Raw genomic sequence first — 55616 nt, 5'->3', positions numbered from 1 at the left:
CACGCTGGAGATGACGAAGTGGCAGTACAAGCAAGGCGTGAAGGATGCGAGCCTGATCGCGCCGGAACCGTGGCAGCTGGCCCATGCGGCCATCGAGCGCATCGGCGTCGAAGCGCAGATGGACCTGCTGCTTGACTATGGCCAGAACATCAAACAGTACGCGCAGCTGCACGACTACTTCCGCCGCCATCTGCCGCCGACCCTGGCGATCTGGGGCCGCAACGATCCGTTTTTCATCCCGGCTGGCGCCGAGGCGTTCAAACGCGACAATCCCGATGCCGAGGTGCGCTTTCTCGATACCGGCCACTTCGCCATCGAAACCCATGGCGCCGAGATCGCGGCGGCGATGCTGGACTTCCTCGGCCGCCATATCGGGCGCGCCGCGCTGGCCTGATCAGTTAGCATGGCGGCAAGGGGGATGGAACGATGAAACTGAAATTCGTGGTGGGGATTGCGGCCTTGCTGGCGACGCACGGCGCCTTTGCGACCAGGCCTTGCCCGCCACAGTTTGCCGAGTGCGGGCCGAATCCGTTTTATTCGCTGGTGGCCGGCATGTCGCAGGTGTGCGCCGAGCGCGATCCGGCGCGCGCCGCGCTGTACCGGTCCATATTGGCCGGTGTCGTGTCGCAGTACCCGCAGGCCTATGCGCAGCTCGATGCCGATCCGGGCTTCCGAAAGGAGCTGGCGGAGGTGGTGGGAGAGCTGCGCGCCATGAACGCGGAAAAAATACAGAAGGAATGCGGCGGCTTCATTATCGATGGCCAGGCGCCTGCGGTTCAGTCACCGCCTGCGTCCGCTCCGGGATCGAGGTGAGCCAGGAAATTTATTTTGCTTGGCCTGCATCCAAAGCCGCATCCGGTGGGTAGTAGAGGGGTGCGCTCCCTGTTTTCGCAGGCGGGCGTCACCTCTACAACCATTACAGGAGCCACGACCATGCCCCAACTGCCGTTTGCCAAGCTGCTGCTTGTTTCCTCGATTGCCCTGTCCCTCGCCGCTTGCGGCGGCAGCGACAATGACGATGTCGTCACGCCACCACCGACCACGCTGCCGGTGCTGACGGCGGGCGATGCGTTCGTGCTCACCGCCAGCAACAAGCTGATCTCGTTCGACCGCGCCTCGCCTGGCGCGGTGCGCACCACGGTCGCCATCACGGGCCTGCAATCGGGCGAAAACCTGCTGGGCATCGATTTCCGTCCGGCCGACGGTCAGTTGTATGCCGTCAGCAGCACCGGCCGCATCTATGTGATCAATGGCGGCACGGGCGCGGCCACCCTGAAGGCGACCCTGGCGGCCGATGCCACCGACACTACGGCGCCGTTCACGGCGCTGGCCGGCACCGCCTTCGGCGTCGATTTCAATCCGGTCGCCGACCGCCTGCGCATCGTCAGCAACACGGGGCAGAGCCTGCGCATCAATGTCGACACGGGCGCCACCACCACCGATGGCAATATCAACGGCGGCGCGGCCAATACCGCCATCACGGCCGCCGCCTACACCAACAGCTTTGCCGGCACCGCCAGCACCACGCTGTTCGTGATCGACGCGGCCAACAGCACCCTGTACACGCAAAATCCACCGAACAACGGCACCCTGGCCAGCCCGGTGCCGCTGGGCGTCACCGCCACCGCCGTGACGGGTTTCGATATCGATGCGCGTACCAATACCGGCTACGCCATCATGACGGTGGGCGGCGTGCGCAATCTGTATGCGGTCAACCTGTCGGCCACCACGGCGCCGGCCACCTTCGTGGTGCCCGTGGCCGGTGGCGAAGAGCTGCGCGGCATCGCCCTCAAGACGCCTGCCGCGCCCGTCGCCTACGGCCTGACGGACGACAGCCGCATCGTTACCTTCAAGACCGCCACGCCGAACACGCTCGACGCCAATGTGGCCGTCAGCGGCCTGGCTGCGGGCGAACGCCTGCTGGGCTTTGACGTGCGGCCCAAGGATGGCCTGCTGTATGGGATCTCGTCGAACGCGCGCATCGTCACCATCGACCCGGCCACCGGCGTGGCAACCGTCAAGGCGACCCTGTCTGCCGATGCGGCCGACACCACCGCGCCGTACACGGCGATCGCCGGCACCGCCTTCGGCGTCGACTTCAACCCGGTGGCCGACCGCCTGCGCGTGATCGGCAATACGGGCCAGAGCCTGCGCATCAATGTCGACACGGGCGCCACCACCACCGATGGCGCCATCAACCGCGCCGGCGCGCTGCCGGTCGTCACGGCCGCCGCCTATACCAACAGCATTGTTGGCGCGACCACCACCGCCTTGTACGATATCGATACGGCCAGCGCCAGCCTGGCGCTGCAAAATCCGCCGAACGACGGCACCCTGGTCAATGTGGGCCTGCTGGGCGTGCTGCCGGCCGGCGACGTCGGCTTCGATATCGCCGGCGGCGCCAATGGCCTGGCGCTGGCGGCGCTGCGCACCACGCCGACCGGCGCGAGCTCGCTGTACCGCATCGACCTGGCGACAGGCGCGGCGGTCCTGGCTGGCGGCGCCGCCACGCCGGCCACCTCGCTGGTCGGCAACGGGCAGGTGGGCTTGACGGACCTGGCGATCGCCATCAAGTAAGGCAGCCGATGGTGTAGCGGCCCAGCCCGGCCCGCTTGCTCCTGCAAGCGGGCCGGGCTTTACATTGCTTCCATATTTCGATTATTATTGAATTGTCGAATCAATTATCGGATCTTATGCAAACCCAATCTGCCCTGGCCGCCCTGGCGGCCCTGGCCCAGGAATCGCGCCTGGCCATTTTTCGCCTGCTGGTGCAGGCCGGTCCCGACGGCCTGGCCGCCAGCAAGATCGCCGAACACCTGGCCATCGCGCCGTCGTCGCTGTCGTTCCACCTGAAAGAGCTGTCGCACGCGCAGCTGGTGACGGCGCGCCAGGACGGGCGCTTCATCATCTACGCCGCGCAGATGGACAGCATGAACGCGCTGATTGGTTTCCTGACCGAAAACTGCTGCGGCGGTGCGCCATGCTGACCGCCTTTGCCATCTTTGCCGCCACCCTGGCGCTGGTGATCTGGCAGCCGCGCGGCCTGGGCATCGGCTGGAGCGCGGTGCTGGGCGCGGCCGTGGCGCTGGCGGCCGGCGTGATCGCGCCGTCCGACATTCCCGCCGTCTGGCAGATCGTGTGGAATGCCACCGGCGCCTTTGTCGCCGTCATCATCATCAGCCTGCTGCTGGACCAGGCCGGCTTTTTCGAATGGGCCGCGCTGCACGTGGCGCGCTGGGGCGGCGGCAGCGGGCGCCGGCTGTTCGTGCTGCTGGTGCTGCTGGGCGCGGTGGTGGCGGCCATTTTCGCCAATGACGGCGCGGCCCTGATCCTCACGCCCATCGTGATCGCCATGCTGCGCGAACTGAAGTTTTCCGCCAGGGCCATGCTGGCCTACGTGATGGCGGCCGGCTTTATCGCCGATACGGCCAGCCTGCCGCTGGTGGTGTCGAACCTGGTCAATATCGTTTCGGCCGACTATTTCCATATCGGTTTTGCCCGCTACGCGTCGGTGATGGCGCCGGTTAACGTGGTGGCCGTGCTGGCCAGCCTGCTGGTGCTGCTGGCCTTTTTTCGCCACGATATCCCGCGCGACTACGACCTGGCGCAGCTGGGCCGGCCGTCCGCCGCCATTCGCGACGGCGCCACCTTCAAGGCGGGCTGGCTGGTGCTGGCGCTGCTGCTGGCCGGCTTTTTCTGGCTCGAGCCGGCCGGCGTGCCGATCAGCGCCGTCGCCGCGGCGGGCGCCGGCGTGCTGCTGCTGGTGGCCGGGCGCGGCCCGGTGATTTCCACCCGCGCCGTGCTGCGCGGCGCGCCGTGGCAGATCGTGATTTTTTCGCTCGGCATGTACATGGTGGTGTACGGCTTGCGCAATGCGGGCCTGACCGGCTACCTGACGGGCATGCTCGACCATTTCGCGCAATACGGCGTATGGGGCGCGGCCATGGGTACCGGCGTATTGACGGCGCTGCTGTCGTCGGTGATGAACAACCTGCCCACCGTGCTGGTGGGTGCGCTGGCGATCGAACCGACCACCGCCCACGGCGCCGTGCGCGAGGCGATGATCTACGCGAACGTGATCGGCAGCGACCTGGGGCCGAAGATCACGCCGATCGGCAGCCTGGCCACCTTGTTGTGGCTGCATGTGCTGGACCAGAAGAACATCCATATCTCCTGGGGCTATTACTTCCGCGTCGGCCTGGTGCTGACGGTGCCGGTACTGCTCCTTACTTTGGCGGCGCTGGCGCTGCGTCTGAACTGAACTGAACTGAAAGGCTGAATATGGACATCGTGATTTACCACAACCCCGCCTGCGGCACGTCGCGCAACACGCTGGCGCTGATACGCAATACGGGCGCCGAGCCGCAGGTCATCGAGTACCTGCAACACCCGCCCTCGCGCGAGGTGCTGGCCGGCCTGGTCGCGCGCGCCGGCCTGACGGTGCGCGAGGCGATCCGCCAGAAAGACACGCCTTACCTGGAACTGGGGTTGGATGATCCCGCGATAGGCGATGCGGCGCTGCTGGACGCCATGCTGGCCCATCCCATCCTGATCAACCGGCCGTTTGTCGTCACGCCGCTCGGCGTGCGCCTGTGCCGGCCGTCGGAAGTGGTGCTCGATATTTTGCCGCTGCCGCAACTGGCGCCATTCACCAAGGAAGACGGCCAGCGGGTGGTGCCCCATGACTGAGATCGCCGGCATGCCCAACCTGAGCGCGGCACATGTCGATGCGCCGACCGTTGAAAAACTCTCGCCGGCGGCGATGACGCACGCGCCGCGCATCCTGCTGCTGTATGGCTCCTTGCGCGAGCGCTCGTTCAGCCGTTTGCTGGTGCTGGAGGCCGAACGCCTGCTGCGCCATTTCGGCGCCGAAACGCGCGTGTTCGATCCGTACGGCCTGCCGATGGTCGACAGCGTCGGCGCCGACCACCCCAAGGTGCAGGAGCTGCGCGAACTGTCGCTGTGGTCGGAAGGGCAGGTGTGGTGCAGCCCCGAACGCCATGGCGCCGTGACGGGCGTGTTCAAGTCGCAGATCGACTGGCTGCCGCTGGAACTGGGCAGCGTGCGCCCGACCCAGGGCCGCACCCTGGCCGTGATGCAGGTGTCGGGCGGCTCGCAGTCGTTCAATGCCGTCAACGGCCTGCGCGTGCTGGGCCGCTGGATGCGCATGGTGACGATCCCGAACCAGTCGTCGGTGGCCAAGGCCTGGCAGGAATTCGGCGACGATGACCGCATGAAGCCCTCGGCCTATTACGACCGCCTGGTCGACGTGATGGAGGAACTGGTGAAATTTACCCTGATCGTGCGCGAGCGCAGCGACTATCTCACCAGCCGCTATAGCGAACGGAAGGCGGCGCAGCAGGATTTTCCGTTGTAGCCGGTCAGCGCCATGCTGTATCGTGTGGCGTACAAGCGAACAAGGAGAACCCGATGCAATTGCTACTGGTGGGCGCCACCGGCCTGGTGGGCCGGCATGTGCTGCGCCTGGCGCTGGCGGACGCGCGCGTGACAACGGTGGTGGCGCTGGCGCGCAAGCCCTTGCCGACACACCCGAAACTGCTGGCGCCGTCTGTCGATTTCGACGCCCTGGCGCCCGGTGCGAGCTGGTGGCGGGCCGATGCCGTCATCTGTGCGCTGGGCACGACCATGAAGGTGGCCGGTTCGCAAGCGGCGTTTCGCAAGGTCGACTTTGACTACCCGCTGGCCGTGGCGCGCCTGGCCCGGGCGGCCGGCACGCCGGCCTACGTGCTCAATTCGGCGGCCGGCGCCAATCCGGCCTCGCGCTTTTTCTACAACCGGGTCAAGGGCGAGCTGGAACGCGAACTGGCGACCCTGGGCTTTGCCTCGCTGACGCAGGTGCGCCCGGGATTGATCGGCGGCGAGCGCGAGTCGGTGCGCGCCGGCGAGGCGGCGCTGGCCCTGGTGCTGGGTGCGCTGGCGCCCGTGCTGCCCCGGCGCTGGCGCATCAATCCGGCAGAGCGCATCGCGCAGGCGCTGCTGGAGGCGGCGGTGGCCAGCGCGCCCGGCGTGCACGTCATCGCCTCCGACCATTTGACTTAAAAACAGGAACAGCATGCAAAGTTATCTCAAGGTAGTCCCGCTGGAAAAAGCCTATCGCCTGATCAACCACGGCCCTGCCGTGCTGGTCTCGGCCCGCCACGATGGCGTCGACGACGTGATGGCCGCGTCCTGGGCCTGCGCCCTCGATTTTGCGCCACCCAAGCTGACCGTGGTGCTGGACAAGGCGACGCGCACGCGCGCGCTGGTCGAAGCCAGCGGCATCTTCGTGATCCAGGTGCCGACCGCGGCGCAATTGCAGCTCACGCATATCGTCGGCACCAACAGCCTGGCCGAGATGCCGGACAAGCTGGCGCGCGCCGGCGTGGAACTGTTTGATGTCGACGGCCACGATCAGCCCTTCGTGGCCGGCTGCGCGGCCTGGCTGGCCTGCCGGCTGGTGACGGAGCCGCACAACCAGACTACCTACGACCTGTTTATCGGCGAGGTGGTCGGCGCCTGGGCCGATACGCGCGTGTTTCGCGACGGCCACTGGCATTTCCAGGATGCCGATCCGTCGCTGCGCAGCCTGCACTATATCGCCGGCGGCCAGTTTTATGCGATCGGCGAGTCGCTGACGGTGTAAGCGCGCCAAAAGTCAATCACCCATGCGGTATTCCGGGAAAGAAAGGATAATAGCGCCTAACTCTTTTCAAGCAAATATTGGATTACCCCATGGAAATTAAAGTCAACTTTCTCGACAAGCTGCGTCTCGAAGCCAAGTTCGATGATTTCACGGTCATCGCCGACCAGCCCATCCGCTACAAGGGCGATGGCTCGGCGCCTGGCCCCTTCGATTATTTTCTGGCGTCGTCGGCCTTGTGCGCAGCTTACTTCGTGAAGTTGTATTGCGATACACGCAATATTCCGACTGAAAATATTCGCTTGTCGCAAAACAATATCGTCGATCCGGAAAACCGCTACCAGCAGATCTTCAAGATCCAGGTCGAGCTGCCGGCCGATATCTCGGCCAAGGACCGCCAGGGCATCCTGCGCTCGATCGACCGCTGCACCGTCAAGAAAGTGGTGCAGACCGGCCCCGAGTTCGTGATCGAGGAAGTCGAGAACCTGGACGCCGATGCCCAGGGCCTGCTGATGCTGAGTGCGGACGCGCAGGCAAGCACCTATATCGCCGGCAAGGACCTGCCGCTGGAGCAGACCATCGCCAATATGTCGGCCATCCTGGCCGGCCTGGGCATGAAGATCGAGATCGCCTCGTGGCGCAATATCGTGCCCAATGTGTGGTCGCTGCATATCCGCGACGCCCATTCGCCGATGTGCTTTACCAACGGCAAGGGCGCCACCAAGGAAAGCGCGCTGGCGTCGGCGCTTGGCGAATTCATCGAACGCATGAATTTCAACCATTTCTACGGCGGCGCTTACTGGGGCGAGGACATCGCCAACGCGCCCTTCGTCCATTATCCGGACGAGCGCTGGTTCAAGCCCGGCCGTAACGACAAGCTGCCGAAAGAGATCCTCGACAAGTACAGCCTCGCCATCTACAACCCCGACGGCGAATTGCGCGCCTCGCACCTGGTCGACACCAATTCCGGCAATGCCGAGCGCGGCATCTGCTCGCTGCCGTACGTGCGCCAGTCCGATGGCAAGGTGGTGTATTTCCCGTCCAACCTGATCGAGAACCTGTACGTCAGCAATGGCATGAGCGCCGGCAATACGCTGGCCGAGGCGCAAGTGCAATGCCTGTCCGAGATTTTCGAGCGCGCCGTCAAGCGCGAAATCCTCGAAGGCGAAATGGCCTTGCCGGACGTGCCGCAAGACGTGCTGGCGAAATACCCGGGCATCGTGGCCGGCATCCGTGGCCTGGAAGAGCAGGGCTTTCCGGTGCTGGTCAAGGACGCTTCGCTCGGTGGCGTGTATCCGGTGATGTGCGTGACCCTGATGAACCCGCGTACCGGCGGCGTGTTTGCGTCTTTCGGCGCGCACCCGAGCCTGGAAGTGGCGCTCGAGCGCAGCCTGACGGAATTGCTGCAGGGCCGCAGCTTCGAAGGCCTGAACGACCTGCCGCGCCCGACCTTTGCCAGCAACGCCGTCACCGAACCGAACAATTTCGTCGAGCACTTCATCGATTCCAGTGGCATCGTCTCTTGGCGCTTTTTCAGCGCCAAGGCCGACTACGATTTTGTCGAATGGGATTTTTCCGGCCACGGCGAAAACTCGAACGCCGAAGAAGCGGCCACCCTGTTCGGCATCCTGGCCGACCTGGGCAAGGACGCCTATATGGCCGTCTATGACAACCTGGGCGCGGCCGCCTGCCGCATCCTGGTGCCCGGTTATTCGGAAGTGTATCCGGTCGAAGACCTGGTCTGGGACAACACCAACAAGGCGTTGCTGTTCCGCGAGGACGTATTGAACCTGCACCGCCTCGACAATGACAGCCTGGAAGCGCTGCTGGACCGTCTGGAAAACAGCGAGCTCGACGAATACGGCGATATCGCCACACTGATCGGTGTCGAATTCGATGAAAACACGGTGTGGGGCCAGCTGACGACGCTGGAACTGAAGCTGCTGATTCAATTGGCCTTGCAGAACTTTGACGAAGCGCAGGAACTGGTCGAAGCCTTCCTGCAATACAACGACAACACGGTCGAGCGCCGCCTGTTCTACCAGGCGCTGAACGTGGTGCTGGAAGTGGAACTCGATGACGAGCTGGAACTGGACGATTACGTCGTCAATTTCCGCCGCATGTTCGGCGACGCGCGCATGGACGCGGTGCTGGGTTCGGTGGACGGCAGCGTGCGCTTCCATGGCTTGACGCCGACCAGCATGAAACTGGAAGGCCTGGACCGCCACCAGCGCCTGATCGACAGCTTCAAGAAACTGCATGTGGCGCGGGGCAAGGCGGCGGCGACTTCCGGCGAAGCCTGACCTTTCCATCGATGATGCGGGGGAGTTGCGCTATAAGGCGTGAAGCACTCGCGCATCGCCACGATGTCGTGATCGTGGAGCAAGTGGTGATGCCGCTCGTACAAGCTGGCCAAAGCAGGCTTGTTCAGGCTGATGACATCCATCGAGCGGTGCTGCGCAGGCTGCTACCAGCAAGCAGTATCTGCCGCCGCCGGATCAAAGTCATCTTCCTGTACCTGCAGCACAAGCTCATGGCTTGATGATGGCGCGAACAAGGTGCGCAGGCAAATGCAGTCACCTGCCGATGCCGCAATAAGATGGGTGTCCATGCTGTCGGCCAGTTTTTGCAGGTCTTGTAGAGGTCCGGCTATCCAGTGATCCGTGATTTCCGGACTCGACCATGTTCCGATTTCAAGATAAAAATAGGGACCCAAGTGCTTGTGTTCCGACAGGGGCGCATGGCCCGGGTGCGCCGCATAGTCGCGTAAAGCAGTGGCGAATTTCCGCAGCCCGGCCCTGGAGCCTTGTAGCCGCCATTCCTTGATGTCGTCATCCCGATCATAGAAAAAGCCCAGTTCACGCCATTCCCGCTGGGTCATCTGATTGATTTCATTACTCAACATATCACCTCAAAGACCTCTGTGTTGACAGGCATGCCAGGATGTTTACGTGGCCTCAATAATAATCAAGGCTCGATGCCGGCAGGTTCCAGACCAATTTCGACGGTTTTGTTTTCTGCCTCGATATCTGAAATGATGGTGGCAATTGGCGGTACGCCAGCGGCCGCGCGTTCGGCATCGCTGATCATGCCCGGCAAGACCGGGTACAGTATTTTCTTGCCGGTGTCTTTCAGGATCTGCGATTGGGTGCCATACCATTGTGGCTGTTTTTTCCACATCATGTAACGGTCCCATGCGGCGGCGACCAGCCACTTGGGCGCGGGATGTTCCGGCGCCAGGCGTGCCACAACGGTGGCCAGCGAATAAGCCAGCTGTATATCGTCGGCGCTGGCGCCATGCTGGAATACCATGGCCGCGTTATAAAAATCTTCCGCAGTCAGCACTTTGCCGCTGCGCAGCAGCGTCATCACTTCAGTTGCGCGCGACGTGTCGCGCCGGTCCACTGCGGTCCAGTCGATATGGGCTGCGCTGCGGTCCGCCTGATCGGCGCGCACCAGCTCTTTCAATTTCTCATTCGACGCATTTTGCGCGGCGAGCGGCATGCTGACAATCAACAGCCATACGGCCAGCCACTTTCTTGACTTGCGCTGTTTCATCGCCGCTCCCTCAATCCAGTACCACCACCCGGTCATTTTCGCCCGCAACACAGCCCTCGGCCACCGGCTCCCAGCCCTTGTGCACCACCACCTGCTTGCCGTCATGGCAGACTTCCACGCGCTCGCTGGCGGGCAGGCGCTGGCGCACCAGGGTTTCCAGGGTCGAGGGCAGGCTGACCTGCAGTTGCATCGCGTTGACGGCTTCCTGCGGGTGGTCGGACAAATGCACCAGCGGCACGAAAATGGCACCGAACATCAGCCAGCGCGAGGGGATGGTGACGGGGTCGGGGGTGTAGGGGGCTGTGCGCAGCCAGGCCTGGGCGCGCTCGCGCAGGTCGGCGCCGTCAGGCAGCTCGCCCCAGGCGGCGGCCAGCAGTTCGACCACCCATTGATTGCAGTTCTGGTATTGCAGGCCGTAGGCATAGGCGTTGGCGCTGTAGCTGCCGGCCAGCAGATGCTGGACGCGGGCCGGGTCGAGCAGGGCGCGGCGCAGCGGCGGGACTGTCTCGGCAGGCAGGCGCACGATGGAGATATAGCCGAGCCGGGGGTTGTCGGTACCCATCGCAAAGCCGGCCGTGCCTTGATCAAAAATGCGCGGGCGGCCTTCGTCGCAGGCGTAATACAGCTGGCGCGCGGACCAGCCGGCGTCGCTGTCGTGGCGCCAGGCCAGTGCGGCGTGGGAGTAGCGGATGCCGAAGCGCGACAGGTCCAGTCCCGAGCGGCTGATCAGGGCCACGCTGCCTTCGGTGGCGGCCAGTTCTTCGCGCACCACGGCGGCAAAGCGCAGCAGTTTATCCTGTTCGGTAGCCGTCAGCTCCTGCGAGCGGTCGCAGAAGCGCGATGACGAGAAGGATCCGCCGGCATGGGCTGTACCGGCGGCAAGCAATAGCAGGGCTGGCGCCAGGAAGCGGCGCAGCTTCACATGCTGACCGGACGCGTACCCAGTTCGCCGTACCACTCGTCGGCCAGCACCAGGAAGAAGGCGGCGCGCGTGTCGTTGCGGGAAAATTCGATGCCGTAGGCGCGGTTTTGCGCATGCACCATGTCGCCTTGCGCCAGTTGCTGCTGGTCAAACGTCGCTTGCGGCAGGTCGAGCACCAGCGGTTGCTGGGCCGCATCGGCCTGCATGGTCAGGCGCGTCATGCCGGCGTGGCCGGGCGTGGCGGCGATATCGATGATGCGGTAAGGGCCGTTATCGACGCGCTTGTCGGTTTTCGAGCTGTTGCTCGAACCGCTGAGCGAGTCGGACACGCTGCCGCTCGACGCGGAGCCGGCGCTGGACGCCGAGGAGGCAAAGCTGTCGGCGTGGGCGTTGCAGGCCACGGTCAGTGCTGCGGCCAGGCCGAGCATGCGAAGTGAGATAGTCAAGGCAATATCCAGTGCTGATGATGCAATCGGGGGCTAGCCGGGTGTACCCCCGGCAACTTTCCCATCATAGCAGATCGGATCAGGCCAGCAAAACCGCGATCAGCTCTTTTGCCTCGTTTGACGGATTGTTGCGTAATTCCTGCAACATCGGGTCTTGTTCCAGGTAGTGCTGCAGGCGTTCGTTGACGGTCGCCGGCATCTGCGGCAGCGGCGAGGCGACCGGAGCGATCGCCTTGGCCAGCAGCAGGGTGTCGCGCAAGCCGCCGGCCGGCAGCAGCACGGTGGCGCCGGGCAGGGTGACGACCGCGTCGGCCACCTGGGTCGGGACGATCAGCTGGCGCATCAGCGCGCGGCCGACGATTTCCAGCACCGGCGCCATCTGCGTTTCCAGCTGCTGGTACAGGCCCGGCGTCTTGTCGGCTTCGGCCAGCAGGTACAGGCCGCCCACTTCGTGCACGATGCCGGCGAACAGGGCGGTGTCGGGGTCGACATGGGTGATGGTGCGGGCGATTTCATGCGCCAGCGCCGCCACGTGCACGCTGTGCGCCCACAGCTGCGAGGCCATGGCGCGCAGGGCCGGGTCCTTGATGCCGGTGTTCATCTGGCGGATCACGGCGGCGGTGGCCAGCGACAGCAGGTTGCGGTAGCCGAGGCGTTCGACGGCGGCGCGCACGCTGGTGACGGTGGGCGTGTGGCCATGGGCGAACATCACCGAATTGGCCAGCGACACGGCGCGCGCCGACAGGCCCGGCTCGGACAGCAGCAAACGGTGGATGTCGGCCGCATGGCAATCGGGATTGCCCAGTTCCTGCTGCAAACGCAGGGCCGTATTGACATTGGTGGGAAAGGCGAGCGTCTCGCTGTGGGCACGGGCCAGGAGTTGCGACAGGCTGCTGAGAGTGTTGACGTGCATGTGTGATGGCAGAGAGTGGAAATGCGTAACGATAACGCCATTATCTGTCAATTTGCCTCGGCGTGTCGCCTGCCACGCAAGCGTCGCCGGAAATGCCGCGCCACGGGTTCTGGGGGGCGCGGACCGATTGCCTCAGGCGGCCCTGGCTTTGCGGCGTGCGAGTCCGATCAGGCAGAGCCCGGCCAGCAGCATGGCATAGGTTTCCGGTTCAGGCACGGCAGTCGCCAGCACCAGGTTGTCCAGCGTATAGGTTTCGGCGTTACCGCCCTGATTGCCGGCGTTGAACAGCGTGGCGGCAAACGAGGTCGTGGAGACGACGCCGAAGAACTGGCCGGTGGAACTGTTGGCCACCTGGATTGGTATGGTGTAGCTGAGGGTGCTGCCGCCCACCAGGCTCAGTTCGATGCCGAGGCCGGCGCCCTGGGGTGACAGATCGAAGTTGCCGCCAAAACCACTCAGCAGCGATTTATAGGTGAACAGGGTGGAGGCATTCGACGTGACGCGATCATGCATCACGCCACCGTAAATGCCGAAGGCCGGATCGGTCGAGACGATCGTCAGGCCATTGATCAATATGTTGTTGTTGAAGTTTTCCGTCAGGACGGTGGAGGAGGAAACGGCGGCTAGCCAGGCGGTTTTATCGGTGAAGACGGTGACCGTGGCCAGGGCGGGAAGTGAAGCAACAGCAAGGGTTGAAGCCAACAGCATGGACTTGAAGTTCATTTTGTATCCCCAGTGAAGTGCTGCAGACGTTTTATTGAACGGATAAAACGGCCTGAGATTCAGGCTGGGAAAAGAATATCATTATTTCATGATAAATATCAATAAATCTACTCATAATTATATTAATCGTATGCGGAAAGATAATATGTTTTCTGCTGTACCGTCTGTCGCAGGGGTAGCTAAGTAACCCCCAATAAATTCTTGTGATTTCTGACTTCCATAACCGGCGCTCTGCTGTGTTGCCAACTGCTAGCAGTGCTCGCACTGCGTCGCAGTTGGCGCCTTGCACAGCACCCGGTTCTGTTCGTCATAACTTCACAATAATTTCCTGACGATTACTTAGCCGTGGGCCAGGAGATCGAGAAACGCCGCCACCAGCCGGCTTTTCTCGTCGGCCCGCGTGACGGCCACCACGGTGGTGCTGGCGGCAATATCCGTCACCGGCAGGAACACCACGTCGGTGCGGTTGTTCTCGGTGATCGAGCGCGCCACCAGGGTCGCGCCGAGGCCGGCGGCCACCAGCGACAGGGCGGTGTAGATTTCCACCGCCGAATACGCCACGGCCGGCTCGGCCCCGGCCGCCTTGAGCGCGCCGACGATCTGCTGGCCGAAGGGGCTGATCGGGTCCTTCGGATACAGGATGAAGGGAATCGCCGCCAGATCAGCCGCGCTGACCGACGCCTGGCCGGCCAGCGGATGGTGGATCGGCAGGGCGGCCACCAGCGGATCGTCGAGCGCCAGCGCATGGCACAGGTCGGGCGGCGCCTCGAACGGGCCGATAAAGCGCGACAGGCCGATATCGATGCGGCCCTGGCGCAGCTGCGCCGGCTGGTATTCCGACAAGGCTTCGACCAGGTCCAGCTGCACCTGCGGATAGGCGGCGCGAAATTGCCGTATCGCCCTGGGCAGCACGGAAAACGTCGCCGAACGGGTAAACGCGATACCCAGCCAGCCGTGGCTGCCGCTGGCGATGCCCTTGGCTTCATCGTCGAGGCGGGCCGCCTGCAACAGCAATTCCTTAGCGCGTGGATAGAAAAACCGGCCCAGCGCGGTCGGCTCCATCGGCCGGCGCGAGCGGTCGAACAGCTCGCCGCCAAGGTGGGCTTCCAGCTGGCTGAGCTGCATGCTGATGGCGGTCGGCGCCACGTGCAGGCGCTCGGCCGCATGCGCGGCGCTGCCCGCTTCCACCACTTCGCAAAAATAGCGTATCTGCCTGAGGTTGGTCATAAGTTCAATTTAATTGATTCAAGAGTCAATAATCGATGTTTGATATTGAATTCACTTTATATGAAACTGGGCTTCACGACAACAAGATCGATGGAGACGTTGCATGGAACAAGATCAATTCGCCCAGGCCCGTGGCCTGAGCAGCGCGGAAGTATCGGACGCGCTCGACTATTTCGGCCTGCCTGGCAGCGCCGTGGGCGTGCGGCCGGTGGCCGGTCCGCGCAAGCTGTTCGGCCCCGCCTTCACGGTGCGTTTCGGCCCGGTCGACACCAGCCAGCCGGGTACCGTTGGCGATTACCTCGATGAGATGCCGGCCGGCAGCGTTGCCGTGCTCGACAATGCCGGCCGCCCGGACTGCACCGTATGGGGCGGCATCATGAGCCAGCTGGCGGCGCACCGCGCCATCGCCGGCACAGTGGTCAATGGCGTGTGCCGCGATACGCAGGAAGCCGATGCGGCGGGCTACCCGCTGTTTGCGCTGGGGCGCTTCATGCGCACCGGCAAAGATCGCGTGCAGGTCGATGCCGTGGGCGGCGCCGTGTCCGTGGCCGGCGTGCGCGTCTCGCCCGGCGACATCGTCGTCGCCGACCAGGACGGCGTGGTGTTCGTGCCGGCGGGCAGGGCGGCCGAGGTGTTCGAGCGGGCACTGATCATGCAGGCGGTCGAAGCGCGCATCGTCGCCGCCGCGCTGGACGGCATGTCGCTCGCGCAGGCGCGCCGTGAATTCGGCTACCACACCCTGCAGCGCAAACCCGCGCAAAACGCCTGACTCCTTTTACTTTCAACCACAGGACTACCTATCATGGACCAAGCAGTTTCCATCGCGACCTTGCACGCCCTACGCCAGCTGGGCGCGGCCACCGTGCACGAGGCGCAGGGCGGCAAGGGTGCGCTCGACAGCGGCATCAAGCCGATCGCTTCCCACATGCGCCTGGCAGGCCCGGCCTTTACGGTCGACACGCGCCCGGCCGATAATCTGATGTTGCACTATGCCATGCTCAAGGCCCGGCCCGGCGACGTGCTGGTGGTCGACGCCAAGGGTTTCCTGGAAGCGGGCGTGTGGGGCGACGTGTTTACCGAGCAGGCCCAGCGCATCGGCCTGGCCGGCCTGGTGATCCACGGCGCCGTGCGCGACGCGGCCGCCATGACCGAAGCGGGCTTTCCCGTGTTCAGCCGGGGCCTGTCGATCAAGGGTACCGGCAAGCACCAGCCGGGGCGCATCAATGTGACGGTCACGATCGGCGACGTCAGCATCAACCCGGGCGACATCATCGTCGGCGACCAGGATGGGGTGGTGGTGGTGCGGCGCGACGAGGTGGACGAGGTGCTGGCGAAAAGCCGGCAGCGCGAAGAAAAAGAGGCGCATTTCCGCCAGCAGATCCGAAACGGCGCGACGACCGTGGAACTGCTGGGACTGGAAGAGACGCTGCGCCGGCTGGAACTCGATTAATTCCGCCAATAACAAAAAAAACCAGGAGACACCCTCATGCATACCACCACTACCGCCGCGCCCGCAGTATCGCCGGCTGCGGCGTCGGCCACCGTGCGCCCCACGCGCTACCGCTGGATCGTTGCCGCGCTGTTCTTTATCGTCTACACCATTGCCGCCGCCGACCGCGCCAACCTGGGCGTGGTACTGCCGTTCCTGCGCCAGGAATTTGAAATGAGCAATACCGATGCGGGCGGCCTGGTCAGCCTGTTCCTGATCGCTTATGCCTTGGCGCAACTGCCGTCCGCCTGGCTGCTGTCGAAGTTCGGCGTGCGCAAGGTGTTTACCATTTCCATGATTCTGACCTCGATCGCCACCGGGCTGACGGGCCTGGTGGGCTCCCTGCTGTCGCTGAAGCTGTGCCGCATCGGCCTGGGCCTGGCCGAAGGACCGCTGCCGATCGGCGTGACGACCACCATCAACCACTGGTTTCCCTCGCGCGAAAAAGGCACGGCCTCCGGCATTTTCCTGTCCTCGGTGAAATTCGGCCCCGTGATCACGCCGATCCTGGGCGCGGCGATTATTGCCGCCTGGGGCTGGCGTGAAGTGTTCATCTGGTTTTCCGTGCCCGGCATCGTGCTGGCCATCGTCTGGTATTTTCTGGTCGCCAACAAGCCGGCCGAGAGCCGTTATGTCAATCAGGCCGAACTGGCCACCATCGAGGAAAAGACGGCGGATGGCCGCAGTACCAGCGAAGCGGCCACGTCAAAGTCGATGCCCTGGCTCGACAAGCTGATCCGCGTGCGCAAGGTGCCGACCGTCACCACCAGCCGTGGCGTGTTCAAGTCCTGGAATATTATCGGCTGCTCGCTCGGCTACTGTTGCCAGCTCGGCATTTCCAGCGTGCTGCTGGCCTGGATACCGACTTATTTATTGACCGTCAAACAGTTTTCCATCATGAACATGGGCATGGTGGCGGCCGCGCCGTGGGTCGGCGCCGTGTTCGGCAATATCCTGGGCGGCTTGCTGGCCGACCGCGTGCTCGACAAGCGCCGCAAACCGGGCATGCTGATCTCGGCCCTGTCGACCGCCGTCATGATGTATCTGCTGATCCATGCGCCGGCCGATCCGCTGCAATACGGCGCGCTGCTGTTCCTGACGGGCGTGCTGCTGAGCATCGGTTTCTCGGCCTATATGGTCTATCCGATGCAGTTCGTGTCGAAAGAAAAATTCCCGGTCGCCAATGCGGTGGTGAATATGGGTGGCCAGCTGGGTGGCGCGGCCACGCCTTGGATCGTCGGCATGCTGCTCGACCATTATGGCTGGGACTATGTGTTTGCCTTTATGGCGGCGATATCCTGTTTGACGTTCATGGTGGTGCTGACGATCGCCGAGCCCTTGAATCTGCGGCAGAAAGCCGCATGATTCCTCATATTCATTAGCCATACTAATAAGATCATCCCGACATGAGTATCTAGTCGGCGGCCGCCATCCATCCTACAGTAGGGGCATCGGGGAAACCTCCCCACCCATACGGATGGCGGCCATGGCGAGCGGCAACAGCCCCGCACAGCAAGCTGGCGCCTCCGATTCCACCAGGAGTCCACCAGTGCTGATCGATGCAGTCCGCCTTGCCTTGCGGCGCCCCTATACCTTTGTCGTGATGGCGCTGGTGATCCTCATCATCGGCCCGCTGGCCGCCTTGCGCACGCCGACCGATATCTTTCCCGAGATCCGCATGCCCGTCATCGCGGTGGCCTGGCAATATACGGGCTTGCCGCCGGACCAGATGGCGGGGCGCATTTCCACCTTGTACCAGCGCATCCTGACCACCGCCGTCAACGATATCGAGCATATCGAAGCCAATACCTATCCCGGCATCAGCGTGGTCAAAATCTTTTTCCAGCCGGGCGTGAATATTGCGGTGGCCAATGCGCAGGTGACGGCCGTGTCGCAGGTGGCCTTGCGCCAGATGCCGGCCGGCATTACACCACCATTGATCCTCAATTACAACGCGGCCACCGTGCCGATTTTGCAACTGGCGCTGTCGGGCGCGGGCCTGTCGGAACAGAGTCTGTTTGACCTGGGCATGAACACCGTGCGCACGCCGCTGACCACGGTGCCGGGCGCGGCGATTCCTCTGCCTTATGGCGGCAAGCAGCGCCAGGTGCAGATCGACGTGAAACCCGACGCCTTGCAGGCGCGCGGCCTGTCGGCGCAGGATATCGCGGCCGCGCTGGCCGCGCAGAACGTGCTGGTGCCGGTCGGCACGCAAAAGATCGGTGCGCTCGAATACACGGTGCAGCTGAACAGCGCACCGTCGGCCATCGAGGAGCTGGGCCGGTTGCCCGTGAAAGTGGTCAATGGCGCCACGGTTTATTTGCGCGACGTGGCCGATGTGCATGACGGCAATGCGCCGCAGACGAATATCGTGCATGTGGACGGCAGCCGCTCGGTGCTGATGTCGGTATTGAAAAACGGTTCGGCGTCCACGCTGGCCATCGTCGATGGCGTGCGCGCCAAACTTGCCGAGCTGCAGCCGTCGTGGCCGGCCGCCCTGAAAGTCACGCCCATCAACGACCAGTCGCTGTTCGTGCGCGCCGCCATCAAGGGCGTGGCGCTGGAAGGGGCGATCGCGGCCGCGCTGACCAGCATCATGATCCTGCTGTTCCTGGGCAGCTGGCGTTCCACCGTCATTATCGCCGTCTCGATTCCGCTGTCCATCCTCGGCTCCATCATGGCGCTGGCCGCGTTCGGCGAAACCTTGAACCTGATGACCCTGGGCGGGCTGGCGCTGGCGGTCGGCATCCTGGTCGACGACGCCACCGTCACGATTGAAAACATCAACTGGCACCTGGAACAGGGCAAGGAAGTGGAAACCGCCATCCTCGACGGCGCGCGGCAGATCGTCACGCCGGCGCTGGTGTCGCTGCTGTGCATCTGCATCGTGTTCATTCCCATGTTTTTCCTCGAAGGCGTGTCGCGCTTTTTGTTCGTGCCGATGGCCGAGGCGGTGATGTTCGCCATGATCTGTTCGTTCATCCTGTCGCGCACCCTGGTGCCGACCATGGCCAATTATTTGCTGCACAAGCATGCCCATGCCGATGCGCCGCTGGCTGCCACGCGCAACCCGCTGCTGCGTTTTCAACGCGGCTTCGAGGCCCGTTTCGAGCGCCTGCGCGCCGGCTACGCCAGCATGCTGGCCGCGGCGGTCGCCGGGCGCAAACTGTTTATCGTGGCTTTCCTGGTGGTGGTGGCGCTGTCGTTCGCGCTGCTGCTTTTTATTGGCAGTAACTTTTTCCCTGCCGTCGACTCGGGCCAGCTCCTGATGCATGCGCGCGTGCCGATCGGTTCGCGGGTGGAAGAAACGGCCGCCAGGTTTGCCCGTATCGAGCAGGCCGTGCGGCGCGTGATCCCGGCGGCCGAGATCACCACCCTGGTCGACAATATCGGCCTGCCGCCCAGTAGCATCAATCTGACCTATAACAATACGGGCGTGATGCGCACGCATGACGGCGACTTCCAGATTGCCCTGCGCGAAGGCCACCGGCCGACGGCCGATTATGTGCGCCAGTTGCGCGAAGTGCTGCCGCGCGAGTTTCCGGACACCACGTTTTCCTTTCCGCCGGCCGATATCGTCAGCCAGATCCTGAACTTCGGCGCGCCGGCGCCGATCGACGTGCAGATACGGGGCCGCGATACCGAGGCCAATTTTGCCTACGCGCAGCTGTTGCTCAAGCGCCTGCGCGCGATTCCCGGAGTGGCCGACGCGCGCATCCAGCAATCGATCAAGGCGCCGGTGCTCAATGTCGCCGTCGATCGCACCCAGGCCCAGTTGCTGGGGCTGACCACGCGCGACGTGACCAACAGCCTGGTGGTCAACCTGGCCGGTAGCAGCCAGGTGGCGCCCACCTATTGGCTCAACCCTGCCAACGGCGTCAGCTATCCGATCGTGATGCAGACGCCGCAGCACCGGCTCGACAGCCTGGCGGCGCTGTCGAACCTGCCGGTGGGCAATGGCGCCAACGCCAGCGCCGCCACCCTGGGCGCGCTGGCCACCTTCGAGCGCAGCGCCGGCAGCGCGCTGATCAGCCAGTACGATGTGCAGGGCATGGTGCAGATCCATGCAGCCACGCAAGACCGCGACCTGGGCGCCGTCGCCAACGCTATCCGGCGCGTGCTGGCCGACACCGCCGCGCAGGCGCCGAAGGGCGCAAGCGTGCAACTGCTGGGCCAGGCCCACACCATGGACCGCGCGTTTTCGGGCCTGCTGTATGGCTTGCTGGGCGCGGTGCTGCTGATTTACCTGCTGCTGGTGGTCAACTTCCAGTCCTGGCTGGACCCGGCCGTCATCGTCTCCGGCTTGCCCGCCGCGCTGGCCGGCATTGTCTGGATGCTGTTTGCCACCCAGACCACCTTGTCGGTGCCGGCCCTGACAGGCGCCATCATGTGCATGGGCGTGGCGACGGCCAACAGCGTGCTGGTGATCAGCTTTGCCCGCGAGCGTTTTGCCGAGCTGGGCGACGCCACGCAGGCGGCGCTGGACGCGGGCCATGTGCGTTTCCGCCCGGTGCTGATGACGGCGCTGGCCATGATACTGGGCATGCTGCCGATGGCGCTGGGCCTGGGCGAGGGCGGCGAGCAGAACGCGCCGCTGGGCCGGGCCGTGATCGGCGGCCTGCTGTTCGCCACCGTCGCCACCCTGGTCTTCGTTCCCGTCGTTTTCAGCCTGGCGCATCACAAGAAATCGCGCGCCGCGGCGTCCACCCCTACCGGAGTTCCTCTTCATGCACACTGATTTTTTCCGCTCGCGCAACAAGTTGCTGGGCCTGGCCTTGACGGCGATTGCCGCCGCCATCGTGATTGCCGGCCTGGCCAGCCGGCGCTCGCAGGCCGAAATGATCGCCGACCGCGCGGCGGCCAACCGCGTGCCCAGCGTGGTGCTGGTGTCGGCGGCCAGGCTGGAACGCGCGCCGCTGGCGCTGCCGGCCCGCCTGGAAGCCTGGGCCAGCGCGCCCATCCATGCCCGCGTCGACGGCTATCTGCGCGACTGGTCGGCCGATATCGGCACCCAGGTCAAGGCCGGCCAGCAACTGGCGCGCATCGATACGCCCGAGCTGGACCAGCAACTGCTGCAGTCGCAGGCCGAACTGGCCAGCGCGCGCAGCACCCTGGCCTTGTCCGCCAGCACCGCCAAGCGCTGGCGCGAACTGCGTGCCATCGACGCCGTGTCGCAGCAGGAAACCGATGAAAAGCTCGGTGATCTTTCAGCGCGGCAATCGGCCGTGGCCGCCTTGCAGGCCAGCATGGAGCGGGTGCAGGCCCTGAAACGCTACGCGCGCCTGGTGGCGCCGTTCGACGGCGTGGTCACCGCGCGCAATACCGACACCGGCGCCCTGGTCAGTGCCGGCGGCGCCGCGGGCAATGCCTTGTTCGTGGTGGCCGACGTGCGCCGTTTGCGCGTGTATGTGAACGTGCCGCAGCGCCAGGTGGCGCAGGTGGCGCCCGGTGCCCAGGCGCAACTGGCCGTGCCCGAGCGGCCCGGGCAAACCTATGCCGCCACCGTGCTGTCGCTGTCGCAGGCCATCGACGCCGGCTCGGGCGCCATGCTGGTGCAGCTGGCGGTCGATAACAATCAAGGCGAACTGCTGGCGGGCCGCTTTGCCACCGTCAGCTTTGCGGGCGCGGCGGCAGGGAAGGGCATCAGCGTGCCGCCCGGTGCGCTGATATTCGGCAAGGATGGCGTGCGCGTGGCCACCGTCACGGCGAACAACACCGTGCGCCTGAAAAAGGTCAGCATCGCGCGCGACTTCGGCAATGTGGTGGAGCTGGCCGGTGGCATCGATGGCCTGGAAAAGATCATCGACAGCCCGCCTGATGGCCTGCTCGATGGCGATATGGTGAAGGTTGCCACGGCCAGGTAAGCCTTGAATTTGCGGCAGAAGACGGTTAATTGAAATAAAGCCTGTCCGTTAGTTTTGGAGAGAAATACCAGGCAGGGCTTTGATATGATCGCCCGCTCACGCCAAGGCCCCAGCCCCTGCATGGCCCGGCCATTGCCATTGATTGGAAAACTGCCGATGACTCCCTTGTTTCGCGCCTTCGGCATGCTGGCCCTGACTGCGCTCTGTGCTTGCGCCGAGGAACGGCACCCGCTCGACCTCCACCTGGAGCAGTTGCGTCCCGACACAGTCGCAACGCTGCCCGACATGGGATGGCCGCCGGGCACCTTGCTGTGCCCCATGACACCTTACCAGAGTGAGTTGCGCGGTGTCGAGCCGCCTGCCGATAGAGTCAACGCATTCCTGGCGAGAAAGAAATTCCGCGGTGAAGAAGGGCTCTGGTCGCTGATGGTGGTCAGACCGGCGACGGATGGTGACGCCGGTATCGAGCATTTGCTGTTCAAGCGCGCAAAGAATTTTGACGTCATCAACGACCCGGAACTGCTCGCCCGCGATGCCGGAACACCGCCTGCGGGGTTTACCATGAAAACTTGCGTGCCGGTGGAGCAGGCGCGCGTGCTGGCCGTGCGCGAGCAAAGAAGCCATCGCATCCTGGTGGTTTTTGGCACGCAGTAGGCGCCGCCTGACGATGACGCAACGCCAGCTTGCCGAGCTGGCGGCACTTCCCCGTTTGCCAGTTAATTGTTATATTGCAACATTGACGAACATGGCATACAGACGGGAACGCAATGGACACACCGGATTACAGCAAACACAGCGCCGAGCAACTGCGGCAGATATTGGGCCGTATCGATGCGGCTCGTTACCCGGAGCGGGTGGCCGAGATCGAGGCGCGGCTGGCCGCACTGGCCGCGGCGCCAGCGACGCTGGAGGCGAGCAAGGCGCAGCCCACGGCAAATGCCATCCTGGGGCGCAGGATACTGGCGTTCATTGTCGATACGATATTGCTGGGTGTGATCGGCGCGGTGGCCGGCGCCTTGTTGCATGCACAGTTTGCCGCGCTGGGCCCGTGGGGACGGCTGGTGGGATTTGTCGTTGCCTTGCTTTATTTTGGCCTGCTGCAGAGCAATCTGCGGGGCGGCCAGTCGGTCGGCATGCACCTGCTGGGGGTGCGCGTGGTGACACGCACGGGCGAACCGCTCGGCATGCTCGCCGCATTCATACGCGCGGGCATTTTTTGCCTGGCCTATTTCCTGAACGGCGCCGTCATCGACTCCGGCCAGGCCTGGATGGATACGGCCGTGTTCATGCTGGTCGCCTCGCTGACTTTCGCCATCTATTATTTGCTGCTGTTCAACCGGCGCACGGGCCAGTCCCTGCACGACCTGGCCGTTGGCGCCTACGTGGTGAGTGCCGGACCGGGCAAGATACTGCCGGCCAGCACGCAGATCTGGCGCGGCCATGGGGCGGTGATCGCCGCGGCGGTGCTGTGCGTCTGTGTCGGCACGACCATGTTTCTCAAGCACACACAGCTTGGCGGCACGCTGGCCGGCATGCTGTCGGTACAGCAGACGATCGGCAGGATGCCCGGCGTCGACCGTGTCGGCGTCAGCCTTCAAACCATCAAGTCGAAGGACAAGGAAACGCATCGCCTGATCGTCAGCGCGGTGGTCGATGCCGCCACGCCGGAGCCGCAAATGCTGGCGCCGCGCATCGCCCTGGCGGCCCTGGAGCATGATGCCGAGGCTGGCAAGCAGGATCAGCTGATCGTGGTGCTGTTGTCCGGCTATGACATCGGTATCGCGTCGTCGATGCAGGTGACGAATTATGCCTACACGCCGGAAGAATGGCGGGCGCAGCAGGAAAAGCGGTAAAGTAGGCGGCTTCACCTGAAACATGAAAGCCTACCCATGAGCCTGCCCACGCCGCCAACCCTGGCGCCACATATTGCCGAGCGCGTGCGCGCCAGTTTTGATTTGCAGAACGCCATGGTGCTGATACGCGCCAGCCTGGCCGTGCTGGGCCATGGCAGCGCGGAAATCCATGTGCCGCACTGGAGCGGTATCGAGCAGCAGCACGGTTTCGTGCATGGCGGGGTGGTTGGCATGATCGCCGATTCGGCCGCCGGTTACGCGGCCATGACGGTGGCGCCCGAGGGCGCTTCCGTGCTGACGGTGGAATACAAGATGAACCTGCTGGCGCCGGCCGATGGCGACCTGCTGATTGCGCGCGGCAAGGTGGTGCGGCCCGGGCGCACCCTGATCGTCACCCAGGCCGAAGTGTTTGCCGTGCGCGACGGGCGTGAAACGCTGTGCGCGCTGATGCAGCAGACCATCATGGCGATGCAGGGCAAGGCCGAAAAGCCGAAGGGTCAGCTCGGCTTGGCAGGATAGCGCAAGGCCTCGACCATCAGCGTAAACGCCGGCGTCGGATGGCGCCGGCTCGGGTAGTACAGCTTGTAGCCGGCATACGGCGGGCACCAGTCTTCCAGCACGCGCAACAAGGTGCCGGCCGCCACATGGGGCGCGGCCACATCCTCCGGCATGCAGGCCAGGCCCAGTCCGCCCAAGGCCGCCTGCAGGCGCACGGCCAGGTTGTTGTAGACCAATTGTCCTTCGACCCGCACATTGATTTCCTTGCCGTCTTTCGCGAACTCCCACACGAACAGGCCGCCATGCGTGGGCAGGCGCATGTTGATGCAGTTATGCAAGGTCAGCTCCTGCGGCGTGGCCGGCTTGGGGCGGCTGGCGAAATAGGAGGGCGCGGCAACGATGGCCATGCGAAAGTCGCCGCTGATGGGCACCGCGATCATGTCCTTGGCCACTTGCTCGCCCAGGCGCACGCCGGCGTCGAAACGGTTGGCGACGATATCGGTCATGCCGTTGTCCACCACCACTTCCACGTTAATGTCGGGATACTGCGGCAGCAGGCGCGCGATCGCCGGTTGCAGCACCGTCAGCGCCGAGTGCTCGCCGGCGCTGATGCGGATGGTGCCGGCAGGCTTGCTGCGCCGTTCGCTGAGCATGGCCAGTTCCGATTCGATCTCGTCGAAACGGGGCGCCACCGTGCGCAGCAGGTGTTCGCCATCTTCCGTCGGCGAAACGCTGCGCGTGGTGCGCACCAGCAAACGCAGGTCCAGCCGCGCTTCCAGGGCGCGGATGGTCTGGCTCAGCGCCGACTGCGACACGCCCAGCCTGGCTGCTGCCTTCGTGAAACTGCCTTCGCGCGCCACCGCCACGAAGGCCAGCAAGTCGTTGTAATTGGTCTGGGCCATTGATTAGCTCCCGTAATAAGTTCATGCGGACTTTAGCATCTAGTCGCTACAATCGCCAGCGTTTACAGTGGAGGCATGACAAATTCCACTGCTCCCGTTTCCAAGAACGCCATTCTCGCCATCATCCTGGTCAGCTATGTGATGATCGTGCTCGACACGTCCATCGTGCTGACGGGCCTGCCCAATATCCGCCATGACCTGGGCTTCGGCGACACCGGCCTGGCCTGGGTGCAAAGCGCGTATACCCTGAGCTTTGGCGGCTTCATGCTGCTGGCCGCGCGCGCCGGCGATACCTTCGGCCGGCGCCGCATGCTGATGCTGGGCCTGTCGCTGTTTACAGTAGCCTCGCTGGCGATCGGCCTGGCCCGCTCGCCGGCCGCCATGGTTGCCGCGCGCGCCGTCCAAGGGCTTGGGGCCGCCATCCTGGCGCCGTCGACCCTGGCCTTGCTGCAAACCACCTTTGCCGAAGGACGCGAACGCACGCGCGCCATCTCGCTGTACAGCGCGGTGGCCGGCATCGCCGCCAGCGTCGGGCTGGTACTGGGCGGCGTGCTGGCCGAATGGCTGTCGTGGCGCGTGGGCTTTTTTATCAACCTGCCGATCGGTATCGCCATGCTGTGGGCGGCGCGCCGTTTTATCCGGGAGAGCGAACCCGTCAAGGGCCGCTTCGACGTGGCCGGCGCGGCCAGCTCCACCCTGGGCATGACGGCGCTGGTCTACGGCCTGATCCGTTCGGCCAGCGCCGGCTGGGGCGATATCTGGACGCAAGCCTCGCTGGCGGCCGGCCTGCTGTTGCTGGCGGCGTTTATCCTGATCGAAAAGCATGCGGGCCAGCCCATCATGCCACTGCGCCTGTTTGCCAGCCGCCAGCGCTCGGCTGCCTATGCGGCGCGCGTGCTGTTCCTGGGCGCCATGATCGGCTTCTTCTTTTTTGGCACGCAATTCCTGCAGGTGGTGCTGCATCTTTCGCCGTCGCTGACGGGCCTGGCCTTTTTGCCGATGACGCTGGTGAACTTTGCCATGGCGCTGCGCGTGCCGGCGCTGACGCGGCGCTTCGGCAATGCCCCGCTGCTGGCCGCCGGCCTGGCCTGTACCCTGGCCGGCATGGCGTGGCTGAGCCTGGCCGGCGGCGATACGCCGTACTGGCTCGGCGTCGCGCTGCCCATGGTGTTGATCGGCGCAGGGCAGGGCATGGCCCTGAGCCCGCTGACGGCGGCCGGCATCGCGGGCGTGCCCAAGGCGGATGCGGGCGCCGCCTCCGGCATCGTCAATGTGGCGCATCAGCTGGGCAATTCGCTGGGCCTGGCGGTGCTGGTGGCCGTGGCCGCCATCGGCGCCGGCGCCAGGACGGGCGTGGCGCTGATGGCCCACCGCGTCACCTTTGCGCTATCGAGTGCGGCCGGCATGCTGGCGCTGGCCTTGTTGCTGGTGCTGGCCCTGCTGGTGCGCCCTGGGGGCAAGAGGGCTGGTCTATAATCGCGGCGACGCTGCCAACGGTGGCGCGGCATATGGACGATGGAAACGCGCATGCACAAATTGATTTCTGAACTGGCCAGGCTGTACCTGGCCGACGGCCAGCAGGACACGGATGGCCAGCCCCTGACGCAGGCCGTGCTGGCGCGCCAGGTGTCCGGCGGCCCGGCCGTCACCGCCCAACTGGTCAGCGAGACCGGCCAGGTGCGCGCATTGGTGCTGGAATTTGGCGGCAAGGGCGGCGGCGACAAGTACTGGAGCGACTTGTGCGCGATCGCCAATGCCCTGCAGCATGAGCTGGACCTGCCGGCGCCCGCCGTCAGCATTTCGGGCCGCACCTCGTTTTACCTGTGGCTGTCGCTGGAAACCCCGGTGCCGCTGGCGCAGGCGCGGCAGTTCCTGCAATTGCTGCGTACCGTATTCCTGCCCGCCAGCACGGATATTCTGAGTGCCGCGCCGGCCGCCTTCCTGGAATCGGTCGAACTGCCGCCATGCCTGCAGCCTTCGGGCAAATGGGCGGCCTTTATCCACCCCGGCATGGGCGCCTCGTTTGCCGACGAACCGGGCCTGGACATGCCGCCGCCGTTGCCGGCGCAACTGGGTTTCCTGGAAAGCTTGCGCAGCATGACGTTGGCGCAGTTCGCCAAGGCCCTGGCCGTGCTGCAACAGCATGCGGGCGTGGCGCCGGTGGCCGCGCCTGTAGTTGTCTCCGCGCCCGTCATCAAGGCGCCGCCGTCCAGCGGTGGCTTGCTGCTGCAGGACGCGACACTGGAAGATATCGTGCAATGGCTGCATGCGCGCAATATCGAGCCGACGTTTCGGCACCGCCTGCCTTGAAGCAGTGGGCCATGACACCTGAACTGGCCATCGCCATCGTCGAAGCGTGCCTGCTGGGACCGCATTCCATTCCCGTCAGGATCAGGACCCGGGATGAAGTCACGGAAGCGGAGATTGCCGAGCTGCTGGCGGCGGTGGATTTCCTGATCGTGCACTACCGGGATCAGGACACCGTGCCGAAGAGGCTGGCGGCCGCCTTTGTCGATATCTACAACGGCTTTGTGCAGGCCGGCGGACAGATGAGTGAGGAGCAGGCGCAACGCCTGGAGGATGTGGCGATTGCCTTGCAGGACAAGGCGTATAGGCTGTTTGGGGTCTGATCCTGCTATCGTTGCCGGTACCGCTGGAATGCCCGGCTTGTCTTGTTGGCAATCGTGCTCAAAACTGCGATGCCGGGTGGTCCGCGAGTGGGACGAAACTTCCTGTAGACTCATCGAGCGCATCCAGGGAACCATTCTCGATATCGTAGACCCAGCCATGGAGACTGAGCCGTTTTTGCGCGATGCGCACGGCTACCGAGGGATGCGTGCGGATATTATTGAGCTGTGCGACAACGTTGGCGCGTACCATGCCGTCGATCCGCGCCTGTTCCGTTGGATGGTCGAGTGACTCGTTGATCATCCGTGCCGCATCGGCATGGCGCAGCCAGTTCTTCACCGCAGGCATATGGTCCAGGCAAGCGCAGGTGGCGATCGCTTTCATTGCGCCACAATCGGAGTGCCCACAGATAACGATGTCGGTAACATTCAGGGCGGAAACAGCATATTCGACCGTCGCGCTCACACCCCCTGGCTCCGGGCCATAGGACGGCACGATGTTGCCAGCGTTGCGGATCACGAAAAGCTCGCCCGGCTCGCGCTGCGTCACCAGTTCGGGCACCATCCTGCTGTCCGAGCATGAAATGAACAAGGCCTTGGGCGTCTGTCCTGTTGCCAGTGTTTTGAACAACTCGCGGCGCGCAGGAAAAACTTCTTTTTGGAACCGTAAAAATCCAGCAATGATGTCGCGCATAAATAAGAAGAGGAATGGTCGGTTGAATTGATATTATCGCCGATGCGGCGTGGTTGAGACAGCTCGCATGTTGCAGGCAAACCATGGCCGGGATGTGGAACTCTTGTGTAAAAAAAACCGCGCCCCTTTCGAGGCGCGGTTTTTGCTGATGCGAACAAAGATCAATTCGACAGCAGGATTTGCGTAATCACGCCGGTGGCAATCGCGGCCAGCACATAGTCATTGCCGGCGCGCACCCATTGGTGGCCGCGTGGCGGCGCGTTCAGGTGGCGGGCTTTCCAGTCGTTGACGACGTAGCGCTTGTCACGGTATTCCTGGCTCAGGCGCTGGCCGCGGCGCAGGTCGTGCTTGGGACCGCCGCCGCGCGAGTCGTCGCGCTTGAACTTGCGCGCATCGTCATGACGGCCATCGCTATCGTGCTGCTCATGTTGCTGGCCGTGGTCGTTACGGTCATTATGGTCGTTGCGATCGTGATTGTCGTTGCCACGCTGGGCCAGGGCGCTGCCGCTGGCGGCGATACTGATTGCGATAAGGGCCGATACGATCATTTTCGATTTCATTTTTGTTCTCCTTGATAACACGGTTGCCATGTGGTGGATCCATTACACCGTGATTCCGTCCTAACAGATAAGACGTTCCCGTAAGAAATGTTACGAGACGTTTCACTCGTCTGTGACATTTGCGACCGTATGCTGGCGGCATTCGCATTCCTACAAAACCGGCGACATGCCACCATCGACCCGCAGGTTGGTGCCGGTAATGTAGCCGGCCAGCGGGCTCGCAAGAAAGGCCGCTACATTCGCGATGTCGTCGACCTGCCCGACGCGCCCGACCGGCACCTGCGCAAACAACGGCAGCACGGTGCGTTCAATGCTGGCCCATGGTGCGTCCATCTCCAGGCCATGCTGGACTGCGACTTCACGGAATTTACGGTCCAGCGTGGCGCTGTGAATGGTGCCCGGGGAAATTGCGTTCACGGTAATGCCCTCGGCGGCAACAGCCTTGGCAAGCGATGCGGTCATCGCATTGATCGCCGCCTTGCACGCCGCGTAGTCGGGGCCGCCAGCTGGCGGCATCGTGGCGGCCAGGCTGGAGATATTGATTATGCGGCCCCATCCGGCCTGGCGCATGGCCGGCAGCAGGCGGCTGGTGACGCGCAGCGCGGCGAGCACGTTGCGGTCATACGTCGCAGCCCAGGTTGCCGGCTGCGTCGCGGTCCAGTCTTCCTTGACGGCACTGGAGCCCCCGGCGTTGTTGATCAGGATATCGATCATGCCGGCCTGCCGGGACGCCTCATCGAGCAGGCCTTGCACGGCATCGTCGTTCGTCAGGTCGCCCAGCACCACGTGGGCGCGCCCGCCATGTTCGACGATGGCATGGGCAACCTCGTCGGCTTGAGTGCGGTCACGGCCATGCACGATGACGATGGCGCCTTCCAGCGCGAATTTACTGGCAATGCCAGCGCCGATCCCCTTGCTGCTACCGGTGACCAGTACCTTTTTTCCGTCCAGTTGCAAGTCCATGCTGCTGCCTTCCTTTCAGTGTGAGGAAGGTGCATGCTAGAGTGGGGCGATGAACAAGACAAGTACGCACCTTTTTGTACCCATCGAGCTATCTTCCGCGCAGCATCGTGCAAATTGCCTCGGTCCGGACGGCGCCGTTGCCCACGTCAGCCGGGTGATCCGCATGATCCAGGGCCGCTGGAAGCTGCCGATCCTGTTCCGTTTGTATGCGGACGAGGCGATGCGCACGCTGCAAATGAAGCGAGACCTGCCCGGCATTTCGCAAAAGGTGCTGACCCAGCAATTGCGCGAACTGGTGTCCGATCTCCTCATCGAACGCATCGACTTCAATGAAAAACCGCTGCGCGTCGAATATCGCCTGTCTTCGCTTGGCCGCGAACTGATGCCGGTGCTGATTGCTGCGCGCGCGTTTTCGGTCCAGCACGCAGCCGAAAGCGGCGCACTGGCTTGAAGGCCCGGGCAAGACGTTTTATCAGGTTTTTCGATCCGCTCCGCCCAGCCATTGCGCCACCGTCTGCGCCACCCAGTCCGGCTGGTCGAGCGGCAGGTCGTGGCCCGCATCGGGATGGTTTTCACAAGCCGTTTGCCACGCTCGCGCCAGCCGGCGTGAACAGCCGGGATCGACCAGCCGGTCGCGGCTGCCGGCCAGTACCAGCAGCGGTATGGCCGGCCGGATCGCCGGTGCGCGGAAGCGTGCCGCCGACAGCAGCTGGCGCAGCGCATTGCGCCGGCTGACCGGATATTGCCGCTGGTACGCTAGCCATTGATCCACCAGCGCCGCATTGTCGGCGCCATATCTGAAACTGGTCAGTCTTAAAATCAGCGCCTCCTGGCTGGCCTGGTCGCCCAGCAGCAGCTGCCGCAACAGGGCCGGATAATTTTGCCAGCGCAAGCGGCGGTAGAACGGGCTGTACGGGCGCATGCTGGTATTGATCAGTACGCACGAGGCGATTTCCTGCGGATACTTGCCAGCCCACTCGACAGCCACCATGCCGCCCAGCGACAGGGCCAGCAATCGATAAGGTGGTGTCAAGCCGCGCGCCAATAAATCCTGGCGGCAGAATTCGACTATATCGGTCACGCGCGTGGCGCTGTCCAGCAGATGACGTTCGCCATTGCCGGGCAGGTCGGGGGTAATAATCCGCGCATCGGGCAGCGCGGCGGCCAGCGTGGCGGGAAACGCCCCCCAGTGGCGCTGCTCGCGCATCAGCCCGCGCAGCAAGATCCACGTGTCACCGTTCACGATTCGTACCATTGCGCCAGCGCGCGCCGGCGATGGGCCTTGCGGGCCAGTCCTTCCGGCATCCAGCGGCCGTGGCTGTTGGTGGCGCGCATCAGGAAGTCGAACCACACCAGGTGGCCGCGCAGCACGCGCTGCAGGCGGTGGGCGGCGGTCGGGTTGAAGATGCCGGCGCGGTTGAACAGCTGGCGCGGGTTTTTCTTGACCCATAGCCAGGAACCCATTTCCAGGGTCAGCGGCAGGAACACGCGTTCACTGTCGCTAGTGCCTTGCAGGTACAGATAATCCCACAGGTCGCCATGGGTGCGGTATTGCCGGCTTTGCGGCTCGAACACATAGTTGTGATTGGGATAGGTGCGGCTGTACAGTTCTTCCAGCGCGCCGATATCGGCCAGGTGGGCGATCGGCGTGGCCGTGTGGGCATGCGGAAACCAGATGCGGTCGCGCAGGCCGAAACCCGAATGGCAATCGAGGGCGATGCTGAACTGGCGCGACAGCAGTTCGCGCTCGACCAGGTCGCACACGGCCTGGCTTTCCACTTGCATCGGTGCGCCTTGCCGGCCCCGGTACCAGGGCAGCTTGTTGCTGTAGCGCTGGCCGCCCAGCAGGAAGGGCACCGGTTCGCTGGCCGATAGCGGCGCATTGCGCATCAGGTCCACGCCCTGCGGATTGCAGCGCGTGCCTTGCCACATGCCGCCCGGATTGACCAGCGGCATGAACACCAGGCGCATCGATTCGAGCTGCTGGTGCAGGGTGCTGTCCCATTGCAGACGTGCCAATATGCTTTGCAAGAAGGCGAGAATGACTTGCGTGCCGATGCGTTCCAGCCCATGGATGCCGCCAAAGAATCCCAGCACGGGCACGTCGGGGCTGGGGTTGCCCAGCGCAATCGTATACACGGGAAAGTCGCGGCCATCGATGGGGATGCTGCACGGTGCGGCCACTTCCAGGTGGCGGCCGCCTTCATCGATCAGGCGCTTGAGCATGACCAGTTCGGGGAGATTCTTTTCGATCATGGGTGACGCTGAAAAAGAAGGTGCACCAGTGTAGCCGATATGGCCGGGTTCCAGCCTGTCCGCGTTCAATAATGTACGTTTGCGTACAGACCTTCTTTCCTCCGCGCCTTACACTGAATATTGGGCCGGCATGCGCCCACCCAGCCAGTAGCAATGCGCTACACAATCAGCCAGGAGGACGCAAGGATGGACAAGGTCAACAACAAGATGAGCGATATTAATTCGGGCCGGCGCGATGTCCTGATTGCGGGGGCCTTGTCGGCCACTGCGGCGGCCATGCCCGGCATGGCGGCGGCGCAGGCGGCCAACACGGCGGCTGGCGCCACCGGCGCACCATCGGCGCCACCGGTGATGGCCGGCGTGCAATTTGAAATCAACGGCAAGGCCCATGCGCTGGAGCTCGACACGCGCACCACCTTGCTCGACGCCTTGCGCGAACACCTGCACCTGACGGGCACCAAGAAGGGCTGCGACCATGGCCAGTGCGGCGCCTGCACCGTGATCGTCGACGGCCAGCGCATCAACTCCTGCCTCAGCCTGGCGGTGATGCACGAAGGATCGAGCATCACCACCATCGAAGGACTGGGCACGCCGGGCAAGCTGCACCCGATGCAGGCCGCCTTCATCAGCCACGATGGCTATCAGTGCGGCTACTGTACCCCGGGCCAGATCTGTTCGGCGGTGGCGGCGCTCGGCGAAATCCGGCGCGGCATCCCCAGCCATGTCAGCGCGGATTTGAACGCGAAACCGGAAGTCACGCCCGAGGAATTGCGCGAACGCATGAGCGGCAATATCTGCCGCTGTGGCGCATACTCGAATATCGTCGACGCGATCACCGACGTCGCAGGGAGGCCGGCATGAAGGTCTTCAGCTACCAGCGCGCCACCACGCCGGCCGAAGCGGCCGCCGCCTCGCTGCGCACCCCGGGCGCCAAATTCATTGCCGGCGGCACCAATCTGCTCGACCTGATGAAGCTCGAGATCGAAGCGCCGCCGCATCTGATCGACGTCAATGGCCTGGGCCTGGACCAGATCGGCGCCACGCAAGACGGCGGCCTGCGCATCGGCGCCCTCGTGCGCAACACGGCGCTGGCCGCCGATGACAAAGTACGGCGCCACTACGGCGTGCTGTCGCGCGCCTTGCTGGCCGGTGCTTCTGCCCAGCTGCGCAACAAGGCCACCACCGCCGGCAACCTGCTGCAGCGCACGCGCTGCCCGTATTTCTATGACACCAACCAGGCCTGCAACAAGCGCAACCCCGGCAGCGGCTGCCCGGCGATTGCCGGTTTCAGCCGCCAGCTGGCGATTGTCGGCGGCAGCGACGCCTGCATCGCCACCCATCCATCCGACATGGCGGTGGCGATGCGTTTGCTGGACGCCGGCATCGAAACCGTGCGCCCCGACGGCGCCACGCGCACCATCCCGATCGCCGACTTCTACCGCTTGCCGGGCAATACGCCGCAGATCGAAACGGCCTTGCAGCCGGGCGAGCTGATCACCGCCGTTACCCTGCCGAAACCGCTCGGTGGCACGCATGTCTACACCAAGGTGCGCGACCGCGCCTCGTATGCGTTTGCGCTGGTGTCGGTGGCCGCCGTCATCATGCCGGACGGCGCGGGCCGCGTAGCGCTGGGCGGTGTTGCGCCGCAGCCATGGCGCTTGCCACAGGCGGACCAGGCGATGGGGCAGGGCGCCGCCGCCGTCAGCAAACTGTTGCTGGCGAACGCGAAACCGACCGAAGAAAACGCCTTCAAGGCCACCCTGGTGCGGCGCACCCTGGCTGGCGTGCTCAATGGAGTGCCGACGCAAGCGCGCGATACTGCGCAGAAAGTGACATCATGAAATTCACCACGCCCGCCACCACCAATCCCATCGACAAGCTGCGCTATATCGGCCGCGCCACCGACCGCATCGATGGCCCCCTGAAAACCACCGGCACCGCGCCGTATGCCTATGAACAGCACGAAGCGGCGCCGAACGCCGCCTACGGCGTGGTGCTCGGTGCGGCGATCGCCAAGGGGCGTATCGCCTCGATGGATACCAGCGCCGCGCTGCGCGCACCAGGCGTGCTGGCGGTCGTCACGGCCGACAACGCCGGCAAGCTGGGCAAGGGAAAAATGAACACCGCCAAACTGCTGGGCGGCCCCGAGATTCAGCATTACCACCAGGCGATTGCGCTGGTGGTGGCGGAAACCTTCGAACAGGCCCGTGCCGCCGCGCAGCTGATCGCCGTGAAATATATCGGGAGCAAGGGCAAGTACGACCTGGCGGCGGCGAAAAGTTCGGCCACCAAGCCCAAGGAAGACAAGCCCGACAGCAAGGTGGGCGACTTTGCCGGCGCCTTTGCGGCCGCACCCGTACGTGTCGATGCGGTCTATACGACGCCGGACCAGTCGCACGCCATGATGGAACCGCATGCCTCCATTGCTTCCTGGAAGGGCGACCAGCTGACCATCTGGACCTCGAACCAGATGATAGACTGGGGCAAGGGCGACGTGGCCTTGAACCTGGGCATTGCCAAGGACAAGGTGCGCATCGTCTCGCCGTATATCGGCGGCGGCTTCGGCGGCAAGCTGTTCGTGCGTTCCGAAGCCGTGCTGGCCGCACTCGGCGCGCGCGCCGCGCAGCGCCCGGTCAAGGTGGCGCTGGCGCGCCCGCAGATGATGAACAACACTACCCACCGTCCCGCCACCATCCAGCGCCTGCGGATCGGCGCCACGCGCGCCGGCAAGATCACGGCCATCGGCCATGAATCGTGGTCGGGCGACCTGGAAGGCGGCAAGCCGGAAACCGCCGTGATGCAGACCAGGCTGCTGTATGCGGGCGCCAACCGCATGACGGCCATGCGCCTGGCCGTGCTGGACCTGCCCGAAGGCAACGCCATGCGCGCGCCCGGTGAAGCGCCAGGCCTGATGGCGCTGGAAATCGCCATGGACGAGCTGGCCGAAAAACTCAAGATGGACCCGATCGCCTTCCGTATTCTGAACGACACCAAGGTCGACCCGGAAAAGCCGAGCCGGCCATTCTCGCAGCGCCGTTTGATCGATTGCATGCGCACCGGTGCGGTGGAATTCGGCTGGAAGGACCGCAGCGCCACGCCGGGCAGCAAACGCGACGGCCGCTGGCTGGTCGGCATGGGCGTGGCGGCCGCTTTCCGCAACAATATGGTGATGAAGTCCGCCGCCCGGGTACGCCTGAACGCCCAGGGCGTGGTGACGGTGGAAACCGACATGACCGATATCGGTACCGGCAGCTACACCATCATCGCGCAGACGGCCGCCGAAATGCTCGGCGTCGAGCTCGACAAGATCGTGGTGAAACTGGGCGACTCGGACTTTCCCGTCTCGGCCGGTTCCGGCGGCCAGTGGGGCGGCAACAGTTCCACCGCCGGCGTGTACGCCGCCTGCGTGAAATTGCGCCAGGCCATTGCCGGCAAGCTGCAGATGGATGCCGGCGAGGCGCGTTTTTCAGACGGCCAGGTCAGCGCGGGCGACCGCAATGTGCCGATCGCGCAGGCGGCCAAGGATGGCGAGCTGGTGGCCGAAGACCATATGGAATACGGCGACCTGGACAAGAAATTCCAGCAATCGACCTTCGGTGCGCATTTTGTCGAAGTGGGGGTGGACAGCTACACGGGTGAAGTGCGCGTGCGCCGCATGCTGGCGGTGTGCGCGGCGGGCCGCATCCTGAATCCGAAATCGGCGCGCAGCCAGGTGATCGGCGCCATGACCATGGGCGCCGGTGCGGCCCTGATGGAAGAGCTGGTGGTCGACCAGCGCGGCGGCTTCTTCGTGAACCACGACCTGGCCGGCTATGAAGTGCCGGTGCACGCCGACATTCCGCACCAGGAAGTGATCTTCCTGGAAGAAACCGACCCCATGTCGTCACCGATGAAGGCCAAGGGCGTGGGGGAGCTGGGTATTTGCGGCGTGGCGGCGGCGATCGCCAATGCCATCTACAACGCCACGGGGGCCAGGGTGCGCGAGTATCCGATCACCCTGGATAAATTGCTGGACAAGCTGCCGGCAGTCGCTTAAGGCAAGCAGTCCGGCGTCAACCCAGCGCCGGTGCGCCGCCGGCCGGCAAGCTCAGCGTTGCCGGCTTGCGGCGTGCCGGCCGCGCCGCGCCGGGCGCAGGCTGCGCTTCCTCCGCCGCCATCACCACCGCATCGTCGACCGTAAAGAAGCCCACCACGCGCAGCAGGGTGGTCGCTTCGCTATGCACCGACTCGGCGGACGCGGCCGCTTCTTCGACCAGGGCCGCATTTTGCTGGGTGACATTGTCGATATCGGTGATGGCGGCATTGATTTCACCGATGCCCGATTCCTGCTCGGCGCTGGCCGAGGCGATCTGCGCCATGATGCCGGTCACGCGCTCCACGCTGGCCACGATCTCGGCCATGGTGTCGCCGGCCGCATGGGCCAGCACGCTGCCCGTCTCAATCTTGTCGACCGAGGCATTGATCAGCTGCTTGATCTCGCGCGCCGCCGTGGCCGAACGCTGCGCCAGGTTGCGCACTTCGCCGGCCACCACCGCAAAACCGCGCCCTTGCTCACCGGCCCGTGCCGCTTCGACGGCGGCGTTCAGCGCCAGGATATTGGTTTGAAACGCGATACCGTCGATCACGCCGATAATGTCGACGATCTTTTTCGCCGCCGCGCTGATCGCATCCATGGTGTCGACCACGTCATCGACCACCGTGCCACCTTTTTTTGCCACCTGCGAGGCTGACAGCACCAGTTCGTTGGCCTGGCGCGCATTGCTGGTATTGCCTTTCACGGCGGCGGTCAGCTCTTCCATCGACGAGGCAGTTTCCTGCAGCGCGCCCGCCTGGTGCTCGGTGCGGCGCGACAGGTCCAGGTTGCCGGTCGACAGTTCGCGCGAGGCGGTGTCGATGGTGACGGCGCCGTCATGCACCAGCTTGACGGTTTCGCCCAGGCGCACCGTCATATTGTGCAAGGCATTGAGCAACTGGCCCACTTCATCGCTGCGTTCTTGCACCTCGACATGGCGCAGATCGCCCCTGGCGACGCGCTCGGCGATATTGACGGCATGCTGCAGCGGCACCACGATGCTGCGCGTGATCGCCCACGCCAGCGCGGCGCCCGTGATCAGCGCCAGCGCGCCAAATGCCAGCAGGGTGGCCACGCTGCTGTTGTACTGGCTGGCCGAGGCGGCCGCCAGTGCGTTGGCTTCCCTGGTCTGGTAGTCCAGCAGCTTGGACAGTGCCGCGGCATAGACGCCGAACGTGGTTTTCATGGTCGTGCCGGTCAATTGCTCGACTTCCTGGGTACGGCCCTGGTCCTTGAAGGCAAACACTTCCTTGCGCACGGCAAGATAGGCTTTCTGGCCCTTGGCGACCTCGTCAAACAGCGCCGCCTCGGTGCCGTTCCTGGGCAGGGCGTTCATTTGTGCCATCAGGCGCTCGACGGCCTTGTCGCCCAGTGTCAGCTGCGCCTGGAAATATTCGCCCGTTTCCAGGCTGTCGCTCTTGGCGATCGACATGGCGTTATTGCCATTGAGCTTGGCCGTGCCCAGCAGTTCGGAAGCGAGCTGCTGCTTGGCCAGCTTGTCCTTGACCAGGTAGTCGGTATTGTCATTGGCCGCATGCAGCCGCCACAAGGCGATGCCGGTAATGCAGGCCATGACGAACAACACCATGGCAAACGAGATCAGGACCCGGGGTCCGGTTTTCAACTGGATGAATTTCATGTTGTGGGTAACGCTTTTCGGTTGACTGCTGACGGATTGCTGATGAACGCAAGCGTAGCAGCCCAGTGTGACGCAATCATTACATCAAAGAAATTATATTTGTTGAAAAATCATTATTGCTTTTCGCTGGTGATCGTTCAGTAACGATGAATACATCAGCGTTTCATAGTGAATTACTTTTTGCGAAGTTCTCAAAATGCGATATACTGCACGCAGGAAAAGTAAGACATCCACTATCACTGACACGACTGCTAACACTGACACAAATTCAATAAGTCTTTTCCTAGGAGAAAAAATGAAATTAAATAAACAACATTTTTTAGGAAAGGGTATTCCATGTGGATTACCTCCAAAGCAGCGTTGGCGGCATTTTCTGAGAAGCATCCCGAAGCCAAGGATAGGTTGAGCGCTTGGTACAAGGTCATGGAAGCTTGCGGCGCCAATAATTTTACTGAGCTGAAGTCGACATTTAATACGGCTGATTATGTGCCTGCGAAGTACACCATTTTTGATGTTGGTGGGAATGCTTACCGCATCGTGACGGTGATCCACTACGACAAGCAGCGGCTGTTCATCCGCGCGATATACACTCACGCCGAGTACGATAAGTGGACTAGACAAAACCGAGGAAAATGAATATCCATAACCAGTTGAGCACCATGCCCGAGTTGACAAGGGCATGGACGACATTTCAGGATTGCACCGGTCTACGCCCAATCCGGGATAACGCTGACTTCATGTCTGTCCAGGAGTTGGCTAACCGGCTGGCCGATGACGTCGGCGACGATGAGTTGCATCCCCTGTATTCGCTGTTCGAGATCGTATTGGATATGATCTCGCGCTGGGAAGACGAGCACGTTGACATTGCATCGGCACCGCCGCGCGAAGTGTTGCGCCACTTGCTGGAGGCAAACAATCTCAGGCAAAAGGACTTGGGTGACATCGCGTCCCAGACATTGATCAGTGACATCCTTGCAGGCCGCCGCGAGATCAGCAAACGCTTGGCCAAGGCGCTCGCCACCCGTTTTCACGTTAATGTCAGTGCTTTTATCTGATGGTTGCTGTATGACTTGACGAGAGTTCAGGCGTAGTTACTTCATTGGCATGGGCATTCTGATTTGTTGCCTGAAATGCTGGGACATTCGCACTATCCTGCAATATAATGAGAATCATTACCATTGACGCCGCCGGATGTTCCCTTGTCTGCCTTGCCCCTGCCTCAGAACGATCATGCGCTGGCCGCCAGCCTGTTTACCGGCCATCAGGGCTGGCTGCTGCAGCGCCTGCTGGCGCGGCTGCGCAACCGGGCCGAGGCGGAGGATGTGGCGTCCGAGACCTTTTTGCGCATCCTGCATGCGGGCAGCCTGGCGGCGATACGCGAACCGCGCGCCTATCTGACCACGGTGGCGAAAAGCATCCTGCTGCAGCAATGGCGGCGGCGCGATATCGAGCAAGCGTATCTCGATACCCTGGCACAGCTGCCGGATGCCGTCCAGCCGTCACCGGAGGAGCGCGCCGTGCTGTTCGAATCGCTGGAGCGGCTGTCGCGCGCGCTCGATACCCTGTCGCCCAAGGCGCGCGCGGCATTCCTGATGAGCCAGCTCGACGGCCTGACCTATGCCGAGATTGCCGAAAAAATCGGCGTGTCCGCCAGCATGGTGCGCCAGTATATGGCGCAGGGCTTGCGCTGCTGCCTGGCGGTTGCGGGCAATCCATGACGATCCAGGAGCAAGCCATCCACTGGCTGGTGGAACTGCGCTCGGGCGACACCAGCGCGGTCCAGCAGCGCGACTTTGCGTGCTGGCTGGCGGCCGATGCGCGCCACCAGTCGGCGTGGCAGCGGCTGGGCCAGGCGGTCGATCACAGTTTCGGTCAGCTCGATACGGCGGGCGGGGCGCAGGCCGTCGAGCAGACGCTGGCCCGCGCGGCAAGCCGGCAGGGCCAGCGCCGCCAGTTCCTGCGTGGCGCCCTGTGCCTGGCGGGCATGGCCGCAGGCAGCACCTGGCTGCTGCGCGGCAGCCCTTTCGTGCCGGACTGGCCGGCCGACCTGCATACGGCGACCGCCACGCGCGGCCGGTTTACCTTGCTGGACGGTAGCGAGCTGGTGCTCGACGCGCGCTCGTCGGCCGATATCGACATCGGCTCGGCGCGCCGGAATCTCCGTCTGCGCCAGGGCCAGCTGCTGCTGACAAGCGCGCCGCAAGCTGGCGCGCCATTCGTGTTGAACAGTCCTCACGGCACGGTGCGTGCGTTGGGGCGCCGGCTGATGCTGCGGCGCGAGGAAGCGGGCACGGTGGCGCTGGCCTTGCAGGGCGGCCTGGAGATCGTCACCGCCGAGGGCGGCGCGGCACGTGTGTTGCGCCAGGGCCAGGCGGCCTGGTTCGATGGCCGGCAGTCGCGCTTGCTGCCCGGCATGCTGGCCATGCAGGCCGCAGCGTGGGAACAGGGCATGCTGGTGGCCGTCGACCAGCCGCTGGGCGAGCTGGTGGCGGCGCTGCGGCCGTATCGCCACGGTTATATCGACATCACGGCGCAGGCGGCGCAGCTGCGCGTGTCGGGCAATTACTCGCTTGACGACAGCGATGCGACCTTGCTGGCGCTGGCCGAAACCCTGCCGATCGAACTGCGGCTGGGGCCGGCAGGGGTGTGGGCCGGCATCACCATCAAGGCGGCTTGAACAATATTTTTACCCGCACACTGTCACTTTTCACGCGCCGCGACTCATACCAGGTGAAGCAGCACTTTCATTCACCCCTTTCCGAGTCCAGCATGCCACCATTGTCGATGCGCCAGATCTCCCTGGCTGTAATGTTGTTGTCCTGCGCCGCAGGCGCCACCGCACAAACCGCGGCACCAACCGCCATCCAAGCCGCCGCCACCCACCGCTACGATGTGCCGGCCCAGCCCCTGAACGCCAGCCTGATCGCGATCGCCAGCCAGGCCGGCGCGCGCATTTCGATTGCCGCCGACCTGGCGCGCGGCGTCAACGCACCAGCGGTGCAGGGCGAGCTGACGGCCGAACAGGCCATGCGCCGCGCGCTGCAGGGCACCTCGCTGTCCTTGCTGAAAACCGATAGCGGCGTTTATACCGTCACGCAAGGTACGCCACAGGCCGGCGCCACGCAGGAAGCGGCCGTGATGCCGGAAGTAATCATCACCACCAATTACCTGGGCCAGGTGACGGAAGACACGGGCTCGTACACCACCGGCGCCATCAGCACCGCCAACCGCCTGGTGCTGGCGCCGCGCGACACGCCGCACGCCGTCAGCGTGGTCACGCGCCAGCACATGGACGATTTCGGCATGGTGCAGCTGAGCGAGGTGCTGCAGCACACGCCGGGCGTGTACGTGCAGCATATCGACAGCGAACGCACGATTTATTATGCGCGTGGCTTTTCGCTCGACAATTTCAGCTATGACGGCCTGCCGTGGACGCGCGACGCCTCGCTGAACCTGGGCGAATCGCTGGCGAACATGGACCTGTATGACCGTGTCGAGGTGCTGAAAGGCGCGAATGCCCTGATGAGCGGGGCGGGCACGCCGGGCGCCACCGTCAACCTGATCCGCAAGAAGCCCACGCGCGAGCTGCGCGCGCTGGCCGACCTGTCGGCCGGGTCATGGGACAACTATCGCGGCATGGCCGACGTCGGCGGTCCGCTCAATGACAGCGGCAGCGTGCGTGCGCGCGCCGTGGCGTCCTACCAGGACAAGCACTCGTTTGTCGACCGCTACCAGCGCCGCTCGGAACTGGCCTACGGCACCGTGGAAGCGGACCTGTCGCCGCGCACCTTGCTGACCGTCGGCGCGGACTACCAGCACACGGTGCCGAAATACAGCGACTGGGGCGGCGCGCCGCTGTTCGACGCGACCGGCCAGCGCTTCTTCATGTCGCGTTCCTTCAATGGCGCGCCGAGCTGGAGCACGCAGCAGACGGAAGCCAAGTCTGTTTTTGCTTCGCTGGAACACACTTTTGACAGTGGCTGGATGGCCAATCTGCGCCTGATCCACCAGGCCAACAGACTGTATGCGCCGGTCGCCTATGTCGACCGTTTCCCCGACGCCAGCGGTGCGGGCACCAGGGTCACGGCGCGCCAGTTCAACAGCGACGCCACCAGCAATGGCGTCGATCTGTACGCCAGCGGCCCGTTTGCCGCTTTTGGCCGCCAGCATCAGCTGGTGGTGGGCGCCAACGCCTACCGCAAGCAGTCCGACAATCTGTACAGCCCGTATTACTCCATTCCGGTCCCCAATATTCATACCTACCGCGGCGACGTGCCGGAACCCATCTGGGCACTGGAAAAAAGCCGCGAGGTGATACGCCAGAAATCGCTCTACGCCACCGGCCGCTTTTCGCTGCCGCTCAATATGCACCTGATCCTCGGTGGGCGCGTGTCGTCGTATGACAACCTGAGTTCGCAGATCGACGAAGCGTCGATCTTCACGCCATATGCGGGCGTCACCTGGGCTTTTACGCCCACGTTGACGGCGTATGCCAGCTACAGCGATATTTTCAGCCCGCAAGACGCGCGCGACGTCAACAACAAGACGCTGGACCCGCAATTGGGCAAGAACTTTGAAGCGGGCGTCAAAGGCGTATTCCTGGACGGCCGCCTGAACGCCAGCGCCGCCGCCTTCGAAGTGCGCCAGGATAACGTGGCCGAGTATATCGACGAGGTCAACAAAGTCACCGGCCTGGACGCCTACCGCGCCATCGACGGCGTGCGTTCGCGCGGCGTGGAGCTGGAAGTGTCTGGCCAGCTGGCGCCGTGCTGGCAGTTGCAGGCCGGCTATACCCACAAGATCGCGCGCGGCCCGGACGGCAAGGTCAATACCTTGGCGCCGGAAGACCAGGTCAGCCTGTACACCACCTGGCGGCCGATGCCGCGCCTGACGATCGGCGGCGGCGCCCGCTGGCAGGCGAAGACCTGGCAAAGCACCTGGGCCGTCGTCGGTGACGGCTTTACCACCGTGCATCAAGGCGCCTACACGGTGATCGACGCCATGGCGCGCTACCAGGTGTCGGATAAACTGGCGCTGTCGCTGAACGTGAATAACGTGGGCGACCGCAGCTACTACGGCATCAGCACCGGCCGCCGCGTCAGCTATGGCGATCCGCGCAATGTGATGCTGAGCCTGAACTACCGTTATTGACCTCAATGCGCCTGTTGCCGCAACGCATAGTTACGGCAATGTTCGAGGTAGCCTGTTTCGTGGTGGGCGATCAGCTGCAGCACGCTGTTCCACAGCCACGACGGAATCGCGCTGCCGTCCTCGCGGCCTTCCTGCAGTTGCCGCACCCAGTGCATGCCGGTGGCCCAGTCCATCTGCCGCGCATGCGCGCAGCCCACCACATACGCCAGGTAACTGGCGGTGCTGGCCGCGTCTTCCACGCTCAGTTCGTCGATTTCCAGTTTCAGATCTTGCGGCAGCAGCTCGCGCACGAAAATGCCGCGGCCCAGAAAGCGCTGCGGCATGGTGCGTTCGCCCAGCGCCGGCGACAGATGGCGCGCACCCGTCACCACGCGCTTGGCGTTATCGCGCGGCATGCTGGAATCCGCGTAGCGCACGGAGGTGGCCTGCACCGCTTCCTTGATATCGATCAGGCAGTATTCGCCGTCGCCGATACCCAGCAGCACGGCGTAGCGCAAAAATCCCAGCGAACTGCAGCCCTTGACCCAGTAAGCCGCGTCGATCACTTCCAGCTTGACTTTTTTATGGCGTGATTTCAGCCGCGTCACCAGCGCGCGCAGGGCGGAGGACTCGCACAGCTCGCGGATGGCTTTCTTTTCTTTCTTTGAAATCGGCCAGAAGTTGCGCCCCATGGGGATGATGGGACGCGTTTCCAGGAAGCGCTCTTCCGCCAGTTCCTTCCACGAGCGCTGCTCGGCGCCGCGCAAGGCCATGCTGACGGCGGCGGGGCGGGGCAGGGTGCCCTGCAGTTCGGCTGGTAAAAAGGCGAACGCATAGCCCTTGAGCAGGTGTTGCAGCATGCTGGCCGTTACCACGCCGGGCAGCGAGGAGCCGCGCGCGGCCACTGCCAGCGACAGCGCCAGGCGCACCAGGTCGTGCGCGGGATTGCCGATCACGCTCTGGTCGAAGTCGCGGATCTGCAGTTGCACGCTGCCGTCCGCACTGGCCAGTGGGCCCAGGTTGCCCATATGGCAGTCGCCGCAGATCCAGATCGGCGGCCCTTCCGGCAGACTGTGGCCGGGCTGGGCTTGCAGCCATTCGTAATACTGTGCGGTATTGCCGCGTACATAAGCATGGGGCGAGCGCGCCATTTTCTCATCGCGCCGGTCCAGTAATACCTGGCGGCGCTCTTCGGGGGCGGGCAATCTGGGCACGGTGCGATCCTTTTTAGTGAGTATGCTTCATACTATGCCCGCAAGCATCATTCGGCTGTGCAATGCTTAACAGAATCATTACCCCGCCTGCGTTAAGCTGCATGCCTCTACACCTGGAATCATCGTATGGACCTGAGTCAACACGCCGCCGTCGTCAATTGCGAAGCCTATCGCCACGGCAAAAAAATGGCGCACTTCGAGATCGACAAGGTGGGCGAATTCCTTGGCGACCCCGATTGTTTCGTCTGGATCGGCCTGGCCGGGCCCGACAGCGCCGCCATGCGCGCGCTGCAAGCCGCTTTCGGCCTGCACGAGCTGGCGGTCGAGGATGCCGAGGGCGCGCACGAGCGGCCCAAGCTGGAAGAATATGGCGACACCCTGTTCATGGTGCTGCACACGGCCAGCCTCGACGGCCAGGCCATCGTCTACGGCGAAACCCACGTGTTTCTCGGCTGCCGCTTTATCATCACCGTGCGCCATGGCCCCTCGGCCGGTTACGCCAAGCTGCGCGAGCGCAAGGAAACCGTGCCCGAGAAACTGGCCAGCGGCCCCGGCTATGTGCTGTATTCCATCATCGATTTTATCGTCGACCAGTACCAGCCCTGCATCGACATGCTGCAGGCCAAGTTCCAGCAATATGAAACCCAGCTGTTCAAGCCCAGCCTGAACGAAGACAAGCTGCAGGATTTTTACCAGCTGAAGACGGAATTGCTGAAGCTGGATGCGGCCGTCAACCCGCTGCATGAAATCTGCACCCAGCTGATCCGCTTCCATGGCGATATCGTGCCCAAGGAAAACCGCATCTATTACCGCGACATCCTCGATCACGTGAAACGCGTGACGCACACAGCCAACCAGATGCGCGAAATGGTCAACGCCGCCATGCAGGTGGCGCTGGGCCAGATCTCGATCCGCCAGAACGAGGTGGTCAAGCGCCTGGCCGCCTGGGCCGGCATCCTGGCCGTGCCGACCATGGTGTTCAGCCTGTACGGCATGAACTTCGAGTTCATGCCCGAGCTGAAATGGCGTGGCGGCTATCCGGCCGTGATGGTGGTGATTGTGGCCGGCTGTTATTTCCTGCACCGGCGGCTGAAGCGGGAAGGGTGGCTGTAGCGCCTACCAGTTATCGAGTACCCGCTGGCGCACGTCAGCCGGATAACCCTGCTCGAACGAGGCATGCAGGTGGCGCGTGGTCTGCAAGGTGTCGAACACGACCTTGGCTCCCTTGCCCTGCACATACTCTTCCTCCTCATAGCATTGCGGCAGGCGGATCACGCGCTGTTCGTCGAAGATGGCGCGGCGGCCCACCGGATGCACGCGGGTCGACAGCACCCATACCACTTCGCGCAGATTGGTCGGGTCGAAATCATCGTCGACCACATACACTTTCGGGATGAACACCATGGCGTCGGTGGCGAACAGCACTTCGCCGATGCGCTGGGCCAGGGCCTCGCTGGACATGCCGGGCAGCAGATCGCGCCAGTTTTGCGGCATCACCACCAGCAGCCAGTGCACGGTCGAGTCCTCGGGGATCCAGGTGGTCTTCACCGGGATACCAGCGTCGCGCAGATGCGTCAGGGCATCGGCCGCCAGGCCCATCGCCCACAGCGTGTGCGACTCTTCCGTCGGCCGGCCCGTGATCGACATCGGCCAGATCGGATCGTCGCGGTGCGTGATGGCCTCGACATGAAAGGTGGGCTGGGCGGAAGAGCCCGAGCCCAGGTAGCCGCCGTACTCGCCATACGGGCCTTCCTGGCAATCGCGGCTGATTGACACATGGCCTTCGATCACGATCTCGGCCGTGGCCGGCACGTCGAGGTCGATGCTGACCGCCTTGACCACGGCGACCGGCGCGCCGGCCAGCGTGCCGATATAGTCGGCCTCGTCGGCGTGGGCGGGAATCGGGATGCCCGACACACACGAGATGGCCGGCGCCGGGCCTTGCACCAGTGCATACGGCATCGGCTGGCCCAGCTTGACCCATTCGGCCCAGATCTGGCCGATATGCTGGCTCGGCACCATCAGTCCCACCATGCGCTTGCCGTCCACCTTCATCACGCGCGCGATCGACCAGTTGACCCATTTGCCATCGGGGGTCCTGACGATCAGCGTGCCCCAGGTATTGGCGTAGCGGCCGCCATCCTTGTCGTGCGCAAACGGAATCGGGAAACGGTCCAGGCTGGCATCGTCACCGCGCAGGATATTCTGGTGGCACAGGGCGTTTTCGGAAGAGACGCGCACCGGAGGAATACCGGGCTGGTGGCGCGCCGCCGACAGCGCCTCGATAATCTCGGCGCCCGACGATGCCGGCGCCAGGCCCAGCGACATGGCCACGCGGGCATACGGCATGCCGGCCACCGAGGACAGCGAGGCCGGCGCGCCAAACAGGCGGAAGCCTGGGGCCACGCCCGCCACCTTGTGGAACAGCGGCGCGGGTGACTGGATTTCGTAGCTGCGGCGCGTCACGGCGCTGGGCTCGAAATCGCCATCGACTTCGCGCCGGACATGCATGATGTCGCCCATGGCGTCCAGTGCATCGATATAACTGCGCAAATCATCGTAATATTTCATCAGGGTTTCCTCAGGCTGTGGCGGACGACGGGGGGATGCCATTCCACCGTTTTGCGAGATCATGATCAAGACCGAACTGATCGAGAATGCGCGCAACGGTATGGTCGATGATGTCATCGACGCTGGCGGGATTGTTATAGAAGGCGGGCATGGGCGGCAGCATCAGCACGCCGGCGCGGGCGAGGGCCAGCATGTTTTCCAGGTGAATCACGCTGAGCGGCGACTCGCGCGGCACCAGCACCAGCTTGCGCTGCTCTTTCAGCGTGACGTCGGCCGCGCGGGCGATCAGGCCATCGCCGTAACCGCCGCGGATGGCGGCCAGGGTTTTCATGCTGCATGGCACGATGACCATGCCATCGACGCGAAACGAGCCGCTGGAAATCGCGGCGGCCTGGTCGCGTTCGCTGTAAGTCCTGGAGGCGAGGGCGGCCACCTCCTGTACACTGTACGGCGTTTCCAGTTGTATCGTTGCCCGTGCCCATTTGGAGATCACCAGATGGGTTTCGACCCCGAGGTCTTTCAGGGCAGAAAGAACGCGGACGCCAATTGCAGCGCCGGTAGCGCCAGTCATGCCGACAACAAGCTTCATGCGGTTTCCTTGTTCAGATATTTTAAAAATAGTTCGTGTTTAAACTGTTCGTGTTCGAACTATAAACCTGTTGTTTTCAGGAGTCAAGCCAGGCCATGTCACAAAATCCGTCCGCCACCCTCGCCGCGCCCTTGTGGCCACATGGAGACAGTTCATTGATGCACCTGGTGCGGCGCGCCGGACAGCGCTCGACGTCATGCTGGAACCAGTGTGTCGATACGGGGCTGTCGGCGGTGCAATATGCGATCCTGGTGGTGCTGGCGGAAGAGGGCAGTTGCGACCAGCAGACGCTGGGGGGAAGGGCCGGTTTCGACAAGGCCACCGGCACCTACGTCATCGACCAGATGAGCAAGAACGGCCTGGTGAGCGTCGCCACCGACCCCGCCAACCGCCGCCGCAAGCTGGTGTCGATGACGGCGGAGGGCGTAGCGATGATGGCGCGCATGGTCGAGCAGGCGAAGCAGGCGGAGACGCTGATCGCCGCCGATCTCGACGCGCAGGACGTCAGCGACCTGAAGCGCTTGCTGAGCAAGCTGGGTGGCCTGGCGCCATCCTGATCTGGCAGGCGCGGCCGTTATAACTTCAGGCAAGCTGGCGTATCCAGCCTTCCCACCCGCCATCCGGCGCGCCGCCCAGGCTGCGGTAGAATGCCTGCGCCCTGGTATTGCCTTTCAATACATCCCATTTCAGCCGTGCGCAACCGCGCGCCCGGCCCTCGGCCATGACGGCCGTCATCAGGGCGCGGCCGATGCCCAGGCCACGCGACGTTTCATCCACATACAGCTCCTTGAGCAGCAGGTTCGGCAGCAGGTCATAGGTGAACGGCAGGCTGCAGACCACCGCGTAGCCGAGCAGGCCGCCGCTGCCGTCGTCGGCCACCAGCGCCGTGAATTCCTGCCGCGGTCCCTGGTCCAGGCCCCGTTCCAGCAGATCGGTTTCGGTCACGCGGAACTGGTCCAGATAGCCCTCGAAGCGGGCCAGGGCGCGCATCAGGCCGATTAACGCCGTGGCGTCGCCCACGCCTGCGCGCCGTACGGTATAAGAATTCGTCATGCTTGTTGCGCCGGCTCGTTGCTTGCTGCCTGCAGCGCAAATCCTTCATCGATCCAGCCGGTGATTCCGCCCGGCATGATTTTCACGGGGCGTCCCAGCCCCGCCAGACGGATCGCCGCGCGGGCGGCGCCGTTGCAGTGCGGGCCGGCGCAATAGGTGACGAACACGGTGTCGTCGGGGTAGTGCGCCAGTTTGCTCTTGATGATTTTTCCATGCGGCAGATGGGTGGCGCCGGGAATATGGCCGGCGGCGAACTGCGCCGGTCCGCGCACGTCGAGCAGCACGAAGTCGGCGGTGCCGGAGGCCAGCGTGTGGTGGACGTCCCAGCAATCGGTTTCAAATTGCAGCATGGCTTCAAAGTGGGCAAGGGCGACGGCTTGCGGTGCTGCGGGGACTTCGGTAACGAGCGACATGGTGTTTTCCTGGTTGGTTGCGGTGGGATGATTGTCGGCGGCGGGCGCCGCCTGGAATAGTGGCGTGAATGCCGAACTGCGGTAACATTGCGCCATGAACAATCATCTTGTTGTAGCTCTCGCGTATGACCGCCTGTGCACGTTTGAATTCGGCTGTACCGTCGAAATTTTCGCCCTCGACCGCGCAGAGCTGGGTGTGCCCTGGTACGACTTTGCCGTCTGCGCGGCCGAGCCGGGGCCTATCCGCGCCATGGGCGGCATTGCCGTGCAGGCGCCGTATGCGCTCGATCTGCTGGATCAGGCCGACACCATTGTGATTCCCGGCTGGCGCGATGCCGACGAGCTGCCGCCGGCGGCCCTGCTGGACAAGCTGCGCGCGGCCCATTTGCGCGGCGCGCGCCTGTGCTCGATCTGCTCCGGCGTGTTCGTGCTGGCGGCGGCCGGCGTGCTTGACGGCAAGCGGGCCACCACGCACTGGCGCTATGCCGAACGGCTGGCGCAGCGCTATCCGGCGATCGACGTGGCGCCGGACGCGCTGTATGTGGATGAGGGCAACATCATCACCTCGGCCGGCTCGGCGGCCGGGCTGGACATGCTGCTGCACCTGGTGCGGCGCGACCATGGCGCGAAGATCGGCAATATGGTGGCGCAGCGCCTGGTCACGGCGCCGCATAGGGAAGGCGGCCAGGCGCAGTTCGTGCCGCGGCCGATGGCAAAAGACGAGGCCGGCCGGCTGGCCGCCTTGATCGACTGGCTGCGTGCGCATCCGGCCTTGCCGCATACGGTCGCCAGCATGGCCCGGCGCGCCTTGATGAGCCCGCGCACCTTGCAGCGCCAGTTCCAGGACGCCACCGGCATGGGCCCCGTCGGCTGGCTGATACGCGAGCGCGTGGCGCTGGCCAGGGACTTGCTGGAGTCGCCCGCCACGCCGATGGCGCAGGTGGCCGAGCTGGCCGGCTTTGGCTCGGAAGAATCGCTGCGCCGGCATTTCCGGCGCATCGTCGCCACCAGCCCGGGCGCGTACCGGCAGCGCTTCTGCCATGCTGAGATGGTTGCGAAAAAATAATTGCCATGCCTGTCACAATGGCTCATTTACAATCACCAGGCCATGCTGGTTCCCGACGATGACCCCGATTGAAAGATGACCATGATGAAGCTCACTCTGTGTGCAATCCCCGTTTCCCTGGCGCTGGCCGCCATGCCGTTTTCCGCAGCGGCCCTCAATGCCGCGCCGCTGCCCGGCCTGGGCGCCGACCTGGGCCAGGCTTCCGTTTCGGGCCTGTCGTCGGGCGGCTTCATGGCGGCGCAGATCGCCACCGCGTATTCTTCCGCCATCAAGGGCGTGGGCATTATTGCCGGCGGCCCCTATGATTGTGCCTCGACCTATCCCGACCAGCCGCCGCTGCAAAATGCGATGAGCGCCTGCATGCAGCCCGCTTCGGCGGCGACGGCGGCGGACGCCGCGGTGTCCTGGCGCAATGCCCAGCGTTATGCGCAGGAAGGGCTGATCGATCCGGTGGCCAACCTGGCGCGGCAGCGCGTGTATGTCTTCAGCGGCACGGAAGACCGGACCGTGCGCACCATCGTCGTCGACCAGGTGGAAAAATACTATCGCTTGGCGGGCGTGGCCCCGGCAGCCATCGCCTACAGCAAGAATGTCGCCGCCGGCCACGCCATCCTGACCGACCGCCCCGAGGACGGGCCCTGCGCCGCCACCCAGGCGCCGTATATCAACAACTGTGGTTTTACCCAGTCGCACGACTTGCTGCGCCACCTGGCCGGCACGGGCAGCCAGCCACCGAACCTGGGCCAGCCCATGGGGGAACTGATCCGCTTTGACCAGAACGAATTCGTCAAGGGCAGCCGCAGCAGCATGGACGACAGCGGCTACGCCTATGTGCCGCGCGATTGCCGCGAGCATGCCTGCGCCGTGCACGTGGTGTTTCATGGCTGCCAGCAGGGCGCGAGGCGTATCGGTGCCCGTTTTTACGCAGGCACCGGCTACAACCAGTATGCCGACACCAACCGCTTGATCGTGCTGTATCCGCAGGTGCGCGCATCGAATGGCATTCCCGTCAACCCGCAGGGCTGCTGGGATTTCTGGGGCTATTCCGGCGACAACCCTTCCAGGCCGGACTTCCAGACCCGGCAAGCGCCGCAGATGGCGGCCGTGATGGCCATGGTTCGCCGACTGGGGCAGGCCCGCGCGACAGCGCGGTAAACAAGATCAGCGGCAGGTCAAAATGCCTGGCTGACGGTATGGATCAGCAGGCCCGCCAGCCCGCCCACCACGGTGCCGTTGATGCGGATGAACTGCAAGTCGCGGCCGATCGCCAGTTCGATGCGCTCGCTCATCTCCTCGCGACTCCACAGGGCCAGCCGGCTTTCGATGAATGCGCCCACTTCGCCGCGGTAGCGGCGCACCAGCGCGCTGCTGCCAGCGACGATGGTGGCGTTCAGCCACCCGCTGGCCTGCGCATCGCTGGCCAGCACCTTGCCGGTATTTTCCGCGATGCCGGCAATGGTGCGCGCCAGCGCGGGCTGCTCGCTGTCCAGGTCCGCCTGCAGGCGTTCGACCAGGGTATCCCAGGCTTCGCCCAGCATCGCCTGCACCTTGTCGCTGGCCAGCGCCTGCCGCTGGTAGTGGCGGACGGTGTCCTGCCAGCGGGCGTCGCTTTTCAGGTGCAGCGCGCTGTCGGCGATCCAGCCCGACAGGCGCGCGCGCATCGGGTGCTGCGGGTCGGCACGCACGGCGACGACGAATTCCTGCAGCGAACGTATCATGCGCGCCTCGTACAGCACCATGGCCGCCTTGAGCAGCTTGTTCTCGATATGGAAGGCGTTCAGCGCGAAGTCGCCGATGGCCGCATGGTGGCTTTCGTCGGCCAGGTAGGCGGCGCCCTGGTCGAGCACGAAGTCCAGCAGTTCCTGCGGCTTGCCGTCGGCGATCAGCGCATCGATGCAATCGGCCGCCACGCTGGACAGATTCAGCTCGCCCAGGTAGCCGGTGGCTTTACTGCGCACCAGTTCGCGCATCTGCGCATGGTCGAGCATGGCCAGCAGTTGTTTTGCCACCCGGGCGGCGGAGTGGCCCAGTTGCTCCGCGTGGCGCGGGTCGCGCAGCCAGGCGCCCAGCAGGCCGGCCGGATTGGCCCCGGCGATGCGCTCGGCGATGCCTTGCTCGGTAATGAAATGGTTTTCCACGAACGCGCCCAGGCTCTGGCCGATGCCTTCCTTGCTGTTCGGGATAATCGCCGTGTGCCAGATGGGAATGCCCAGCGGGTGGCGGAACAGGGCGACCACGGCAAACCAGTCGGCGATCGCGCCCACCATCGATGCTTCGGCGAACGCCTCCAGGTAGCCCCAGGCCGGGTGGCCGCCACGTTGCGAGCGGGCCAGCGCAAACAGCAGGGCGGCGGCCACCAGCAGGCCGACGGCCACCCACTGCATGGTGCGCAGGCGCGCGCGCTTGAGCTGGTCGGCTTTCTTTTCCAGCTGTTCGATCAGGGCGGGGGCGGGGTGCATGGCGAACTCTCTGCAAATAACAAGAGTGCCATCATAACTGCGGCGCGCGACAAGGGCTGTCGCGTACGCCGCAGGGGTACAACAGGGTCAGGCTTTCGGATGCAGCAGCGAGCGCCGGCGGGCGTAGCCGAAATAAATCGCCAGGCCGATCGCCAGCCAGATGCCGAAGGCAATCCAGGTCACCAGGCTCAAATAGCTCATCAGGGCCACGCAGAAAATCACGGCCAGCGCCGGAATCACCGGCACGCCCGGGCAGCGGAAGGCGCGCGGCAGGTCGGGACGCTTCTTGCGCAGTACCACCACGGCGATCGCCACCAGGGTGAACGCGGCCAGGGTGCCGATATTGATCAGTTCAGCCAGAATGTTCAGCGGGATCACGGCGGCGATCAGGCCGAACACGATGCCGACCAGCCAGGTGGCGAAGAACGGCGTCTGGAAGCGCGGATGCACGGTCGACAGGCGGGCCGGCAGCAGGCCGTCGCGCGACATGGCGAAGATGATGCGGGTCTGGCCGAAGGCCATCACCAGGATCACGGTGGTCATGCCGAGGATGGCGCCCAGGTCGACAAAGCCCGCGATCCAGTTTTCACCCGCATATTGCAGCGCCAGCGAAACAGGGTGGTCGACGCCGAGGAATTTCTGGTACGGCACGATGCCCGTCATGATGGCGGACACCACCACATACAGTACGGCGCACACGGCCAGGGAACCAATAATGCCGATCGGCAGGTCGCGCGACGGTTTCTTGACTTCCTCGGCGGCCGAGGTGACGGCGTCAAAGCCGATAAAGGCAAAGAACACCAGCGCCGCCGCGCTCATCACGCCGTTCATGCCGAAGGGCATGTAAGGCTGCCAGTTGGCCGGCTGCACATGGCGCGCGCCAAACACGATAAACAGCAGCACCACGCCGATCTTGATGGCCACCATGATGTTGTTCAGGCGCGCCGATTCGCGCACGCCCCAGCCCAACATGGCGGTGAGCAGCAGCATGATCACCAGCGCCGGCAGGTTGATCCAAGTGGACACGCCGGGCAGCGCACCGGGCGCGGCCGTCAACTCCACCGGCAGCACGATACCAAAACCGGCGATCAGCGACTGGAAATAGCCGGACCAGCCGACACAGACGGCAGCGGCCGCCAGGCCGTATTCGAGCAGCAGGTCCCAGCCTATCATCCAGGCGGCCAGCTCGCCCATGGTGGCGTAGGTGTAGGTATAGATCGAGCCGGCCACCGGCACGGTGGAGGCGAACTCCGCATAGCACAGCGCGGCAAAGCAGCAGGCCACGGCCGCGATCACGAACGACAGCGACAGGGCAGGCCCGGCCGTCAGCGCGCCGGTGCCCGTCAATACAAAGATGCCGGTGCCGACGATGGCGCCTATGCCCATCAGCACCAGGTCGAACGGCCCCAATACCTTGGCCAGTCCGCCCGGTTTCCTGCTGTGGGCGATCATGTCGTCCAGATTCTTGGTTCTCAATAAGCTCACTGTCACTCCCGTGCGTTTTTATAGTGGTTTTGTCATCGTGGCCGCCTCGTGGGTGGCCAGGCGAAGGCAGATTCTAGCGCAGGGGAGGAAAGTTATTGAAGGAAATGTGGGAAATGGCGTGTGGGCTTGTTTATTTTTGCAGTGAGTGTGAAGCTTGAAAAACAGCGGGCCGGAGTGACGCGGACCTGAGAAAATGCCGATGGCGGTGTTGCAGTTTCCTTGCCGACCATGCGTACTGTCTGCGTCGCTGCGCCTTGCCTTCGACATTTTTCAGGCCCGCTTGGCCCGGTTATCCTTGGCTGTAGGCTTGGGCCTAAACAGGTTTTACTTGTATGTGTTTTTTGTAGGGATGACTTGTCTATTCGATGATTGTCTGCTTTCGCACCAAAGCGGACTCACAGGGCATAGATGTCCAAAGTAGCGGTGACCTGCGCTGTGCGGCTTTATCGCCCAGCGTACAGTGCGTGCAGGAAACGTGGTCGACCGCCGGGTTAACGCCGCCCTATTATTTACTTTTTGGAGGATTACTAGATTTGCTAGGTTTGAGAGATGGTGTATTTCCTAGTGTGGTTTTGTTATCACGGCGGAGCTGATCCGGCTGCCCTGTTGATTTTGCTATCGGCTTTGGTCCTGGTTTAAGCGTCATGAATGCTCTCCTTTGTGGTTCAAAAATTACAGTTTGTGCTTACCTTCCAACGTAAAGCGGACGTTAAAATGACGCCTTTGAGATTTCCAGTATGACGCAATAACACACTTTAAGCTATCTTCACTGGGCTAAAATGGACTGTGGTGAACTTTAGGCGTCCCAACGTCATGAGCATTGTCTGCTTATGGCCGTTGTCAGTCGACCAGCTTCCCATCCTGCCAATATTCATATACTGCGCCAGCCGTCTCGACATAGAAAATGATTCGGTCGTTCAGCACTTCCAAACTTATGACCGAGGGAGCAACACCTCCAACCGAAGCTACTTCACAATTGGAGTTTGCGGGTAGAAGAAATTCCACGGCTCACGGCTCAATTACAAGTAGAAGTGTTGCGCCAGAGGTATTTTTTAGCTGAATCGAATCGCAATTAGCCATACGTAATCCCGAAAATCGTTATAAATATTTTCCCACGTGGCCGTCCGGTAATCGCCGAACCCAGCTATGGCCGGCTGAAGAAAAGCCTGAAGTATTGTTGTTTAAAATCACTTCAATTGTAGAGTGCCAGCATTGGTAGGCAACACATGAAGGCAAAAATGTCAGTCTTGGATGGACTGGTCGTCAACATATGCATCAGGTTTGGGTAAAAAATCGGTAAACAGATACGCTATGCCCAACTCGACTGCCGAAGCGTGCGCGTAATCGCCGCCTCCCGAACTCCAGAGATATAACTCAGCGCCCAACCCGGCCGTTCGTGCCTAATGACAATACGTAAGCGTCTACAGGTCCAGGGCTGGAATCCGATTGAGGAACTTCGCGTGAAAAGTACCTTCACGCGAATATGAAGACGCAAAGGTGACTTCGTAATCTGCGAGTGCCCATTGCCGGTCCGATATGTCGATGACTGTGCAAGTGCAGCCGAGAGGCGAAGGTAAAACAAATCCGCCTTCCAAGGTCACCCCTGTAAGTTCGATCCAGTTGAAACCCTCTAAAAACAGGCAGATCCTGTTTGGACTTTGGCTAGACGGTTCAATCTCAAGGTAGGCTTTCAGAACTTGCCCACTAGCTACTTATAGTGGATCCACGATTTGAGACAGCAGTTTAAGCTATGGTCCTCAACGGAGGATGGCAGGGAATGACAGAAGCAA

At 63.6% G+C, this 55616-nt stretch carries 56 protein-coding genes (1 of these 56 running past the window's edge); 34 read left to right on the top strand and 22 right to left on the bottom strand.

From position 1 onward, the window contains the following. The 10 genes from ACP7B7_RS07715 to ACP7B7_RS07670 all read left to right on the top strand — a co-directional run. Positions 1–394, top strand: the 3' portion of a protein-coding gene (locus ACP7B7_RS07715) for an alpha/beta fold hydrolase (RefSeq protein ID WP_426076256.1). It extends 485 nt beyond the left edge of the window; the window shows 394 of its 879 coding nt (coding positions 486–879); the start codon falls outside the window, past its left edge; the stop codon is at positions 392–394. A 32-nt stretch (positions 395–426) separates the two neighbouring features. Beyond that, complete coding sequence (locus ACP7B7_RS07710; protein ID WP_426076255.1) at positions 427–813, top strand: hypothetical protein; 387 nt, start codon at positions 427–429, stop codon at positions 811–813. A gap of 120 nt (positions 814–933) precedes the next feature. Next, the gene (locus ACP7B7_RS07705) at positions 934–2577 is read left to right on the top strand and encodes a DUF4394 domain-containing protein (RefSeq protein ID WP_426076254.1); all 1644 of its coding nucleotides are present in this window, start codon (positions 934–936) and stop codon (positions 2575–2577) included. A gap of 116 nt (positions 2578–2693) precedes the next feature. Beyond that, positions 2694–2987 (top strand): ArsR/SmtB family transcription factor, encoded by a 294-nt coding sequence (locus tag ACP7B7_RS07700; RefSeq protein ID WP_426076253.1) that lies wholly within the window; start codon positions 2694–2696, stop codon positions 2985–2987. Further along, positions 2981–4261 (top strand): arsenic transporter, encoded by a 1281-nt coding sequence (locus ACP7B7_RS07695; RefSeq protein WP_426076252.1) that lies wholly within the window; start codon positions 2981–2983, stop codon positions 4259–4261. Before ACP7B7_RS07700 ends, ACP7B7_RS07695 begins: the two co-directional genes overlap by 7 nt. A gap of 20 nt (positions 4262–4281) precedes the next feature. Continuing rightward, positions 4282–4689, top strand: coding sequence for an arsenate reductase (glutaredoxin) (arsC, locus tag ACP7B7_RS07690; RefSeq protein ID WP_426076251.1), 408 nt, complete (start codon positions 4282–4284; stop codon positions 4687–4689). Next, positions 4682–5377: an arsenical resistance protein ArsH gene (gene arsH / locus ACP7B7_RS07685; RefSeq protein ID WP_426076250.1), complete on the top strand. Its 696-nt coding sequence runs from the start codon at positions 4682–4684 to the stop codon at positions 5375–5377. Before arsC ends, arsH begins: the two co-directional genes overlap by 8 nt. A gap of 53 nt (positions 5378–5430) precedes the next feature. Next, positions 5431–6060: an NAD(P)H-binding protein gene (locus ACP7B7_RS07680; protein ID WP_426076249.1), complete on the top strand. Its 630-nt coding sequence runs from the start codon at positions 5431–5433 to the stop codon at positions 6058–6060. Between the two features lie 13 nt (positions 6061–6073). Beyond that, positions 6074–6643, top strand: a complete 570-nt coding sequence (locus ACP7B7_RS07675) for a flavin reductase family protein (RefSeq protein WP_426076248.1) — start codon at positions 6074–6076, stop codon at positions 6641–6643. An 89-nt stretch (positions 6644–6732) separates the two neighbouring features. Further along, entirely contained in the window at positions 6733–8943 is a 2211-nt protein-coding gene (locus tag ACP7B7_RS07670) for an OsmC domain/YcaO domain-containing protein (RefSeq protein WP_426076247.1), read from the top strand. Between the two features lie 164 nt (positions 8944–9107). Here ACP7B7_RS07670 and ACP7B7_RS07665 read toward each other — a convergent pair whose 3' ends face one another. The 7 genes from ACP7B7_RS07665 to ACP7B7_RS07635 form a co-directional block, all read right to left on the bottom strand. After that, complete coding sequence (locus tag ACP7B7_RS07665; RefSeq protein WP_426076246.1) at positions 9108–9545, bottom strand: hypothetical protein; 438 nt, start codon at positions 9543–9545, stop codon at positions 9108–9110. A 62-nt stretch (positions 9546–9607) separates the two neighbouring features. After that, positions 9608–10303: a hypothetical protein gene (locus ACP7B7_RS07660; protein WP_426076245.1), complete on the bottom strand. Its 696-nt coding sequence runs from the start codon at positions 10301–10303 to the stop codon at positions 9608–9610. Beyond that, positions 10209–11120, bottom strand: coding sequence for a DUF2145 domain-containing protein (locus tag ACP7B7_RS07655; RefSeq protein ID WP_426076244.1), 912 nt, complete (start codon positions 11118–11120; stop codon positions 10209–10211). Before ACP7B7_RS07655 ends, ACP7B7_RS07660 begins: the two co-directional genes overlap by 95 nt. Then, positions 11117–11572, bottom strand: a complete 456-nt coding sequence (locus tag ACP7B7_RS07650; protein WP_426076391.1) for a hypothetical protein — start codon at positions 11570–11572, stop codon at positions 11117–11119. Before ACP7B7_RS07650 ends, ACP7B7_RS07655 begins: the two co-directional genes overlap by 4 nt. 73 nt (positions 11573–11645) lie before the next feature. Further along, positions 11646–12479, bottom strand: a complete 834-nt coding sequence (locus ACP7B7_RS07645; protein WP_426076243.1) for an HDOD domain-containing protein — start codon at positions 12477–12479, stop codon at positions 11646–11648. A 132-nt stretch (positions 12480–12611) separates the two neighbouring features. After that, positions 12612–13202 (bottom strand): PEP-CTERM sorting domain-containing protein, encoded by a 591-nt coding sequence (locus ACP7B7_RS07640; RefSeq protein ID WP_426076242.1) that lies wholly within the window; start codon positions 13200–13202, stop codon positions 12612–12614. Positions 13203–13541: 339 nt separating this feature from the next. After that, the gene (locus ACP7B7_RS07635) at positions 13542–14429 is read right to left on the bottom strand and encodes a LysR family transcriptional regulator (RefSeq protein ID WP_426076241.1); all 888 of its coding nucleotides are present in this window, start codon (positions 14427–14429) and stop codon (positions 13542–13544) included. Between the two features lie 103 nt (positions 14430–14532). Here ACP7B7_RS07635 and ACP7B7_RS07630 point away from each other — a divergent pair, with 103 nt between their 5' ends. From ACP7B7_RS07630 to ACP7B7_RS07595, 8 genes are all read left to right on the top strand, one after another. Further along, a complete protein-coding gene (locus ACP7B7_RS07630) occupies positions 14533–15198 on the top strand; it encodes an RraA family protein (RefSeq protein ID WP_426076240.1) in 666 nt (221 codons plus the stop codon). A 33-nt stretch (positions 15199–15231) separates the two neighbouring features. Beyond that, entirely contained in the window at positions 15232–15879 is a 648-nt protein-coding gene (locus ACP7B7_RS07625; protein ID WP_426076239.1) for a 4-carboxy-4-hydroxy-2-oxoadipate aldolase/oxaloacetate decarboxylase, read from the top strand. A gap of 36 nt (positions 15880–15915) precedes the next feature. Beyond that, on the top strand, positions 15916–17283 hold the full coding sequence (locus ACP7B7_RS07620) for an MFS transporter (protein WP_426076238.1): 1368 nt from the start codon (positions 15916–15918) through the stop codon (positions 17281–17283). A gap of 187 nt (positions 17284–17470) precedes the next feature. After that, positions 17471–20656 (top strand): efflux RND transporter permease subunit, encoded by a 3186-nt coding sequence (locus tag ACP7B7_RS07615; RefSeq protein ID WP_426076390.1) that lies wholly within the window; start codon positions 17471–17473, stop codon positions 20654–20656. After that, entirely contained in the window at positions 20646–21782 is a 1137-nt protein-coding gene (locus tag ACP7B7_RS07610) for an efflux RND transporter periplasmic adaptor subunit (RefSeq protein WP_426076237.1), read from the top strand. Before ACP7B7_RS07615 ends, ACP7B7_RS07610 begins: the two co-directional genes overlap by 11 nt. Before the next feature lie 156 nt (positions 21783–21938). Next, positions 21939–22436 (top strand): hypothetical protein, encoded by a 498-nt coding sequence (locus ACP7B7_RS07605; RefSeq protein ID WP_308920861.1) that lies wholly within the window; start codon positions 21939–21941, stop codon positions 22434–22436. 113 nt (positions 22437–22549) lie between these two features. Then, positions 22550–23635 carry an RDD family protein gene (locus tag ACP7B7_RS07600; RefSeq protein ID WP_426076236.1) on the top strand — a complete coding sequence of 362 codons (1086 nt, stop codon included), beginning with the start codon at positions 22550–22552 and terminating at the stop codon, positions 23633–23635. A gap of 36 nt (positions 23636–23671) precedes the next feature. Continuing rightward, complete coding sequence (locus ACP7B7_RS07595) at positions 23672–24154, top strand: PaaI family thioesterase (RefSeq protein ID WP_426076235.1); 483 nt, start codon at positions 23672–23674, stop codon at positions 24152–24154. Here the strand turns inward: ACP7B7_RS07595 and ACP7B7_RS07590 are convergent. Further along, positions 24133–25035: a LysR family transcriptional regulator gene (locus tag ACP7B7_RS07590; RefSeq protein WP_426076234.1), complete on the bottom strand. Its 903-nt coding sequence runs from the start codon at positions 25033–25035 to the stop codon at positions 24133–24135. The two genes, ACP7B7_RS07595 and ACP7B7_RS07590, sit on opposite strands and share 22 nt — an antisense overlap. A gap of 75 nt (positions 25036–25110) precedes the next feature. On the opposite strand from ACP7B7_RS07590, the gene ACP7B7_RS07585 reads away from it, so the two are divergent. Genes ACP7B7_RS07585 through ACP7B7_RS07575 form a run of 3 tightly spaced genes read left to right on the top strand, consistent with a single transcriptional unit; the run spans position 25111 to position 27665 of the window. Next, positions 25111–26511, top strand: coding sequence for an MFS transporter (locus tag ACP7B7_RS07585; RefSeq protein WP_426076233.1), 1401 nt, complete (start codon positions 25111–25113; stop codon positions 26509–26511). Positions 26512–26562: 51 nt separating this feature from the next. Then, the gene (locus ACP7B7_RS07580) at positions 26563–27345 is read left to right on the top strand and encodes a hypothetical protein (RefSeq protein ID WP_426076232.1); all 783 of its coding nucleotides are present in this window, start codon (positions 26563–26565) and stop codon (positions 27343–27345) included. 11 nt (positions 27346–27356) lie between these two features. Further along, positions 27357–27665 carry a hypothetical protein gene (locus ACP7B7_RS07575; RefSeq protein ID WP_426076231.1) on the top strand — a complete coding sequence of 103 codons (309 nt, stop codon included), beginning with the start codon at positions 27357–27359 and terminating at the stop codon, positions 27663–27665. A gap of 58 nt (positions 27666–27723) precedes the next feature. Here the strand turns inward: ACP7B7_RS07575 and ACP7B7_RS07570 are convergent, their stop codons facing one another. The 3 genes from ACP7B7_RS07570 to ACP7B7_RS07560 all read right to left on the bottom strand — a co-directional run bounded on the left by ACP7B7_RS07570 (position 27724) and on the right by ACP7B7_RS07560 (position 29879). Beyond that, complete coding sequence (locus tag ACP7B7_RS07570) at positions 27724–28356, bottom strand: carbonic anhydrase (RefSeq protein WP_308920867.1); 633 nt, start codon at positions 28354–28356, stop codon at positions 27724–27726. A gap of 161 nt (positions 28357–28517) precedes the next feature. Next, on the bottom strand, positions 28518–28916 hold the full coding sequence (locus tag ACP7B7_RS07565) for an RcnB family protein (RefSeq protein ID WP_426076230.1): 399 nt from the start codon (positions 28914–28916) through the stop codon (positions 28518–28520). A gap of 150 nt (positions 28917–29066) precedes the next feature. Further along, positions 29067–29879: an SDR family NAD(P)-dependent oxidoreductase gene (locus ACP7B7_RS07560; protein WP_426076229.1), complete on the bottom strand. Its 813-nt coding sequence runs from the start codon at positions 29877–29879 to the stop codon at positions 29067–29069. 49 nt (positions 29880–29928) lie between these two features. On the opposite strand from ACP7B7_RS07560, the gene ACP7B7_RS07555 reads away from it, so the two are divergent. Further along, the gene (locus tag ACP7B7_RS07555; RefSeq protein ID WP_426076228.1) at positions 29929–30330 is read left to right on the top strand and encodes a winged helix-turn-helix transcriptional regulator; all 402 of its coding nucleotides are present in this window, start codon (positions 29929–29931) and stop codon (positions 30328–30330) included. 21 nt (positions 30331–30351) lie between these two features. Here ACP7B7_RS07555 and ACP7B7_RS07550 read toward each other — a convergent pair whose 3' ends face one another. Further along, the gene (locus ACP7B7_RS07550; protein ID WP_426076227.1) at positions 30352–31134 is read right to left on the bottom strand and encodes an alpha/beta fold hydrolase; all 783 of its coding nucleotides are present in this window, start codon (positions 31132–31134) and stop codon (positions 30352–30354) included. Continuing rightward, positions 31119–32135: a M14 family zinc carboxypeptidase gene (locus tag ACP7B7_RS07545; protein WP_426076226.1), complete on the bottom strand. Its 1017-nt coding sequence runs from the start codon at positions 32133–32135 to the stop codon at positions 31119–31121. Before ACP7B7_RS07545 ends, ACP7B7_RS07550 begins: the two co-directional genes overlap by 16 nt. A gap of 186 nt (positions 32136–32321) precedes the next feature. On the opposite strand from ACP7B7_RS07545, the gene paoA reads away from it, so the two are divergent. From paoA to paoC, 3 genes are read left to right on the top strand one after another with little or no spacing between them, the layout of a single operon-like run. Beyond that, positions 32322–32996 carry an aldehyde dehydrogenase iron-sulfur subunit PaoA gene (gene paoA, locus ACP7B7_RS07540; protein ID WP_426076389.1) on the top strand — a complete coding sequence of 225 codons (675 nt, stop codon included), beginning with the start codon at positions 32322–32324 and terminating at the stop codon, positions 32994–32996. After that, complete coding sequence (locus ACP7B7_RS07535; RefSeq protein ID WP_426076225.1) at positions 32993–33976, top strand: FAD binding domain-containing protein; 984 nt, start codon at positions 32993–32995, stop codon at positions 33974–33976. Before paoA ends, ACP7B7_RS07535 begins: the two co-directional genes overlap by 4 nt. After that, entirely contained in the window at positions 33973–36171 is a 2199-nt protein-coding gene (gene paoC / locus ACP7B7_RS07530) for an aldehyde oxidoreductase molybdenum-binding subunit PaoC (protein WP_426076224.1), read from the top strand. The genes ACP7B7_RS07535 and paoC overlap by 4 nt, the downstream gene beginning before the upstream one ends. 16 nt (positions 36172–36187) lie before the next feature. Here paoC and ACP7B7_RS07525 read toward each other — a convergent pair whose 3' ends face one another. Then, a complete protein-coding gene (locus ACP7B7_RS07525) occupies positions 36188–37846 on the bottom strand; it encodes a methyl-accepting chemotaxis protein (RefSeq protein WP_308920876.1) in 1659 nt (552 codons plus the stop codon). 336 nt (positions 37847–38182) lie between these two features. Between ACP7B7_RS07525 and ACP7B7_RS07520 the strand changes: the two genes are divergently transcribed. From ACP7B7_RS07520 to ACP7B7_RS07500, 5 genes are all read left to right on the top strand, one after another. Next, on the top strand, positions 38183–38482 hold the full coding sequence (locus ACP7B7_RS07520; RefSeq protein ID WP_308920877.1) for a type II toxin-antitoxin system HigB family toxin: 300 nt from the start codon (positions 38183–38185) through the stop codon (positions 38480–38482). Next, positions 38479–38901: a helix-turn-helix domain-containing protein gene (locus tag ACP7B7_RS07515; RefSeq protein WP_308920878.1), complete on the top strand. Its 423-nt coding sequence runs from the start codon at positions 38479–38481 to the stop codon at positions 38899–38901. The genes ACP7B7_RS07520 and ACP7B7_RS07515 overlap by 4 nt, the downstream gene beginning before the upstream one ends. Before the next feature lie 144 nt (positions 38902–39045). Continuing rightward, entirely contained in the window at positions 39046–39564 is a 519-nt protein-coding gene (locus ACP7B7_RS07510; protein ID WP_308920879.1) for a sigma-70 family RNA polymerase sigma factor, read from the top strand. Then, on the top strand, positions 39561–40523 hold the full coding sequence (locus ACP7B7_RS07505) for a DUF4880 domain-containing protein (protein ID WP_308920880.1): 963 nt from the start codon (positions 39561–39563) through the stop codon (positions 40521–40523). The genes ACP7B7_RS07510 and ACP7B7_RS07505 overlap by 4 nt, the downstream gene beginning before the upstream one ends. 92 nt (positions 40524–40615) lie before the next feature. Further along, a complete protein-coding gene (locus ACP7B7_RS07500) occupies positions 40616–42997 on the top strand; it encodes a TonB-dependent siderophore receptor (RefSeq protein WP_308920881.1) in 2382 nt (793 codons plus the stop codon). 2 nt (positions 42998–42999) lie between these two features. Here ACP7B7_RS07500 and ACP7B7_RS07495 read toward each other — a convergent pair whose 3' ends face one another. Further along, positions 43000–44190 carry a DUF2252 family protein gene (locus ACP7B7_RS07495; protein ID WP_308920882.1) on the bottom strand — a complete coding sequence of 397 codons (1191 nt, stop codon included), beginning with the start codon at positions 44188–44190 and terminating at the stop codon, positions 43000–43002. Between the two features lie 126 nt (positions 44191–44316). Between ACP7B7_RS07495 and corA the strand changes: the two genes are divergently transcribed. Next, a complete protein-coding gene (gene corA, locus ACP7B7_RS07490) occupies positions 44317–45303 on the top strand; it encodes a magnesium/cobalt transporter CorA (RefSeq protein WP_308920883.1) in 987 nt (328 codons plus the stop codon). A gap of 3 nt (positions 45304–45306) precedes the next feature. On the opposite strand, the gene ACP7B7_RS07485 is transcribed toward corA, so the two are convergent. Continuing rightward, positions 45307–46761, bottom strand: coding sequence for a UbiD family decarboxylase (locus ACP7B7_RS07485; RefSeq protein WP_426076223.1), 1455 nt, complete (start codon positions 46759–46761; stop codon positions 45307–45309). Positions 46762–46771: 10 nt separating this feature from the next. After that, the gene (locus ACP7B7_RS07480) at positions 46772–47350 is read right to left on the bottom strand and encodes a non-oxidative hydroxyarylic acid decarboxylases subunit B (RefSeq protein ID WP_426076222.1); all 579 of its coding nucleotides are present in this window, start codon (positions 47348–47350) and stop codon (positions 46772–46774) included. 95 nt (positions 47351–47445) lie between these two features. Here ACP7B7_RS07480 and ACP7B7_RS07475 point away from each other — a divergent pair, with 95 nt between their 5' ends. Continuing rightward, positions 47446–47907, top strand: coding sequence for a MarR family winged helix-turn-helix transcriptional regulator (locus tag ACP7B7_RS07475; protein ID WP_426076221.1), 462 nt, complete (start codon positions 47446–47448; stop codon positions 47905–47907). Positions 47908–47932: 25 nt separating this feature from the next. Here the strand turns inward: ACP7B7_RS07475 and ACP7B7_RS07470 are convergent, their stop codons facing one another. Together ACP7B7_RS07470 and ACP7B7_RS07465 are read right to left on the bottom strand one after the other, a co-directional pair. Continuing rightward, on the bottom strand, positions 47933–48403 hold the full coding sequence (locus ACP7B7_RS07470) for a GNAT family N-acetyltransferase (protein ID WP_426076220.1): 471 nt from the start codon (positions 48401–48403) through the stop codon (positions 47933–47935). Beyond that, on the bottom strand, positions 48400–48816 hold the full coding sequence (locus ACP7B7_RS07465) for a rhodanese-like domain-containing protein (RefSeq protein WP_426076388.1): 417 nt from the start codon (positions 48814–48816) through the stop codon (positions 48400–48402). Before ACP7B7_RS07465 ends, ACP7B7_RS07470 begins: the two co-directional genes overlap by 4 nt. Before the next feature lie 94 nt (positions 48817–48910). Between ACP7B7_RS07465 and ftrA the strand changes: the two genes are divergently transcribed. Both ftrA and ACP7B7_RS07455 read left to right on the top strand, forming a co-directional pair. After that, positions 48911–49882, top strand: coding sequence for a transcriptional regulator FtrA (gene ftrA / locus ACP7B7_RS07460; RefSeq protein WP_308920886.1), 972 nt, complete (start codon positions 48911–48913; stop codon positions 49880–49882). A gap of 81 nt (positions 49883–49963) precedes the next feature. Next, on the top strand, positions 49964–51037 hold the full coding sequence (locus ACP7B7_RS07455) for an extracellular catalytic domain type 2 short-chain-length polyhydroxyalkanoate depolymerase (RefSeq protein WP_426076219.1): 1074 nt from the start codon (positions 49964–49966) through the stop codon (positions 51035–51037). Between the two features lie 17 nt (positions 51038–51054). Here ACP7B7_RS07455 and ACP7B7_RS07450 read toward each other — a convergent pair whose 3' ends face one another. From ACP7B7_RS07450 to ACP7B7_RS07440, 3 genes are all read right to left on the bottom strand, one after another. Continuing rightward, on the bottom strand, positions 51055–52341 hold the full coding sequence (locus tag ACP7B7_RS07450) for a DUF445 domain-containing protein (protein ID WP_426076218.1): 1287 nt from the start codon (positions 52339–52341) through the stop codon (positions 51055–51057). Positions 52342–52428: 87 nt separating this feature from the next. After that, positions 52429–53826, bottom strand: a complete 1398-nt coding sequence (locus ACP7B7_RS07445; RefSeq protein WP_308920889.1) for an amino acid permease — start codon at positions 53824–53826, stop codon at positions 52429–52431. Between the two features lie 505 nt (positions 53827–54331). Then, the gene (locus tag ACP7B7_RS07440) at positions 54332–54472 is read right to left on the bottom strand and encodes a hypothetical protein (RefSeq protein WP_308920890.1); all 141 of its coding nucleotides are present in this window, start codon (positions 54470–54472) and stop codon (positions 54332–54334) included. Positions 54473–55616 lie beyond the last annotated feature (1144 nt).

This window comes from Janthinobacterium sp. PSPC3-1 (assembly GCF_049896105.1).
Taxonomy (GTDB): Bacteria; Pseudomonadota; Gammaproteobacteria; order Burkholderiales; family Burkholderiaceae_D; genus Janthinobacterium.
Note: the sequence above shows the minus strand (reverse complement) of the source record. Positions and strands in the feature narration are given on the sequence as shown.

Bases quoted from the DNA above. Each gene is read 5' to 3' on its own strand.
- corA (WP_308920883.1), top strand. From the start codon at position 44,317: ATGGACCTGAGTCAACACGCCGCCGTCGTCAATTGCGAAGCCTATCGC.
- ACP7B7_RS07585 (WP_426076233.1), top strand. From the start codon at position 25,111: ATGACAAATTCCACTGCTCCCGTTTCCAAGAACGCCATTCTCGCCATC.
- arsH (WP_426076250.1), top strand. From the start codon at position 4,682: ATGACTGAGATCGCCGGCATGCCCAACCTGAGCGCGGCACATGTCGAT.
- ACP7B7_RS07695 (WP_426076252.1), top strand. From the start codon at position 2,981: ATGCTGACCGCCTTTGCCATCTTTGCCGCCACCCTGGCGCTGGTGATC.
- ACP7B7_RS07600 (WP_426076236.1), top strand. From the start codon at position 22,550: ATGGACACACCGGATTACAGCAAACACAGCGCCGAGCAACTGCGGCAG.
- ACP7B7_RS07570 (WP_308920867.1), bottom strand. From the start codon at position 28,356: ATGCGCGACATCATTGCTGGATTTTTACGGTTCCAAAAAGAAGTTTTT.
- ACP7B7_RS07700 (WP_426076253.1), top strand. From the start codon at position 2,694: ATGCAAACCCAATCTGCCCTGGCCGCCCTGGCGGCCCTGGCCCAGGAA.
- ACP7B7_RS07515 (WP_308920878.1), top strand. From the start codon at position 38,479: ATGAATATCCATAACCAGTTGAGCACCATGCCCGAGTTGACAAGGGCA.
- ACP7B7_RS07680 (WP_426076249.1), top strand. From the start codon at position 5,431: ATGCAATTGCTACTGGTGGGCGCCACCGGCCTGGTGGGCCGGCATGTG.
- ACP7B7_RS07625 (WP_426076239.1), top strand. From the start codon at position 15,232: ATGGACCAAGCAGTTTCCATCGCGACCTTGCACGCCCTACGCCAGCTG.
- arsC (WP_426076251.1), top strand. From the start codon at position 4,282: ATGGACATCGTGATTTACCACAACCCCGCCTGCGGCACGTCGCGCAAC.
- ACP7B7_RS07660 (WP_426076245.1), bottom strand. From the start codon at position 10,303: ATGACGGCAAGCAGGTGGTGGTGCACAAGGGCTGGGAGCCGGTGGCCG.
- ACP7B7_RS07575 (WP_426076231.1), top strand. From the start codon at position 27,357: ATGACACCTGAACTGGCCATCGCCATCGTCGAAGCGTGCCTGCTGGGA.
- ACP7B7_RS07485 (WP_426076223.1), bottom strand. From the start codon at position 46,761: ATGAAATATTACGATGATTTGCGCAGTTATATCGATGCACTGGACGCC.
- ACP7B7_RS07440 (WP_308920890.1), bottom strand. From the start codon at position 54,472: ATGACGCTTAAACCAGGACCAAAGCCGATAGCAAAATCAACAGGGCAG.
- ACP7B7_RS07665 (WP_426076246.1), bottom strand. From the start codon at position 9,545: ATGTTGAGTAATGAAATCAATCAGATGACCCAGCGGGAATGGCGTGAA.
- ACP7B7_RS07560 (WP_426076229.1), bottom strand. From the start codon at position 29,879: ATGGACTTGCAACTGGACGGAAAAAAGGTACTGGTCACCGGTAGCAGC.
- ACP7B7_RS07465 (WP_426076388.1), bottom strand. From the start codon at position 48,816: ATGTCGCTCGTTACCGAAGTCCCCGCAGCACCGCAAGCCGTCGCCCTT.
- ACP7B7_RS07605 (WP_308920861.1), top strand. From the start codon at position 21,939: ATGACTCCCTTGTTTCGCGCCTTCGGCATGCTGGCCCTGACTGCGCTC.
- paoA (WP_426076389.1), top strand. From the start codon at position 32,322: ATGGACAAGGTCAACAACAAGATGAGCGATATTAATTCGGGCCGGCGC.
- ACP7B7_RS07555 (WP_426076228.1), top strand. From the start codon at position 29,929: ATGAACAAGACAAGTACGCACCTTTTTGTACCCATCGAGCTATCTTCC.
- ACP7B7_RS07670 (WP_426076247.1), top strand. From the start codon at position 6,733: ATGGAAATTAAAGTCAACTTTCTCGACAAGCTGCGTCTCGAAGCCAAG.
- ACP7B7_RS07550 (WP_426076227.1), bottom strand. From the start codon at position 31,134: ATGGTACGAATCGTGAACGGTGACACGTGGATCTTGCTGCGCGGGCTG.
- ACP7B7_RS07470 (WP_426076220.1), bottom strand. From the start codon at position 48,403: ATGACGAATTCTTATACCGTACGGCGCGCAGGCGTGGGCGACGCCACG.
- ACP7B7_RS07545 (WP_426076226.1), bottom strand. From the start codon at position 32,135: ATGATCGAAAAGAATCTCCCCGAACTGGTCATGCTCAAGCGCCTGATC.
- ACP7B7_RS07630 (WP_426076240.1), top strand. From the start codon at position 14,533: ATGGAACAAGATCAATTCGCCCAGGCCCGTGGCCTGAGCAGCGCGGAA.
- ACP7B7_RS07475 (WP_426076221.1), top strand. From the start codon at position 47,446: ATGTCACAAAATCCGTCCGCCACCCTCGCCGCGCCCTTGTGGCCACAT.
- paoC (WP_426076224.1), top strand. From the start codon at position 33,973: ATGAAATTCACCACGCCCGCCACCACCAATCCCATCGACAAGCTGCGC.
- ACP7B7_RS07455 (WP_426076219.1), top strand. From the start codon at position 49,964: ATGATGAAGCTCACTCTGTGTGCAATCCCCGTTTCCCTGGCGCTGGCC.
- ACP7B7_RS07565 (WP_426076230.1), bottom strand. From the start codon at position 28,916: ATGAAATCGAAAATGATCGTATCGGCCCTTATCGCAATCAGTATCGCC.
- ACP7B7_RS07595 (WP_426076235.1), top strand. From the start codon at position 23,672: ATGAGCCTGCCCACGCCGCCAACCCTGGCGCCACATATTGCCGAGCGC.
- ACP7B7_RS07520 (WP_308920877.1), top strand. From the start codon at position 38,183: ATGTGGATTACCTCCAAAGCAGCGTTGGCGGCATTTTCTGAGAAGCAT.
- ftrA (WP_308920886.1), top strand. From the start codon at position 48,911: ATGAACAATCATCTTGTTGTAGCTCTCGCGTATGACCGCCTGTGCACG.
- ACP7B7_RS07635 (WP_426076241.1), bottom strand. From the start codon at position 14,429: ATGACCAACCTCAGGCAGATACGCTATTTTTGCGAAGTGGTGGAAGCG.
- ACP7B7_RS07525 (WP_308920876.1), bottom strand. From the start codon at position 37,846: ATGAAATTCATCCAGTTGAAAACCGGACCCCGGGTCCTGATCTCGTTT.
- ACP7B7_RS07500 (WP_308920881.1), top strand. From the start codon at position 40,616: ATGCCACCATTGTCGATGCGCCAGATCTCCCTGGCTGTAATGTTGTTG.
- ACP7B7_RS07640 (WP_426076242.1), bottom strand. From the start codon at position 13,202: ATGAACTTCAAGTCCATGCTGTTGGCTTCAACCCTTGCTGTTGCTTCA.
- ACP7B7_RS07480 (WP_426076222.1), bottom strand. From the start codon at position 47,350: ATGAAGCTTGTTGTCGGCATGACTGGCGCTACCGGCGCTGCAATTGGC.
- ACP7B7_RS07535 (WP_426076225.1), top strand. From the start codon at position 32,993: ATGAAGGTCTTCAGCTACCAGCGCGCCACCACGCCGGCCGAAGCGGCC.
- ACP7B7_RS07505 (WP_308920880.1), top strand. From the start codon at position 39,561: ATGACGATCCAGGAGCAAGCCATCCACTGGCTGGTGGAACTGCGCTCG.
- ACP7B7_RS07590 (WP_426076234.1), bottom strand. From the start codon at position 25,035: ATGGCCCAGACCAATTACAACGACTTGCTGGCCTTCGTGGCGGTGGCG.
- ACP7B7_RS07450 (WP_426076218.1), bottom strand. From the start codon at position 52,341: ATGCACCCCGCCCCCGCCCTGATCGAACAGCTGGAAAAGAAAGCCGAC.
- ACP7B7_RS07620 (WP_426076238.1), top strand. From the start codon at position 15,916: ATGCATACCACCACTACCGCCGCGCCCGCAGTATCGCCGGCTGCGGCG.
- ACP7B7_RS07710 (WP_426076255.1), top strand. From the start codon at position 427: ATGAAACTGAAATTCGTGGTGGGGATTGCGGCCTTGCTGGCGACGCAC.
- ACP7B7_RS07610 (WP_426076237.1), top strand. From the start codon at position 20,646: ATGCACACTGATTTTTTCCGCTCGCGCAACAAGTTGCTGGGCCTGGCC.
- ACP7B7_RS07705 (WP_426076254.1), top strand. From the start codon at position 934: ATGCCCCAACTGCCGTTTGCCAAGCTGCTGCTTGTTTCCTCGATTGCC.
- ACP7B7_RS07580 (WP_426076232.1), top strand. From the start codon at position 26,563: ATGCACAAATTGATTTCTGAACTGGCCAGGCTGTACCTGGCCGACGGC.
- ACP7B7_RS07675 (WP_426076248.1), top strand. From the start codon at position 6,074: ATGCAAAGTTATCTCAAGGTAGTCCCGCTGGAAAAAGCCTATCGCCTG.
- ACP7B7_RS07645 (WP_426076243.1), bottom strand. From the start codon at position 12,479: ATGCACGTCAACACTCTCAGCAGCCTGTCGCAACTCCTGGCCCGTGCC.